Source organism: Schlegelella aquatica (assembly GCF_026013905.1).
GTDB lineage: Bacteria > Pseudomonadota > Gammaproteobacteria > Burkholderiales > Burkholderiaceae_C > Caldimonas > Caldimonas aquatica.
In genome coordinates this window covers 676,586-732,974 of the sequence record NZ_CP110257.1, presented here as the reverse complement: position 1 = coordinate 732,974, position 56,389 = coordinate 676,586, and the positions used below count along the sequence as shown (strand labels likewise).

Here is a 56,389-nt window from a genome sequence, read left to right as displayed (position 1 = left end):
GGAAAGGTCCCCGGGACCCAGGCCGCAGCGGGTGCGACCGGGCGGCCGGTTACCATCTCGGCTGGTGGTCCGGCCCCGACCGGCTCGTCTTGCCTTGGCCGGTGTGGCCGACGCAGGGCAAGGAGCCTGCTGCGGGAGGACGCCCCTCAGGAGCGACAGCGTTCGTGATCGCCCGGATCGCGCGGATGGCGCGGCCGGCACGCTGGGGCAGGTGGTGAAGAAGGCGTTGAAGAAGGATGCGCGCGTGGCGTACGGCGATCGGAAGGGCGGCACCGTGACGGGTAGGCTCGGCTCGATCGGGCGTAAGGCGGCGCCGTGCTTCGCGGCACTCGCGTACGTTCAGGCCGTGCGGCGGCGCTTCGAGCGATGAGAGTCCTCGGCATCGACCCCGGCCTGCAGACCACGGGCTTCGGCCTGGTGGACGTGGACGGCCCGCACCTGCACTACGTGGCCAGCGGCACCATCAAGACGCGCGAGGCGGCACTGGGCGACCTGCCCGGGCGGCTCAAGATCATCTACGAGGGTGTGCGCGAGGTGGTCGAGCGCTACCAGCCTCAGGTCGCCTCGGTCGAGATCGTGTTCGTCAACGTCAACCCCCAATCGACGCTCCTGCTGGGCCAGGCGCGAGGAGCTGCCCTGGCGGGCCTCGTGAGCTGCGCGCTGCCGGTCAACGAGTACACGGCTTTGCAGATGAAGAAGGCCATCGTCGGCCATGGGCTGGCGCGCAAGGAGCAGATCCAGGAGATGGTCGCACGCCTGTTGCGCCTGCCCAGCCTGCCTGGCAAGGACGCCGCCGACGCGCTGGGGCTGGCCATCTGTCATGCCCACGCCGCCAGGACCTTCGAGGCGGTGGGCAAGGCCGGAGGGCGTCCGGGTCGACGCACGCACGGGCAGATGAAAGGCGGTCGCAGCTACTGATCTCGCGAGCAAGAACGGCGAACCGCCGGCCCACGAGGCGCCTCAGGAAGAGGCACCGCTGGCCGGCACGGCGGGCGCGCCGGGTGCATCTGCGGCCGCCGGGCCGCGGCCTTCGACGAGGCGCTCGACGATCAGCACGCCGAAGAACACGAGGCCGGCGATCACCGTCCACTTGACGATGACGGCCCCGATGCGAAAGTAGCGGGGCTGCCGTGTGACGAGGTACAGGCCGAAACAGACGATGGCTGCGGCCAGGAGCAGGAAGATCAGGACCCGGACGACGGGGAACATCGAAACCCCTTGCTGCTCAGACGCAGCGCCTCACCAGGCGACGGCCGGCAGCGCAAAGCCCTGCGGCGCCCGCTTCTCGTCCTCGAAGCTCACGATCTCGTAGCAGCTGGCATCGGCCAGCACCGCGCGCAGCAGCTTGTTGTTGAGCGCGTGGCCCGACCGGTAGGCGCTGTAGGCGGCCAGCAGCGGTTTGCCGATGAGGTAGAGGTCGCCGATCGCGTCGAGGATCTTGTGCTTGACGAATTCGTCGTCATAGCGCAGGCCGTCCGCATTGAGCACACGGTAGTCGTCCACGACGATCGCGTTGTCCATGCTGCCGCCGAGCCCCAGCCCGCGCGAGCGCATCATCTCGACGTCCTTCGTGAAGCCGAAGGTGCGGGCGCGGGCGATGTCGCGGCTGTAGCGGCCCGAGGCGAAGTCGAACACCACCTGGCGGCCGGTCTGGTCGACCGCCGGGTGATTGAACTCGATCTCGAAGGACAGCTTGTAGCCGTGGTACGGCTCGAGCCGCGCCCACTTGAGCGTCGCGCCCTCGCCTTCGCGCACTTCCACCGGACGGGTGATGCGCACGAAGCGCTTCGGCGCGTTCTGAAGCTCGATCCCGGCGCTCTGCAGGAGGTAGACGAAGGAGGCCGCAGAGCCGTCCAGGATCGGGACTTCGTCCGCTGTGATGTCGACGTACAAATTGTCGAGCCCGAGGCCCGCGCACGCGGACATCAGGTGCTCGACGGTGTGCACACGGGGCGCACCCGGGTCGCCGCCCGCCGAGAGCGTGGAGGCCAGTCGCGTGTCGGTCACGGCCGTGGCCGACACCGGGATCTCCACCGGCTGCGGGAGGTCGACGCGCCGGAAGACGATGCCGGTGTCCGGCGCCGCGGGCCGCAGCGTGAGTTCCACGCGCTGCCCGCTGTGCAGGCCGACACCGACCGCCCGGGTCAGCGACTTGAGGGTGCGTTGTTGCAGCATGCACGCGATTCTATGAGGCGGGGCGAGACCCTGCCCTCGAGGGGCGCAACCGAGGTCGCGCAACCCGAGGAGCGAGCACACCCGACGTCACCCCCGACGGTGCGAACCCGCCCGGGGGAGCGCCGCTCAGTCGGCTTGCTTGCGCAGGAAGGCCGGAATCTCGATCTCGTCCATGCCGTTGCTCGCCAGAGCGTCCACCCGGGCGGCCGCCTGCGTGCGGCCGGAGCGCCAGACGCTCGGCGTGTTCAGCCCGCTGTAATCGTGGGCCGAGGGGGCGCCGACCGTCTGCGTCAGGATGGGCATGTTGTCGGTGCCGGTGCGCATCGCGGGTTGCGAGTGCACCACGCTGATCGGCTGGCGCTTGGCCTGGCCCGTCAGACCGGTTGCGATGACGGTGACGCGCATCTGGTCGCCCAGGGTGTCGTCGTAGGCCGTGCCGTAGATCACGTGCGCGTCGTCGGCGGCGTAGCGGCGGATGGTGTTCATCGCATTGCGGCTCTCGGCCAGCTTGAAGGTGCTGCGGGCCGCCGCGATGAGCACGAGCACGCCGCGCGCGCCGGAGAGGTCGATGCCTTCCAGCAGCGGGCAGGCCACCGCCGCTTCGGCGGCCTTGAGGGCACGGTCCGGGCCGGAGGCCACCGCCGTGCCCATCATCGCCTTGCCCGGCTCGCTCATCACCGTCTTGACGTCCTCGAAGTCGACGTTGACGAGGCCCGGCACGTGGATGATGTCGCTGATGCCGCCCACGGCGTTGCGCAGCACGTCGTTGGCCTGCGCGAAAGCCTGGTCCTGCGTGACGTCGTCGCCCAGCACTTCGAGCAGCTTCTCGTTGAGCACGACGATCAGCGAATCGACGTTGGCCTCGAGCTCGGCCACGCCGGCATCGGCCTGCTTCATGCGGCGGCCGCCTTCGAACTCGAACGGCTTGGTCACCACACCGACCGTCAGGATGCCCATGTCCTTGGCGACACGCGCGATGACCGGGGCGGCGCCCGTGCCGGTGCCGCCGCCCATGCCGGCCGTGATGAACAGCATGTGCGCGCCGTCGATGGCTTCACGGATGCGGTCCACCGCCTCCTCGGCTGCCGCGCGTCCCGCCTCGGGCTTCGCTCCCGCGCCCAGCCCGGTGGTGCCGAGTTGGATGAGCTTGTGAGCCATCGAGCGGTTCAGCGCCTGCGCGTCGGTGTTGGCGCAGATGAACTCGACCCCCTGCACGCCCTGGGCGATCATGTGGTCCACGGCGTTGCCGCCGCCACCACCCACCCCGATCACCTTGATCTGGGTGCCCAGGTTGAATTCCTCGATCATCTCGATAGGCATGATGGACCTCCTTCGTCACTAGCAGTTGCCTACAACAAAAATCCGCTTCCGACGGTGCTTGGCCGTCAGAAGTTGCCGATGAACCAATCCTTCACTCGTCCAAAGAGCGTCTTCACCGAGCCCGCCTGTTGGGCCGCCCGGTGCCCGCGCACGCGCGCCAGGCGCGCTTCCTCCAGCAGCCCCATCACGGTGGCCGAACGCGGGTTGGCCACCATGTCGTAGAGCGGCCCGGAATAGGTGGGCACGCCCTTGCGAACGGGTTTCAGGAAAATGTCTTCGCCCAGCTCCACCATGCCGGGCATCACCGCCGAGCCGCCGGCCAGCACGATGCCCGAGGAGAGCAGCTCCTCGTAACCGCTTTCGCGGATGACCTGGTGCACGAGCGAGAAGATCTCCTCCACGCGCGGCTCGATCACGCCGGCCAGCGCCTGCCGCGAGAGCATGCGCGGCGGCCGGTCCCCGAGGCCGGGCACCTCGACCTGCTCCTGCGGGTCGGCCAGCAGCTGCTTGGCCACGCCGAAGTCGACCTTGATCTCTTCTGCATCCTTGGTCGGCGTGCGCAGCGCCATCGCGATGTCGCTGGTGATGAGGTCGCCCGCGATCGGGATGACCGCGGTGTGGCGGATCGAGCCGTCGGTGAAGATCGACACGTCGGTCGTGCCGGCGCCGATGTCCACGAGCGCGACGCCCAGGTCCTTCTCGTCCTCGGTGAGCACCGCGGCGGCCGAAGCGCTCGGGTTGAGCACCAGCTGCTCGACCTCCAGGCCGCAGCGGCGCACGCATTTGACGATGTTCTCGGCGGCGCTTTGCGCGCCCGTCACGATGTGGACCTTGACCTCGAGCCGCCCGCCGCTCATGCCGATCGGCTCCTTGACCTCGTGGCCGTCGATCACGAACTCCTGCGGCTCCACCAGCAGCAGCTTCTGGTCGTTGGGGATGTTGATCGCCTTGGCCGTCTCCACCACGCGGGCCACGTCGATCGGCGTGACCTCCTTGTCGCGCACGATCACCATGCCGGTGGAGTTCTGCCCGCGGATGTGGCTGCCGGTGATGCCCGTGTAGACGCGCGTGATCTTGCAGTCGGCCATCATCTCGGCCTCCTTCAAGGCCTGCTGGATCGACTGCACCGTGGCGTCGATGTTGACGACCACGCCCCGCTTGAGCCCGTGCGACGGCGCCACGCCCAGGCCGGCGAGCCGCAGTTCGCCGGTGGGCAGCACCTCGGCCACCACCGCCATGACCTTGGCCGTGCCGATGTCCAGGCCGACGACGAGATCCTTGTATTCCTTCGCCATGAATCTTGCCCTCAGTTCCTTTTCTGCTGCGCTGGAGCGACGAGCGTCGTGACGCCGCGGATGCGCACCGCGTAACCGTTGTGATGCCGCAGGTCGGCGTATTGCAGCGGCCCCGGGTACTGCGCCCGCACCTGCGGCCAGGTCGCCACGAAGCGCTCCAGGCGCGCCAACACCTCGGCGGCCTCGCCCCGGCCCAGTTCGATCGTCGCGCCGTCGTCCAGCTCGAGCCGCCACGAGCCGCGCTCCGACAGCCGCATCGCCTCGATGCGGGTGTCGAGACGCTCGATCACCGGCGCCAGCGTGCGGTACATGTGCAGCACCTGCGACGCGCTGCCCGCCGGGCCCTCCAGGGCCGGCAAGCCCTCTTCCTCCACGTCGCCCAGGTTCGCCTCGAACACCTCGCCGTGGTCGTTCACGAGCCGGTCGTCGCCCCAGTGCGCCACTGCCCGGTGCTCCTCCAGCCGCACGGCGAGCCGGTCGGGCCACACCCGCTGCACCACCGCACGCCGCACCCAGGGCACCGACTGGAAGGCTTGCTGCGCACGCTGCAAGTCGACGGTGAAGAAGTTGCCCGAGAGCTTCGGGATCGCATTGGCGCGGATCGTGGAGACGCTGTTGCGCGAGACGTCGCCGTCGATCTTCACGGCCCGGATGGCGAACACCGGCCAGCGCGCGACCCAGGACAGCGCCAGCCAGGCGAACGCGAGCGCCGCTGCTGCGAACAGCAGCGCAGCGGTCGCGTTCATCAGCCGGATGTCCAGGGGGGTGGTGTCCTGCATGGCGTCTCGGTCACCCTTCACGCATGGAGCCGGGCCTGCGACACCAGCCACAGGCACAGCTGTTCGTAGCTGATGCCGGCCGCACGGGCCGACATGGGCACCAGCGAATGGCCGGTCATCCCGGGCGAGGTGTTCATCTCGAGCAGGAACGGCTTGCGATCGCTCGCGCGGATCATCACGTCGGCGCGCGCCCAGCCGCGGCAGCCCAGCGTTCGGAACGCCTGCACGACGATGCGCTGGATCTCGGCCTCCTCCTCGGCCGGCAAACCGCTCGGGCAGTGGTACTGCGTCACGTCGGTGAAGTACTTGTTCTGATAGTCGTAGTTGCCCTCGGGGGCGACGATGCGGATCAGGGGCAGCGCCTGCGCCTCGTCGCCTTCTCCGAGCACGGGGCAGGTGGTCTCGTCCCCGGCCACGAACTCCTCGCACAACACGTCCGGGTCGTACTTCGCCGCGAGCTGGTAGGCGGCCTCGCACTGCTCGACGTCGGTCACCTTGGTCAGCCCGATGGTCGAACCCTCGCGCGCGGGCTTCACGATCATCGGCGCGCCGAGCGCCGCGAAGGCCTTGCGCGTTTCCTCGGCGCTGGAGACCAGTCGCCAGTCGGGAGTGGGCAGGCCCTCGAAGCGCCAGATGCGCTTGGTCATCACCTTGTCCATCGCGATGGCCGACGCCATGACCCCGGAGCCGGTGTACGGCAGGCGCAGCAGTTCGAGCGCGCCTTGCACCGTGCCGTCCTCGCCGAAGCGCCCGTGCAGTGCGATGAAGCAGCGCGAGTAGCCGTCGCGCTTGAGGTCCGCGAGGTCACGCTCGGCGGGGTCGAAGGCGTACGCCTCGACGCCGCGCGAGCGCAGGGCATTGAGCACACCGGTGCCGGACATGATGGACACCTCGCGCTCGGACGAATCTCCGCCCATCAGCACCGCGACCTTGCCGAGGGTGCGTGGGTCGATGCGGTCGATCGCCGCAGGATCGATCTTCATGCGGTCTCTCCCCTGAGCAGTTCCACCAGTTGGGCCGGCACCCCGCCGATCGAGCCGGCTCCCATGGTGATGACGACGTCGCCGTCGCGCGCGTGGTCGACGATGGTCTGCGGCATCTCGGCGATGTCGTCCACGAACACCGGGTCCACCTTGCCCGCGACGCGCAGGGCGCGGGCGAGCGAGCGGCCATCGGCGGCGACGATGGGCGCCTCGCCCGCGGCATACACCTCCGCGAGCAGCACGGCATCAGCCGTCCCCAGCACCTTGACGAAGTCCTCGAAACAGTCGCGCGTGCGGGTGTAGCGGTGCGGCTGGAACGCCAGCACCAGGCGACGCCCGGGGAAGGCCCCGCGCGCGGCGGCGAGGGTGGCGGCCATCTCGACGGGGTGATGGCCGTAATCGTCGATGAGCGTGAAACGCCCGCCGCCGGCCGCCGGCAGGTCGCCATAGCGCTGGAAGCGCCGCCCCACGCCTTTGAACTCGGCCAGCGCCTTGAGCACCGGCGCATCGGGCAACTCCAGCTCGGTGGTCACCGCGATCACCGCCAGCGCGTTCAGCACGTTGTGCTCGCCCGGCAGGTTCAGCGTGACCTCCAGATCCGGCATCGCCACGCCGTTGCGCCGCTCGCAGACGAAGTGCATCTGGCCGTCCTGCGCGCGGACGTTCACGGCCCGGACCTGGACGTCCTCACCGAAACCGTAGGTGACCACCGGGCGCGAGACCATCGGAATGATGGAGCGCACGCCGGGATCGTCGGCGCACAGGATCGCCGCGCCGTAGAACGGCATGCGGTGCAGGAAGTCCACGAAGGCCGCCTTGAGCCGCGCATAGTCGTGCCCGTAGGTGTCCATGTGGTCGGCGTCGATGTTGGTGACGACCGACAGGATGGGCATCAGGTTGAGGAAGGAGGCATCGGACTCGTCCGCCTCGACCACGATGTAGTCACCGCTGCCCAGGCGCGAATGGGCGCCGGCGCTGTTCAGGCGCCCACCGATCACGAAGGTGGGGTCGACGCCGGCCTCGGCCAGCGCGCTCGCCACGAGGCTGGTGGTCGTCGTCTTGCCGTGCGTGCCGGCGATGGCGATGCCCTGCTTGAGCCGCATCAGCTCGGCGAGCATCACCGCGCGGGGCACCACCGGCACGCGCCGGGCGCGCGCCGCGATCACCTCGGGGTTGTGGCCGCCGACCGCCGTGGACACGACGATGGCGTCGGCGCCTTCGATGTGCGAGGCGTCGTGGCCGATCATCACCTTGATGCCGAGCGCGGCCAGCCGGCGCGTGGTCGCGCTTTCGTGCTGGTCCGAGCCCGAGATGGTGTAGCCGAGGTTGAACAGCACCTCGGCGATGCCGCTCATGCCTGCGCCGCCCACGCCGACGAAGTGGATGTGCTTGACTGCGTGTTTCATGCGTAGACCTTTCGCACGCCGCATCCCTTCGTCGGCACTCGGGGCCCTTCGACGAAGTGGATGTGCTTGACCGCGTGCTTCATGCGATCCCCTCTTTCCTGTTGACCAGCTTCTCGATCTCGTCGGCCACGCGGGCCGCGGCGCGCGGCCGCGCGAGACTGCGGGCCTTCTCGGCCATCGCAAGGAGCTGGAGCCGGTCCAGGCCCGCCAGTGTGTCCGCGAGCCGCTGGGGCGTGAGATCGGCTTGCGGGAGATGGAGCGCCGCACCGTGCTGGGCCATGTACTGCGCGTTGTCGCGCTGGTGCGCGGTGGTGCTCACGATGAGCGGCACCAACACGCTCGCCACGCCTGCGGCGCACAGCTCGCTCACGGTGACCGCCCCGGCACGGCACACGATGACGTCGCACCACGCCAGACGGGCGGCCATGTCCTCGATGAAGGGCACGACCTCGATCGAGCCCTGCTCGGTGGACAGGCCTTGGGCCTCGTACAGCGCCTTGACCGCGTCGCGGTTGAGCTGACCCGTCTGGTGCACGACGTGGGGCCGGCGCTCGGCGGGCAGCAGGGCCAGCGCCTGCGGCAGGGTTTCGTTCAGCACCCTCGCCCCCAGGCTGCCGCCCACCACCAGCACCCGCAGCGGCCCCTCGCGGCCCGCATAGCGCTGCGCGGGGGCGGGCATGGCTTCGATCTCCTCGCGCACCGGGTTGCCGGTGACGACGGCCCGCTTGTGCACCGTGGCCGCCGCGCCGTCGAAGCCGAAGGCGATGCAGTCGGCCACGGGCAGCAGTGCACGGTTGCTCATCAAGAGGGACGCGTCGGCATTGACCAGCACGAGGGGCTTGTTGCGCGCGGCCGCCATCACGCCGCCGGGGAAGCAGACGTAGCCGCCCATGCCCAGCACCGCGTCCGCGCGCCGGCGCCCGAGGATGCGCCAGCACGCCGCGAAAGCGCCGAGCAGGCGCACGCCCCCGGTGAGCGTGTGCCACCAGCCCTTGCCGCGCAGGCCCGAGAAGCCGATGGCATCGAGCGCAATGCCGGCCGAAGGCACCAGGCGGTTCTCCATCCCCTGGGTCGTGCCGAGCCAGCTCACCGTCCAGCCCCGGCGCAGCATCTCGTGCGCGACCGCGAGGCCCGGGATGATGTGGCCGCCGGTGCCCGCCGCCATGATGACCAGATGTCGGCTCATGCGCGGCCTCCGCGCATGAGTTGCCTGTTCTCGATGTCCACGCGCAGCACGATGGCCAGGGCGACGCAGTTGAGCAAGATGGCGGAGCCGCCATAGCTCATGAGCGGCAGCGTGAGCCCCTTCGTGGGCAGCACGCCGAGGTTCACACCCATGTTGATGAAGGCCTGGCCGCCCATCCAGATGCCGATGCCCTGGGCCACGAGCCCCGAGAACACGCGGTCGAGGGCGACGGCCTGGCGGCCGATGTGGAAGATGCGGCGGGTGAGCCAGAAGAACGCGAAGATCACGACCGCGACGCCGGCGAAGCCCAGCTCCTCGCCGATCACGGCCAGCAGGAAGTCGGTGTGCGCCTCGGGCAGGTAGTGGAGCTTCTCGACGCTGGAGCCCAGCCCTTGGCCGAAGAGTTCGCCCCGCCCGAACGCAATGAGCGAATGCGACAGCTGATAGGCCTTGCCCAGCGTGTACTTCTCGTTCCACGGGTCCAGGTAGGCGAAGATCCGCTCGCGCCGCCATTCGCTGAAGGTGATCATCATCACGAAGGCGGCGACGAGCACCGCCGTGATGAGGAAGAACATCCGGCCGTTGACGCCACCGAGGAACAGGATGCCCATGGCGATGGCCGCGATCACCATGAAGGCGCCCATGTCCGGCTCGGCCAGCAGCAGCACGCCCACCAGGCCCACGGCCAGCGCCATCGGCCACACGGCCTGGAAGAACTTCTCCTTCACGTCCATCTTGCGCACCATGTAGTCGGCGGCGTAGAGCGCGACGGCGAGCTTGGCGAGCTCCGAGGGCTGGAAGTTGAGCAGGCCCAGCGGGATCCAGCGCCGCGCACCGTTGACACCCTTGCCGATCCCGGGCACGAGCACGAGCATGAGGAGCACCAGGGCGGCCAGGAACATCCAGGGCGCGTACTTCTCCCAGGTCTGCATCTGCACCTGCACGACGATGAGCGCGGCGACGAACGCCAGGGCGATCGACACCACGTGGCGCGTGAGGAAATGGCTCGACGCGTAGCGGGCGAAGCGCGGGTTGTCGGGCAGCGCGATCGAGGCCGAATACACCATCACGAGGCCGAGCGCGAGCAGCGCCAGCCCCACCCAGACCAGCGCCTGGTCGAAGCCCTGCATCTGCGTGGGCCGCCCGGTGGAGACCCAGTCGCGCACGGGCAGGTCCTGCTGCGGGCGGCGCAGGCGCCCCCACATCCCGGCCAGACGGTCGCGCCAGCCGGCAGGCGCTGCAGCGACGGACGGCTCGCTCACGTCAGCATCTCCCCTCGCTCGGCCGCCAGCGCCTGCACCTCGGTCACGAAGACCTCGGCGCGGTGGGCGTAGTTGCGGAACATGTCCAGGCTCGCGCAGGCGGGGCTCAAGAGCACGGCGTCCCCGGGTTGCGTACGCGCGGCACAGGCGCGCACCGCGGCTTGGAGCGTCTCGTGACGTTCGACGGGCACGCCCGTGGCCGCCAGCGCCTGCTCGATCGCCGGCGCATCGCGGCCGATCGTGGCGACGTAGCGCGCATGACGGGCGATCGGCTCGGCCAGCGGCGCGAAGTCCTGCCCCTTGCCGTCGCCGCCCAGGATCACGGCGAGCCGCGCGGGCGCACGCTCTTCGCCCAGCCCTTGGAGCGCCGCCACCGTAGCCCCGACGTTGGTGCCCTTGCTGTCGTCGAAGTACTCCACCTCGCCCACGATGGCGACCGATTCGACGCGATGCGGCTCGCCCCGGTACTCGCGCAAGCCGTGCAGCATCGGCGCGAGCGGGCAGCCGATGGCGGTCGCCAGCGCCAACGCGGCCAGCGCATTGGCCGCGTTGTGACGGCCGCGGATGCGCAGCGCGTCGGCCGGCATCAAGCGCTGGATGTGCAGCACCTCCTCTTCATCGTCGCGCTTGCGGGTACGACCGAGGCGCAGGGTCTCGTCGGCCTCCATCGCCCGCACGAGCCAGGCCATGCCGTTCTCGACGATGAGGCCGAAGTCGCCCGGGCGGGTCGGCGCGTCCAGGCCGAAACGCACGACGCGGCGCTCCACCGGCCGCGCGAAACGGCCCTTGCCCGGGACGGGCGGCGGCACCATCGCCTCGACGAGCGGGTCCTCGCGGTTGACGACCATCACCGACTCGCGCCCGTAGATGCGCGCCTTGGCCGCGGCATAGGCCTCCATGGAGCCGTGCCAGTCGAGATGGTCCTGGCTCAGGTTGAGCACCACGGCCGCGCTGGGTTCGAAGCCCTGCACCCCGTCCAGCTGGAAGCTGGAGAGTTCGAGCACCCACACCTCGGGCAGCGCGCGGAAGACCGGGGCCGGCGCCGCCGGGGGCGACAGCTCGAGGGGCACGCCCTCTTGCGCGTCTGCCGCAGCGGGCGACGGCGCATCGGGATCGTCAGCCGGCTCGACGCCGGGTTGCTCGATCGGCTCGACGGGCGTCTGCTGCGTGTGGGCAGCGGCCTCATCGCCGGCCGGCACCGCATCCGCCGCGACCGTCTCGTCCAGCGGCTCCTCGTCCAGCGCTCGGGCCAGGGTGTCGAGCATGGTCGGCCCGATGTTGCCGGCCAGCGCCACGCGCTTGCCGGCCCGCTCCACGAGCAGCGCGGTCAGCGACGCGGTCGTCGTCTTGCCGTTGGTGCCCGTCACGGCGAGCACGGCGGGCGCGTAGCGGCGCTCCTGCTCCAGCGCCGCCAGCGCCTGAGCGAAAAGATCGAGCTCGCCTTGCACCGGCACCCCGCGGCGGCGCGCTTCTTCCAAGGCCGGGGCGATGCGCTCGTCATGGGGCGCAAGGCCGGGGCTCTTGAGCACACGCGCAACGCCCTCGACGGCGCTGGCCGGCAGCGGCCCGGTGAGCAGCTCGGCCTGGGGCACGGCCTCGCGCAGGGCCCGCGCCTGAGGGGGCTGTTCGCGCGAATCCCACACCCGCACGTGCGCGCCGCAGCGGGCGCACCAGCGCGCCATCGCCAGGCCCGAGTCTCCGAGCCCCAGCACGAGTACGGTGAGTCCTGCCAGTTCCTTCATCTCAACACTCGTTCGGCCTGCCCGTCCGCGTTCACCGCAGCTTCAGGGACGACAGACCCACCAGGCACAACAGCATGGTGATGATCCAAAAACGCACCACGACTTGCGTCTCTTTCCATCCGGACTTCTCGAAGTGGTGGTGCAGCGGCGCCATCTTGAGGATGCGGCGCCCCTCGCCATAGCGCTTCTTCGTGTACTTGAAGTAGGCGACCTGCGCCATCACCGACAGCGCTTCGACGACGAAGACGCCGCCCATGACGGCCAGCAGGATCTCCTGCCGGGTGATGACCGCGATGGTGCCCAGGGCACCGCCGAGGGCCAGGGCCCCCACATCGCCCATGAAGACCTGGGCCGGGTGCGTGTTGAACCACAGGAAGGCGAGCCCCGCGCCCGCCATCGCGGCGCAGAAGATGAGCAACTCGCCCACGCCGGGGATGTAGGGGAAGAAGAGGTACTTCGAATAGACGGAGTTGCCGACCACGTAGGCAAAGACACCCAGCGCCGAGCCGACCATCACCACCGGCATGATCGCCAGGCCGTCGAGCCCGTCGGTGAGGTTGACGGCATTGCTCGCGCCGACGATCACCAGGTAGGTGAGGATGATGAAGCCGTAGACGCCGAGCGGATAGCTCACGGTCTTGAAGAACGGGACGAACAGATCGGCGTTGGGCGGCAGCGGATTGGAAAAGCCCGACTGCACCCAACGGATGAAAAGCTCCAGCACGCGCACGTTCGAGGACTCGGACACGGCGAACGCGAGGTAGAAGGCCGCCACGAGGCCGATGACCGTCTGCCAGAAATACTTCTCGCGCGAGCGCATCCCTTCTGGGTTCTTCTGCACGACCTTGCGCCAGTCGTCGACCCAGCCGATCGCCCCCATCCCCAAAGTGACCAGCAGCACGATCCACACGAAGCGGTTGGTCCAGTCGAACCACAGCAAGGTCGACACAGTGATGCTGAGCAGGATGAGAGCGCCGCCCATCGTCGGGGTGCCGCTCTTGGCCAGGTGCGCCTGCACACCGTACTCGCGGATGGGCTGGCCGATCTTCAGCTCGGTCAGCCGCCGGATCACCCAGGGGCCGAACACGAGGCCGATCAGCAGCGCCGTCATCGCGGCCATCACTGCGCGAAACGTCAGGTACTGGAAGACGCGCAGGAAGCTCAGTTCCGGCGACAGGGACTGCAGCCATTGGGCCAGGCCGATCAGCATGGGCGACCCTCTCCGTGTGTCTTGTTGTCGTCGTTCTCGCCGCGGGGGCGCGCCTGCAGCGCCTCGACCACCCGCTCCATCTTCATGAATCGCGAACCCTTGACGAGCACGCAGGCGGCTCGCGGTGCGTCCGGCAGGTCGGCCAGGAGAGCCTCGACCGTCTCGAAGTGGCGCGCATGCCCGCCCGCGGCGTCGTAGGCCGCGGCCGCGTGCCGCATCAGCGGGCCGGCCACCCACAGCGCCTCGATCCCCCGCTCGTGTGCATAGGCGCCGACCTCTGCGTGAAAGGCCGGCCCCTGGTCGCCCACCTCGCCCATGTCGCCCAGCACGAGCCAGCGCGGGCCCGGCATGGCGGCCAGCACGTCGATGGCCGCGCGCATCGAATCCGGGTTGGCGTTGTAGGTGTCGTCGATCAGGGCCACCGCCTGAGCGTCCTGCACGAAGCTGCGCAGCTGCGAGCGGCCCTTGACGGCCTCGAACGCCTCCAGCCCCTGCACGACCGCCTGAAGCGGGGCGCCGGCCGCGATCGCGCAGGTGGCGGCGGCCAACGCGTTCTTCACGTTGTGCACGCCGGCCGCGCGCAGGCGCACCGCCGCCGAGCCGACGGGGGTCGCCAGCTGCACCTGCCAGTGCGTGCCCGCCCAGTCGGCGCGTGCGCTCACGTCCGCCGGGGCGACGAGCGAGAAAGTGAGCACCCGATGATGCCCTGCCATCTGACGCCACAGCGGGGTGTAGTCGTCGTCTGCCGGGAACACGGCCGTGCCGCCCGGCGACAAGGCGAGCAGGACCGCACCGTTTTCGCGCGCCACCGCCTCGACGCTCGCCATGAACTCCTGGTGCTCGCGCTGCGCGTTGTTGACCAGCGCCACCGTGGGGGCGGCCAGGCGCGCCAGCAGGGCGATCTCGCCCGGGTGGTTCATGCCGAGCTCGACCACGCCGGCGCGGTGCCAGGTGTCGTCGTCCTGCCGCAGCCGCAGCAGCGTCAGCGGCACCCCGATGTCGTTGTTCAGGTTGCCTTGCGTCCAGAAGGCGCCGTCGTCCTGCCACGCGCGCAAGATGCTGGCGGTCATCTGCGTGACGGTGGTCTTGCCGTTGCTGCCCGTCACGGCGATCAATGGCAGGTGGAAGCGCCGGCGCCACGCGGCCGCGAGCTCCGCCAGGGCGGCGCGCGTGTCGGCCACGAGCAGGCCGGGCAGTCCCGCCTCGGCCAAGCCGCGCTCGGCGATGGCCGCCGCCGCACCCAGCGAGCGCGCCTGGGCGAGAAAGTCATGCGCGTCGAAGCGCTCGCCGCGCAGCGCGACGAAGAGGTCTCCGCGCTGCAGGGTCCGGGTGTCGCTGTGCACGCGCTCGACCGCCACCTGCGGGTCGCCGACGAGCACCGAGCCGGGCAGCAGCGTGTGCGCCTGAGCGAGGGTCATCATCATGAACCGGCCCTTTCCTTCAACGCCGCCTCGGCCTGTGCCACGTCCGAGAACGGAAGCTTCACGCCCGCGATCTCCTGGTAGTCCTCGTGTCCCTTGCCAGCCACCAGGACGACGTCCTTCGGGCCGGCCTCGAACACCGCCTCTCGGATGGCCGCGCGCCGGTCCGCGATGACGCGGGCGCGGGCACGCTCGGACATGCCGGCAACGATCTGCTCGAGGATGGCCTCGGGCGGCTCGTGTCGCGGGTTGTCGCTGGTGACGACGACCACGTCGGCCAACCGCTCGGCGATCGCGCCCATCAACGGGCGCTTGGTCGCGTCACGGTTGCCGCCACAGCCGAACACGCACCACAGCCGGCCTCCACGCTGCGCAGCCACCGGCCGCAGCGCCGCGAGGGCCTTCTCCAGCGCGTCGGGGGTGTGGGCGTAATCCACCACGACGGTGGGCATGCCCGGCCGAACCACCTGCTGCAGGCGCCCGGGCACGGCGCTCACCTGCTCACAGGCGCGGGCCGCGTCGCCCAGCGTGACGCCCAGCGCGCGCAGGCCGCCGAGCACGGCCAGCAGGTTCGAGACGTTGTATTGTCCGATCACCCTGCTGTGCAGCGTGCAGCGCCGCCCGCCTTCGTGCAGCGTGAAGCGCACGCCCTCGTCGCCATGCACGACCTCGGCGGCGCGCAGGTCGGCCGCCCGCTCGACCGAGTATGTCCACACCGCAAGCCGCCCGCGCAGACGGGCCGCCAGCTCCTCGCCCTTGGGATCGTCGAGGTTGACCACGGCCGCCCGCAGGCCGGGCCAGTCGAACAGCGAGGACTTGGCCTGCCAGTAGGCTTCCATCGTGCCGTGGTAGTCGAGGTGGTCGCGCGTGAAGTTGGTGAACAGCGCGACGTCGATCTTGAGGCCATCGAGCCGGTGTTCCACCAAGCCGATGGACGAGGCCTCGATCGCGCAGGCACCCACACCGTCGTCGCGCAGCCCGCGCAGGCGCTGGTGCAGCGTGACCGGATCGGGCGTGGTGAGGCCGGTGGGGACGACGCCGCGTGCAGGCTCGCCGATGCCGAGCGTGCCCACCACCGCGCAGCGGGTGCCGAGCGCAGCGAGCGCCTGCGCCGTCCACCAGGCAGTGGACGTCTTGCCGTTCGTGCCGGTGGTCGCCACCACCTGCATCCGCGCCGCCGGATTGCCGCAGCAGGCCGCGGCCAGCGGCCCCGTGGCCGCCTTGAGGCCGCGAAAAGCCGCGATCCGCGGGTCGTCGAACCCGTAGGCGTGCACGCCCTCGGCCTCCACCAGACAGGCGACGGCGCCCGCCTCCAGCGCCTGGGGCACGTAGCGGCGCGCGTCCACCGCGTAGCCGGGCCAGGCGATGAAGGCGTCCCCCGCCGTCACCTGACGGCTGTCGGTGGCGAGCCGGCGCACGCCACGCTCGCGCAGCCAGGCCAAGGCCTCGTCGACGGTGGTCAGACCGCGAATGGGCATCAGAAGCTCTCCTCCACCGCCGGCTGCGAGGCGACGATCGCCGGCCGCACCTCTATGTCTGGCGGCACGCCCATCATGCGCAGGGTCTGCTGGACCACCTCGGAGAACACCGGAGCGGCCACGTCGCCCCCGTAGTATTTGCCGTTGCTCGGCTCGTCGATCATCACGGCGACGACGATGCGGGGTTTTTCCACCGGCGCGAGGCCGACGAACCACGAGCGGTACTTGTTGCCCGCGTAGCCGCGCCCCTCCTGCTTGTGAGCCGTGCCCGTCTTGCCGCCCACCGAGTAGCCCACCGTCTGCGCCTTCGGCGCGGTGCCCCCCGGGCCGGCGGCCATTTGCAGCATGCGGCGCACGGCCTGCGCGGTTTCGGGCGAGAACACGCGGATGCCGCCCGTCGGCTCGGGATTCTTGGTGATGGAGACGGGGATGAGCTCGCCATCGCGGGCGAACACCGTGTAGGCGCGCGCGAGCTGGAACAGCGAGACCGACAGACCGTAGCCGTAGCTCATCGTGGCCTGCTCGATGGGCCGCCAGCTCTTGTAAGGGCGCAGCCGCCCGGAGACGACGCCCGGAAAGCGCAGCTGCGGCCGCTGGCCCAGCCCGATCTCGGTGAACAGCTCCCACATCTCGCGCGGCTGCATCTGCATGGCCATCTTGACCGTGCCGACGTTGCTCGACTTCTGGATGACCTCGGCCACGGTGAGCGCGTTGTGCGGGTGGGCGTCGCGGATGGTCGAACCGGTGATCTGAAGGTAGCCGGGCGCCGTATGGATCACGGTGTCCGGCCGCACGCGCCCCGATTCGAGTGCGAGTGCGGCGATGAAGGGCTTCATGGTCGAGCCCGGCTCGAAGGTGTCGGTGAGCGCGCGGTTGCGCAACTGCGCCCCGGTGAGGTTCTGCCGATTGTCGGGCGAGTAGCTGGGGTAGTTGGCCAGGGCCAGCACCTCGCCCGTCTGCGCATCGAGCACCACCACCGAGCCGGCCTTGGCCTTGTGCTGCGCGACTGCATCGCGCAGGCGCTGGTAGGCGAAGAACTGCACCTTGGAGTCGATCGACAGCTCGATGTCGCGCCCGTCCACCGGGTTGACGCTCTCGCCCAGATCCTCCACGACGCGACCCAGACGGTCCTTGATGACGCGCCGCGTGCCATCGCGGCCCGCCAGCTCGTTCTGAAAGGCCAGCTCGATGCCTTCCTGTCCACGGTCTTCCACGTTGGTGAAGCCCACCACGTGCGCGGCGGCCTCGCCCTCCGGGTACTTGCGCTTGTACTCGCGCACCTGGTGCACGCCCTTGACGCCGAGCTTCTTGACCTGCTCGGCCACGCTCTCGTCGACCTGACGCTTGAGCCACACGAAGTTGGGGTTGTCGCTCAACCGGCGCTCGAGTTCGGCGACCGTCATGCCCAGCAGCCGCGCGAGTTCGCGCTTCTCGGCGCGACCGGCCTCGAGGTCCTTGGGGATGACCCAGATCGAGGGCGCCGGCACGCTGGTGGCGAGGATGAGCCCGTTGCGGTCGATGATGCGCCCGCGGTTGGCCGGCAAGGTGAGCGTGCGCGCATAGCGAATCTCGCCCTGGCGCTGATAGAAGTCGGTGCCGATCACCTGGATGTACACCGCCCGCGCGAGCAGCACGCAGAAGCCCAGCCCCAGGCAAGCCACCAGGAACTTCGAGCGCCACGGCGGCGTCTTGGCCGCGAGCAGGGGGCTCGTCGCATACATCACGGTGCGCGAGCTCGCCCCCCGGCGCGGCAGCGGCGCGCGGTCCTTCCAGCGAGACCACCAGCCCATCAGCGCCCTCCCTCGCCGGATGCGGCGCCCGAGACGGCAGCCGGCGCCGCCTCGGCATGGGTGACGTAGTGCGTCACGGCGGGCGTGGCGGTGCGCATCGCCAGCTTCTCGCGCGCGACCTTCTCGACGCGAAGCGGCGTCGCCTGGGCGCGCTTGTCGACCTGCAGTTGCTCGTACTCCGTCTCGAGCTGACGCTCCTCGGCCTGCGCGCGCTCGACCTCCACGAAGAGCCGCCGCGCCTCGTACGACACGCGGACCATGTACAGCCCGCTCAGCACGAGGGCCACGAAGAGGATGACCTGGAGGCGGTTCATGCGAGCGGCGCCTCCGTGCGTTCAGCCACGCGCAGGATGGCCGAGCGCGCACGCGGGTTGTCGGCCACCTCGGCCGTGGAGGGCTTGATGCGCGCCAGCGCCTTCAGGCGGGGCTCGGGCACCGGGGCGAACGGCGCGCGGCGGTCCACCTGGGCCTTGGCGTGGCGGGCGATAAAGCCCTTGACGATGCGGTCTTCGAGCGAGTGGAAGCTGATCACCGCCAGCCGACCGCCCGGGGCCAGCAGCGCCAGCGCCTGGTTCAGCCCCTGTTCGAGTTCCTCAAGCTCGGCGTTGACCTGAATCCGAAGAGCCTGAAATGTGCGCGTTGCAGGATCCTGGCCCGGCTCGCGGGTCTTGACCGCACGAGCCACGACTTCGGAAAGCTCGCCTGTGGTTCGAACAGGACGCCCGCTTTCCCGGCGAGCCACAATCGCCTTTGCAATCGGCACAGCAAACCGTTCTTCCCCATAGTGGCGTAGCACCTCTGCAATCTGTTGGCCGGTGGCCCGGGCCAGGAATTCCGCTGCCGTCTCGCCGCGGCTCGGGTCCATGCGCATGTCCAGCGGCGCATCGAAGCGAAAGCTGAAGCCGCGCGCAGGGTTGTCGATCTGCGGCGAGGACACGCCGAGGTCGAGCAGCACCCCTTGCACCGCCCCGACGCCGCGCTCGGCGCAGACGTCGCCCATGCGGGCGAAGCTGGTCTGCTCGATGGAAAAACGCGGGTCACGGACCCGCGTCGCTTCCTCGATGGCTTCCGGGTCCTTGTCGAATGCGATGAGGCGCCCTCCCGGCGCCAGACGTTCGAGGAGCAGCCGGCTGTGCCCGCCCCGCCCGAAAGTGCCGTCGATGTAGACGCCTTGCGGGTCGGTGAGCACCGCGTCCACGGCTTCGTGGAGCAACACAGTGCGGTGCTGCAGGGAGGAAGCGGCCGGGCCGTGCATCGAGTGCCTCAGAAGGAGAAGTCCTTGAGCACGTCGGGCATGCCTTGCTGCATGACCTCGGCCTCGTGGGCGGCATAACGCTCGGCGTCCCACAGCTCGAAGTAGCTGCCCATGCCGAGCAGCATCACCTCTTTGGTGAGGCCGGCTGCGGCGCGCAACTCGGGCGAAATCAGCACGCGCGAGGAGGCGTCGATCTCCACGTCCAGCGCATTGCCCAGAAAGATGCGCTTCCAGCCGCTGGCCGACATGGGCAAGGCAGCGATCTTGTCGCGAAAGCTCTCCCAGGCCGGACGGGGAAAGATCATCAGACAGCCTTCGGGATGCTTGGTGATGGTGAGTTGTCCGTTCGCCATGGCGGCCAGGACGTTGCGATGGCGCGCCGGAACGGACAACCGCCCCTTCGCGTCCAGCGTCAACGCCGAAGCCCCTTGGAAGACGAAGTTGGACACAAAGACCCACTAAAGTGCACTTTCTCCCACTTTACCGGCTCGCCTGTCCCAGGTCAAGGCGCGAGGCCAAAAATCTCCTTTGAAATCAAGCACTTACAAACGATTTCGCAGCTTTCGAGCGAGAAAAAGACGAACAGAAATAAGCACTTGCGAAGGGGTGTGAAAGTGATAGGTGAGCTGCGTGGAGGGGCGGGAAATGCGAGGGGAGCGGCTGCTCGGGGTGGCATGCGGTGCCGCGGGGCCTTCGTGACGAGCAGTGCGACGCAGCCGTCTTACACGGCCCTCCTGAAGCTGTGCTGAAGCGGCCCCGGCACGCGGCCGGGCCTCGCGCGTGCGGTGGCCGGCGCCACCCGGCCCCGGCCGGGCTCTTGAATTGGCGGCCGCGGACTCCAATTTTGCGTCACGGTGGCCGCGGCCCCGGCGGGCCGCAGGGCACCCACGGACTGGAGGACACTGCCATGTTTGCATCGACGCTGATCCCCGGCGGGTTGTTCGGTGACTTCGATCGCCTGCGCCGGGAGCTGGATGAACTGTTCGGATGGGCGGGTCTGCCCACCAGCATCCGCTCGGTCGCGCCGGGGACGTACCCCGCGCTCAACATCGGCACCACGCCCTCGAGCGTGGAGGTGTACGCCTTCGCGCCGGGCATCGACCCGTCGAAAGTGGAAGTGACGGTCGACCGCGGCGTGCTGACCATCGCCGGCGAGCGCGCCTCGACGCTGCCCGACGAGCAGGACCGCAAGGTGAACGTGTATGCCCGCGAGCGAGCCGCCGGCGCATTCAAGCGCGCGGTGAGCCTGCCCGACGACATCGACCCCGATCGTGTGAGCGCCACCTATCGGGACGGCGTGCTGCACATCAGCATCGCCCGACGCGAGTCGGCGCAGCCCAAGCGCATCGCGATCCAGTGAACGAGGAGGTGACACCATGAGCGACACCAAGAGCCTGCCGCACGACGCCTCGGACGACCGCGCGCTGACGCCGCGGGTGGACGTGGTGGAAGACGATGGCGCCATCACGCTGCTGGCCGATCTGCCGGGTGTGCCCAAGGACCAGCTCGACCTGAAGGTCGAGGGCGACATGTTGCAGATCGAGGGCCGCATCGCCCCGGTCATGCCCGAAGGGCTGGAACCGGTGTATGCCGAGGTGCGCCTGCCGCGCTACCGCCGCGCCTACACGCTCAGCCGCGAGCTCGACACCTCGCGCATCGATGCGAGCCTGAAGGACGGCGTGCTGACCCTGCGCATTCCGAAGCAGGCCCACGCGCAGCCGCGGCGCATCACGGTGCAGGTGGGATGAGCCGCGCCGCCCGGGCGCGCGCGGGCGACGCCTCGAAGTGAGGAGCCGCTGAGCGCCGCCCGGTGCGGCGCAGCGGGCGCCGCGGCCGCCCTGGAGCGCCGATTGCTGCCCGGCAAGGCGTGACCGCCCTGCCCCCCGCTTCGTCGACACCCGCCGCCCGCCGTGCGCCTGCGGGCCGGCCCCGCTGGCGGCGCGCCTTGAAGCGCTTGCTGCGCGAGACGTTCGGGCTGCCTCGCCTGCGCGATGCGCAGGCGGTGGTGATCGAGCACGTCATGCGCGGCGAGCCCACCCTGGCGGTGATGCCCACCGGCGCGGGCAAGTCGCTGTGCTACCAGTTGCCGGCCTTGCTGCTCGAAGGCCGCACGGTCGTCGTGTCGCCGCTCATCGCGCTCATGAAGGACCAATGCGACAAGCTGGTCGAGCGGGGCGTGCGGGCGGTGCCGTTGCACAGCGCGCTGTCGGCGCAGGAAGCCCGCGAGGCCGAGGCGGCGGTGGCCGACGGCTCGGCCCGCATCGTGTTCACGACGCCCGAGCGACTGGCCGAGCCGCAGTTCCTGGAACTGGTGAGCGCGCACCCGGTGGCGCTGCTCGTCATCGACGAGGTGCACTGCCTGTCGCAATGGGGGCACGACTTCCGCCCCGCATTCCTCGAGATCGGACCGGTGTGGCAGCGGCTGGGCGGGCCACGGCTGCTTGCGCTCACCGCCACGGCGACGAGCACCGTGATCGACGACGTGCTCGCACAGCTTCGGGTGCCGGGCATGCAGGTGCTCGCGGCCAGCACCTACCGCCCCAACCTCTACTTTTCGGTGGAGCGGTTCACCAACGAGAACGCGCGGCTCGAGCGCTTGGAGGCCATCGTGCGAGAGCTGCCAGGTGCGGGCATCGTGTATGTGGCCACCGTCAAGATGGCCGGGGAGGTGCACGCGAGGCTGTGCGGCGCGGGCGTGGAGGCCGCGCTCTATCACGGCCGCCTCGGCGCCGCCCAGCGCCACGAGGCGCAGGACGCCTTCATGACGGGCCGCGCCCGGGTGATGGTCGCCACCAACGCCTTCGGCTTGGGCATCGACAAGGCCGACACGCGCTTCGTGATCCACGGCCAGATGCCCGGGAGCCTGGATGCCTACTACCAGGAGGCCGGGCGCGCCGGGCGCGACGGCCAGCCCGCCTCGTGCATCCTGCTCTTCGACGAGCGCGACCGCGCGGTGCAGCGTTTCCTGATGGCCGGCCGCTACCCCGGCGAGGAGGACGTGAGGCAGGTGCTGCGGGCACTGGAGCACTTGGGCGAATGCAGCCTGGCGCAGCTGCAGGAGACGTGCGGCGTGCCGCGCAACAAGGTCCAGGTGGCCCTCAAGCTGCTGCGCGAAGCCGGCTGGGTGGTGCAGAACCGGCAGCGGCGCGTCAGGCTGGCCGGCCCCGTCCGCCCGCCCGACATCGCCGGGCCCGGCTTCGGGCGGCCGGGCGCCGGGCCTCGGGCGGGCCGCCCCGGCCCGCGCTCGAAGGCGACGAGCCTGGAGGCGCTGGTGGCCGCCTATCGCGACAAGAGCGAACACGACCGCGAGCTGCTGGAGGCGATGGTCTTCTATGCCCGCACGGGCTACTGCCGCTGGAAGGTGCTGCTGGAGCACTTCGAGGAAGCGGCGGAGTTCGACCGCTGCGAACATTGCGACAACTGCCTGCGCCACCGCGCCGCCACGGCAGGCGCCCGGGAGACGGCCGGCCACGCAGAGGCGGCCCCCGGAGTGCCCGCCTCACCGACGCGCGACGAGACCCCGGCCGACGAACCCTCGTCCGCCGGGGACGGCCGTTCGAGGTTCGCTTGCGGGGAGGCGGTACGGGTGCCGCGCCACGGCCTGGGCCAGGTGATCGAGGTCACCGCCGACAGCGTGCGCATCGCCTTTCCGGACGGCCGGCAGCGCAGCTTCTTGCCGGAGTACGTCGAACGGGTCGACCTGGTTGCGCCGTGAGCCTCGCGCCCGGGCCCGTGACCCCGCAGGGGTGGGGCGCACTCCCCGGGGGCGAAGATGCAAGGGGCCCGTGCAGCCTTCGAGAGCCGGCACCGCGGACTCAGCGCACGGTGACGGTCGTGCCGAGCCGGAAGGCGCCCAGCGCCGCATCCCAGCCCTGGCTCGAGGCCGGGTCGTCGGCGTTGGCGACGCGCAGCGCGTAGCGGGGATCGCCCGCCAGCCGGGGGGCGCCGTCGGGCAGCGCCAACAGCAGCTCGTACGTCCCCGGCGCCGAGGGCGCCTGAACCTCGAACTCGAGGGCTGCGGTGAGGCCCGGCAGCCACCGTCTCGCATCGACGCCGGCCACCGGAGCACGGTGCACCGTCGCGCCGCCCACCTGCCGCCACACGAGCTGCACCGGGCGGGCCTTGTACAGGCGGGCCCAGCCCGTGTTTCGCAGCGCGAGCCGCGCGGCAAGCATGGAACCGCTCGCCACCTCCGGCGCATGGGCCCATTCGATGAGCTCGAACCGGTAGCCCATCGAGCGCTGCACCTCGGCATGGCAGCCCTCGGCCCGCCACACGTCGTGGAACCCCTCCGTGTAGTACTGGTCGTTGAGGTAGGTGAGCGAGAAGCGCCGCCCCTCGGCCAGGATGTCGGTGCAGTGGTTGCGCGGCCGGGCGTTCGGATCGTCCAGCGCGTTGCACGTCTCACCGCCGAAGGGCGCGATGCTCGCGACAGCGGCAATGTAGTCGCGCTCGCGTTCGCGCTGCACCGGGTCCTCGCTGTAGGTGCCCACGTCGGTGTCGCTGGCAAGGAAGCAGTCGTTGTGCGCGCCCAGGCGCGAAACCGCACTGCCGTCGAAGGCTTGCGCCTCGGTGGGCGGCTGCGGATGCCAGCCGATGAGGTGGCCCGGGTAGCGCATCTGGACCGCGATGTCGGCCGGCAGCGCGGCGAGCAGTGCATCCCGGATGCGCGTGCGGGCCGGCTCTTCGGTGAGCTTGTTCGAGGAAGTGTGCCACTCGCCCCACGCCCCGACGAAGCCGGCCTGGAAGTAGGCGATGACGTCGGCGTTCTCGCGCAAGACGGGCTCGAGCTGTGCAATGTGCTGCAGCACCCGCTCCAGCGGTGCGTCCTGCGCGCGGCGGTAGGCCGTTTCGCTGTCGGGGTAGTTGTAGACGAAGCGCGGCACGATCTTCACGCCCCCGGCACGCGCCGCTGCCAGGCCCGTTCGCAGCCGATCGAGCAGCGTCTGCGGCAGGGGCTTGTTGCGATAGGCGTCGAGCCGCACCAGGCCGTAGAGCAGCCGGTAGCCGCTGGCGTAGGCGTCGGCCGCGTCGTCCCGCGAGAGTCGGTCGAGCGGGGTCCAGGCCCAGCGGTAGAACCCCCGCTCGGGATTGGGCACCTCCTCGGCCAGCGCCGTGAAGGCGGCCTGCCGCCACCCCTCGGGCACGGGCGTTCCGAAGGTCTGCGGCGGAACGAGGGACGCCGACGCCACCGTCGCCGCCCCTTCCCGCCCCCCGTCGGCCCCCGGCGGCTGGCTTGCGCCGCCTCCACAGCCCGCCAGCGCCCCTGCCACGAGCGCCGCCAGGGCGACGCCGGTCCGCCCGCGCAGCCCTCCCCCGTGTCGCTTGAGCCCGCCCAACCCCATGCCTTGCTCCTCTCCGACCATCGTGTACGTGCTGAGTCAGCATCGTCACACGGCGACGAGGCTTGAGGATGAACTCGCAACAACTCGTCACAAGGAGGCGCACGGTCGGCGATCGGGTCCCCCAGGCAGCGTCAGCCGGCGCGCTCGTCCGCCTGCGGCTCGATCACCAGCCGCAGGAAGCGCGCGAGTGCCTGCGTCGGGTCGTCGGCGGCGCCCGAGAGCATCTGGATGCCCCATTGCGCGAGCACCGCCTCCTGCACGGGATTGGGCTGCGGCGTGAAGAAGTACGAGCGGGGCTGTGGCACGTCGGGCATCGCATGGCGCCACAGGCGGGCCAACCGATAGAACAGGTAGCGGATGTTGATGTCCGACAGGCTGTAGCCGATGAACAGCACCGATCGCCCGAGCACGTCGGCGCGCAGCTTGATGTCCAGCGGCGACTCGAAGTCCAGCCGCCGGAAGTAGCTGCTCTCGTCGAGCACGATCGAGGCGTCGTTCTCGAAGTCGCCGTGGTACTTGACGATCTGGGTGACGTCCGGCCGGATGCGCGACAGATCGGCCACCGTCACGATCTTCACGTACTCGCGGCCATGGTGCTCGAAGGCGTTCTCGAGCCAGCGGTCGTAGTTGGTGGTGTAGATGAGGCGAAAGCGCCCCTCGACGATGAGCCGGTGCACCTGCGAGTCGCCGATGCGCACGCCCTCGCGGTGCCAGGCGCGGTCCATCCACGAGCGCAAGGGCCCGAGCGAGCCGTGCTGGAGCCGGTAGTACTCGGCCAGCGCCAGGTAGCTGCCGAAGGAGCGGAAACGCTCGGGCTCGAACCCCAGCTCCTCGGCCATGTGATCGATCAGCTCGCTCCATTGCGGCAGGCCCAGGGCGAGCGACGCGCCCGCGCCGACGAACAGGATGAGCTCGCCGCGCTGGTGCGCCTCGCGCAGCGGCTCCAGGTGCCCCTGCAACGTGGGGCGCGGCTCCTCAGGCCGTCGTTTCACGGGCTCGACCTCCCGCGGCGACACCCGCACCTCGCGCCGCATTCCGCCCTCCCTCGGGTCGCACGACCCCGCGCGCTCGCGTCCCGGGGGCAGCGCGCCGGGCGTGCCGGTTCAGCCGGTCGCCCGCCACCAAGCCCGCCGCGAACGCGGTGTAGCCCCAGGCCAGCGAGCGCCCCGAGAGGCGCCTCTCGAAGCCCGGGGTGAAGCGGCGCGGCATCAGCCGGAAGTCCACCCATGCCGCGATCGCCGTCAGCGCAAGCGCGTCGCGCACCACCGCGCCGAGGGACGCGCGGCCGCTCGCGCGGCTGGGGGCCCAGCGTTCGAACACGGCGGCCCAGAACACCGAGCACGCATGGTGGATCGCGGCCCCCGTCACGGTGTAGCGCACGCTGGCGCCGTCCTGAGCGAGCGCCGGCTCGTCGTGCACCCAGTGACTCGGGGCGTTGACCGGGGCGAGCGGGCTGGTGCCTTCACGTCGCGCGAGCCAGGCCAGGACGGCGGTGGAGGCGAGGCTGGCGAGGCTGCCCGTCAGCAGCACGTCGGCCCATCGGAACGGCGAAGGCGTCATGGATTCGGCTCGCGGTATGTCGTTTGCAGGAAGGGCTCGGCCTTGCGGCGCGTCACCCTGTCGGGCAAGCGCCGTTCCTTGCGCCCTCCTTCTTGTTTCGATCGAGGAATTCGTCGTGGTCGTCTTCGTCACCGGTGCTCGTGGCTTCCTGGGACAGCGACTCGTCCGGGCGCTGGTGGCCGCGGGGCATCGCGTGGTGTGCGCGGTACGCGATGCGCCCGGGCGGGCCGTGCACGTCGAGGGGCCCGTGAGCCACGTCTTGGCCGACTTCGCGCGCGACCAGACCCCCGAGGCCTGGCTGCCGCACCTCGCCGGCGTCGATGCGGTGGTGAACGCAGCGGGCCTGTTCCGGCAGACGCGAACCGCCCGCTTTGCCGACGTGCACGTGCGCGGCCCCTGCGCCCTCTTCACCGCCTGCGCGAAGGCAGGCGTGGCCCGCGTCGTCCAGATCTCGGCGCTCGGAGCCGACGAGGCGGCACGCAGCGCCTATCACCTCTCGAAGAAGGAGGCCGACGACTTCCTGCTGCGCCTGCCCCTCGCATCGGCCGCGGTGGCGCAACCCTCGCTCGTGTACGGGCCGGGGGGCACGAGCGCGCGCTTCTTCACGCGGCTGGCGAGCCTGCCGCTGGTGCCGCTGCCCGCCGGCGGCGGGCAGCCGGTGCAGCCCATCCACGTGGACGACGCCATCGCGGCGCTGGTGCGGCTGGTGGAGGACCCTCGCGTGACCGGCCGGGTCCCGCTGGTCGGGCCGCGTCCGGTGACCGTGCGCGAGTGGCTGGCCGCCCTGCGCGCAGGCCTGCGGCTCGGGCCCGCGCGCTTCGTGCCCGTCCCCGCCCCGCTCATGGGCGCGGCCGCTCACCTCGTCGGGCGCTGGCCCGGCAGCCTGCTCGACCCGGACACCTGGCGGATGCTTCAACGCGGCAACACCGCACCTGCACAGGCCACGAGCGCGCTCCTGGGGCGCCCGCCGCGGCCGGTGGAGGACTTCATCGCGCCCGAGGAGGCGCCAGCGACCCGGCGTGAGGCGCAACTGGCCACCGGGCTCGCGCTGCTGCGCGGCTCGGTCGCCGCCGTCTGGATCTGGACCGGCATCGTCTCGCTCGGCCTCTACCCCGCGTCCCTGAGCTTCGAGCTGCTGGCGCGCGCGGGTGTGCCGCAGGCGTGGCGGCCGGCGATGCTCTACGGGGCCGCCGGCCTGGACCTCGCCCTCGGCCTGGCCACCTTGATGCCATGGCGCCCGCGCTGGCTGTGGCTCGCGCAAGCGGCGCTGATCCTCTTCTACACGGCCGTCATCTCGGTGCGGCTGCCCGAGTACTGGCTGCACCCCTATGGGCCGGTGCTCAAGAACCTGCCCATCCTGGCCGCCCTGGCCCTGCTGCACGCGCTCGACGAAGCGCCGGAAAGGTGAGCCGATGGAGTACCTCGTCGCCAAGTGGCTGCACGTGCTGTCGTCCACCCTGCTCTTCGGCACCGGGCTGGGCTCGGCCTACTACATGTTCTTCGCCAGCCGCACGCGCGATCCGCGCGCGGTCGCCCCCGTGGTGCGCCTCGTCGTGCGCGCCGATGGGTGGTTCACGACGACCACCATCGTCTTCCAGCCGCTGAGCGGGCTGTACATGATGCATCTGGTCGGGCTGCCGCTTTCCACGCCGTGGATCGCGTGGTCCTTCGCGCTGTACTTCCTCGCGGGCGCGTGCTGGTTGCCGGCGGTGTGGATGCAAATCCGCATGCGCGAGTTGGCCGAGCGCGCCGTGCGCGAAGGCACGCCGCTGCCGGCGCTGTACTTCCGCTACTTCCGCTACTGGACGATGCTCGGCTTTCCCGCCTTCTTCGCATTGGTGGCGGTGTTCTGGCTCATGGTCGCCAAGCCTGCCTGACGCGAGCGCCGGGGCGCGCTCACGCGAGGCGGCGCGGCGACGCCCCGACCGCTTCCGGCCAGCGCCGGCGCAACACCATCCACGCGACCAGTCCCACGCTCATCATGAGCAGCGATGCAATGGAGAGCGTGACCGTCGAATGCATCACGAGAGGCGCGATCACACCGGCGACCACGCCGTTGGCCACCGAGCCCACCACCGCCTGCAACGACGAGGCCAACCCCCGCCGCTCGGGAAAGAGGTCCAGCACCATCAACGTGACCACTGGCACCATCAGCGCCCAGCCGAACGCGAACACCGCGATCGGGACCAGCGCCCAGGCGGCATGCGCGGCGAACAGCGCGTTGGCCGCCACGTTGACCAGCGAGACGGCGAGCATGATGACGAACCCATGGCGGATCTGGCGGCGCGGCGCGATCTTGCCCGCGAGCCGGCCGCTGGCCCAGGCGCCGCCCATGATGCCGCCGATCGTCAGCACGAAGAACCAGAAGAATTGCGTGGGCCTGAGTTGCAGGTGTTCGCCCAGGAAGGCCGGTGCCGACAGCACGTAGAGGAACATGCCGTTGAAGGGCACCCCGCTGGCGAGCGCCAGCAGGAAGAAGCGAGGGTCCGAGCCGATCTGCCAGTAGCCGCGCAGCAGGTTGCGGGCGCGAAACGGCTGGCGCTGCGTGGGATGCAGCGATTCCGGCAGCAACCGCCAGTTGGCCACCCACAGCACCACGCCCACGCCTGCGAGGAACCAGAAGATCGCATGCCAGTCCGCATGCACGAAGAGGTATCCGCCCACGATGGGCGCGACGGCCGGTGCCACCCCGAAGTAGATCGTGACCTGCGACATCACCCGCTGCGCGTCGGCCGGCGGGAACATGTCGCGGATCACGGCGCGCGAGACCACGATGCCGGCCCCGGTCGACAGGCCCTGCAGCGCGCGGAAGAACACCAGCGCCCCGATGCTCTGCGACAGCGCGCAACCGACGGAGGCGAGCGTGAACACGGCCACGCCGGTGAGCACGACCGGACGCCGGCCGAAACTGTCGGCCAGCGCTCCGTGGAAGAGGTTCATGAACGCGAAGCCGAACAGGTAGGCCGACAGCGTCTGCTGCATCTGGACCGGCGTGGCGTCCAGCGACTGCGCGATGCCGGCGAACGCCGGGATGTAGGTGTCGATCGAGAACGGCCCGAGCATGCCCAGCGCGGCGAGCAGCACCGCCAGGGCCCAGCGCGGGGCCGTCCACAGCTTGTCGGCGTCGGGATTCATCGGGCTCGCTTCTTGTTGTTGTCGACGCCACGCGGTGGCGCCCGGTAAGACAGGATGAAGCGAGCCGATAGGCCGGATTCTGTGCGGCGGGTCGCCCCGCCGTGACCGCCATTCCTCTGGGCCGTGGATCGCTCGCACGGCTCGGTGCTACCTACCCGCCGGCTCCGCGGGCCACATCATCGCCGGCCTACTTGGTATTGCTGCGCGTAGAGATTGCCCGTTTCACCCGGATAGGGGCTCGATGCCCCAATCCGGGTGCAGCTCGGTTCGCGCTGTCGCGCGAGCCCCTGCTGGCGCAGGGGCGCCGGCTCTCGCCGGCCCTCGCTGAGCACCCGGGTGGAGCACCCCAACCCGACTCGTCTCTGTTGCTCTGATCCTCGCCTCACGGCGGACAGGTGTTACCTGCTACGCTGCCCTGTGCAGTCCGGACCTTCCTCCAGCGCGGCCTTTCGGCCCTTGCGCCAGCGGCGGTCTGGCTCACTTCATCGCAGGCATTATCCCGCCACCGGCGCCGGCGTGCAGGGCCGCGGACGAAAGACCTGCGGGTCGTCGTAAAAGCGCGCGTCCTCGTTGGCCGGCCACCAGCCCGGCACGCCCAGCACCGGCAAGGGCAGGAACGGCTTGCCCGCCAGCCGCGCCGCCGACAGCCGCTGCGGGCCGTCGGCCCCCGCCTGCTCCGCTCCCGCCTGTTCCACCCAGACGTGGGCCGTCACCGACTTCCAGGGCGCGACGAGCTTTTCCAGCAGCGCGTGACCGAACACCACCAGCCGAGCCTCGGCCTGCCAGCGGCCGCGCTGCTCGACGAACAAGCGCTGCCAGCGGCGCTCGCGCAGGTCTTCCACCAAGTCGGGCGCGGCGGCGAGCAGCGCGCCGTTCTCGTCGAAGAGCGTCAGCGCATCACGCACCGGGCCGCGGCGTGCGCCGATGCCCAGAGCCGCGATCTGCTCGGCTTGCAGCTCGTTCAGCCTTCTCTTCCATGCCGGGAAGGTCCACCACACCAGGCCGTTGAAGAAGTCGTGGAGGTTGTCGCGCGTCGGCACGCACGCCGTGGCGGCGATGTGCGCCTCGTAGGCCACCCCCGGCGGCAGTGCCTCCTGGGGCACGAAACGCAAGGCGCCGGCCCGCAGCTCCACGCCCGCGCCCGCTCGCCCGGCATCGAGCGCCTCGGCCACCGGCAGCCCGGCGCGCACGCGCTCGTACAGCGCGGCGCCCAGCTCGCGGTACGGCGCGAACCAGGGGCGCGACCAGTCGATCTCGGGCCAGCGGGCCGGCGCTCGCGGCACCCCGGGCGCGCGCCCCGCGTCACGTGCCGGCTGCAGCCCGACGGGGGCCATGCCGGCACCGCGCGTCATCCCACGAAGCGCCACGCCAGTTGCTCGCCGCCGCGCAGGGGCTTGAGCGTCGCGCCGCCGAAGGGCACCGTCTCGGGCACCGTCCAGGCACGGCGCTCCAGCGTCACGCGCTCGGTGTTGCGCGGCAGCCCGTAGAAGTCCGGGCCGTGGAAGCTGGCGAACGCCTCGAGCTTGTCCAGCGCACCGGCCGCCTCGAACGCCTCGGCATACAGCTCCAACGCGGCATGGGCGGTGTAGCAGCCGGCACAGCCGGTGGCGTGCTCCTTGAGGTGCGCCGGGTGCGGCGCGCTGTCGGTGCCCAGGAAGAACCGCGGGTGTCCGCTGGTGGCGGCCTCGACGAGCGCCAGCCGGTGCTCCTCGCGCTTGAGCACGGGCAGGCAGTAGTAGTGCGGCCGGATGCCCCCGAGGAAGATGGCGTTGCGGTTGTAGAGCAGGTGGTGCGCGGTCAAGGTCGCGGCGATGGGCCCTTCGGCCTCGCGCACGTACTGCACCGCCTCGCGCGTCGTGGCGTGCTCCAGCACCACCTTGAGCTCGGGGAAGTCGCGGCGCAGGGGGATCAGCTTCTGGTCGATGAACACCTTCTCGCGGTCGAACAGGTCCACCGTCGGGTCGGTCACCTCGCCATGCACCAGCAGCACCAGCCCCTCGCGCTGCATCGCCTCCAGCGTGCGATAGGTCTTGCGGATGTCGGTGACGCCCGCGTCGCTGTTGGTCGTCGCACCGGCCGGGTAGAGCTTGACGGCCACCACGCCCACCTCGCGGGCGCGCGCGATCTCCTCGGGCGCAAGGTTGTCGGTGAGGTAGAGCGTCATCAGCGGCTCGAACCGCACCCCCTCCGGCACCGCCTCGAGGAGGCGCTCGCGGTACGCGCGGGCCTGCGCGGCGGTGGTCACCGGCGGGCGCAGGTTGGGCATGATGATCGCCCGTGCGAACTGACGGGCACTGGCCGGCACGACGTCGCGCATCGCAGCGCCATCGCGCACGTGCAGGTGCCAGTCGTCGGGGCGGGTGAGAGTGAGGGTCGTCGCGGTGCTCATGGACGGAATTGTCCCACCACGGGCCCCGTCGAACGGCCACCCGCGGTGCCGCTCCGGCACGGTCTCATATCTTTGCCCCCGGGGCTTGCGCCCCGCCCCCCCACGGGGGTGCCGGCCCGGCTTCGGGCGGCCGGCCGCCGGGCCTTATGTCTTTGCCCCCGGGGCTTGCGCCCCACCCCCCGCGGGGGTTGCGGCCCGGCTTCGGGCGGCCGGGCGCCGGGCCTTATGTCTTTGCCCCCGGGGCTTGCGCCCCACCCCCCACGGGGGTTGCGGCCCGGCTTCGGGCGGCCGGGCGCCGGGCCTTATGTCTTTGCCCCCGGGGCTTGCGCCCCACCCCCCACGGGGGTTGCGGCCCGGCTTCGGGCGGCCGGGCGCCGGGCCTTATGTCTTTGCCCCCGGGGCTTGCGCCCCACCCCCCGCGGGGGTGTCGGCCTGGCTTCGGGCGGCCGGGCGCCGGGCCTCAGCCCGCCGCCTTCTTGCCGCCGCCCAGCAGGGCCGCCACCTTGCGTTTGGGCTTGATGTAGGGCGACAGCGGCCGCAACGAGGGCTCGGGCTTGGGCTGCTTCTCCCAAGTGGGCGCGGCGCCCGGCTTTTCCTCGTAGGGCTGGTCGAACAGGGGATCGCGCGGGACCGCCGGCTGGGAGCGTGGGCCGCGGCTCGCGGCTGCCCGTGCCGGGCGCTCCTCGTCGTCGTCGCGGCGCAGCGGGCGCCGGGGGCGCTCGTCTTCTTCCAGCTCCAGCGGCTCGACCTCGATCTTCTTCTTGATGAGCTTTTCGATCTCGGCCACCAGGCGCTGATCGCTGCGGCTGACGAACGACATCGCCAGGCCCGAAGCGCCCGCGCGGCCGGTGCGGCCGATGCGATGCACGTAGTCTTCGGCGTTGAACGGGATGTCGAAGTTGAACACCGCCGGCAGGTCCGCGATGTCCAGCCCGCGCGCGGCCACGTCGGTGGCCACCAGCAACTGCACCTCGTTGCGCTTGAAGGCCTCCAGCGCCTTCAGGCGCTCGTCTTGCGACTTGTCGCCGTGCAACGCCGCGGTCTTGAGACCTTCACGCTCCAGCGAGCGTGCCAGCCGCGCCGCCCCCAGCTTGGAGTTGACGAACACGATGGCCTGCGAGAGGCCGCGCTCGCGCAGCAGGTGCCGCACGGCGCGCCGCTTGTCGTCGTCCTCGACGGCGAAGAAGCGCTGCTCGATGGTGGCCGCCGTCGCGTTGGGCCGGGCCACTTCCACCAGCACCGGGTCCTGCAGGTAACTCTGCGCGAGCTTCTTGATCTCGGGCGAGAAGGTGGCCGAGAACAGCAGCGTCTGCCGCTGCTTGGGCAGGTAGCTCAGGATGCGCTGCAGGTCCGGCAGGAAGCCGATGTCCAGCATCCGGTCGGCCTCGTCCAGCACCACGTACTCGACCTGGCCCAGGTTGCAGTTCTTGGCTTGGATGTGGTCCAGCAACCGCCCGGGGGTGGCGATCAACACCTCGACGCCACGGCGCAGCTCCTGCGTCTGCGGGTTCATGTCCACGCCGCCGTAGACGCAGGCCACGCGCAACTGCGTGTACTTGGCGTAGGCCTTCACGTTGACGGCCACCTGGTCGGCCAGCTCGCGCGTGGGCGCCAGCACCAGCGCGCGCACCGGATGGCGCGCGGGCGAGGCGCTGGTGTTCTCGTGCTTGAGCAGCTTTTGCAGCAGCGGCAGCGAGAAGGCCGCCGTCTTGCCCGTGCCGGTCTGCGCGGCGCCCATCACGTCGCGCCCCGAGAGCACCACAGGGATCGCCTTGGCCTGGATCGGCGTCATGGTGGCGTAGCCCTGGTCGGCGACGGCGCGCCGCAGCGACTCCGCCAGCGGCAGGGAGGAGAACAGGCCGCCCGCTTCGGCGGCCACGGTAGGTTCGGTCATAAGCCGGGGATTATCCCTCGCCCGCCTGACAAGGCGCCGGCGCCCCGTGCGCAGCCCCTGCCGGCCGGGCAGGCTTTGCTCGGCAGGCCCGGGCGATGGCGGCTTGCCCGCCCCTCACTCGACCGCCGGACGGTACTCCGGCACGGCCGCGCGCAGCCAGGCGCGCACCCGCGCGTCGTCGGGCAAGGGATCGGCCGCCACAGCCTCCAGCAGCCGGCGGGCGGCCTCGGCCCCCTCGGCGGCATGGAGCCGCGCGATGCGCAGCCGGGCGATGGGCGTCGGCACCGTCGCGTCGGCATCGGCCAGCAGCTCCTCGTACAGCTTCTCGCCCGGCCGCAGGCCGGTGTAGACGATCGGAATCTCGTCCAGCGTGTGGCCGGCCAGCCGGATCAGATCGCGCGCCAGGTCGGCGATGCGCACCGGCTCGCCCATGTCCAGCACGAAGACCTGCCCGCTCTCGCCCATCGCCGCCGCCTGGATCACGAGCCGCGCGGCCTCGGGGATGGTCATGAAGTAGCGGGTGATCTCCGGATGGGTGACCGTCACCGGGCCGCCGCGCGCGATCTGCTCCTTGAACTTCGGGATCACGCTGCCGCTGGAACCCAAGACGTTGCCGAAGCGCACCGCCATGAAGCGCGTGCGGTAGCCCTGCGTGGCCAGGTGCGCGATCACCATCTCGGCGGCACGCTTGGTCGCACCCATCACGTTGGTCGGATTCACCGCCTTGTCGGTGGAGATGAGCACGAAGCGCTCCACGCCGGCCTCCGCGGCCGCCAGCGCGGCACGGTAGGTGCCCAGCGTGTTGTTCTGCAGGGCCGCCCAGGCGTTGTGCTCCTCCATCAGCGGCACGTGCTTGTACGCTGCCGCGTGGAACACCACCTGCGGCCGCCACGCGGCAAAGGTGCGCCGCAGGTGGTCGAGGTTCTTCACATCCCCGATCAGCCGCACGAGGGGCAGGTGCGGGAACTGCTCGGACAGTTGCTGCTCGACGCTGTAGAGCGCGAACTCGCTCTGCTCGTACAGCACCAGACGCGCCGGGCCGTAGCGCGCCACCTGACGGCACAGCTCCGAGCCGATGCTGCCCCCGGCGCCGGTGACGAGCACCGTGCGGCCGCTCAGACACTCGCTGATGCCCACCTCGTCCAGCTGCACCGGCTCACGGCCGAGCAGGTCCTCGGGCTCGATCTCGCGCACCCGGCTGACCTGCGAGCCCTCCAGCAACTCCTGCGCGGAGGGCACGGTCAGCACGGGCAGGCCGGTGGTGGCGGCCATCTCGATGATGCGGCGCCGGTCGCGCAGTGCCAGCGACGGCATCGCGACGATGACGTGCGTGACGCCCAGCGCCTGCACGTGGCGCGGCAGCTCGGCCAGCGGGCCGAGCACGGACACGGCGCCGATGCGGGCGTGCTGCTTGGCCGGGTCGTCGTCGAGCAGCCCCACCACCACATAGCCCTGGTGCTGGATGCCGGCCAACAGCAGCCGCGCGGCCTCGCCGGCGCCCAGCACGATCGCGCGGCGAGGCTCGAGGCCGCTGCCGCGGACGCGTTCGCGCAGATGCTCGTGGAACATGCGGTAGGCGATGCGCACCGAGGTGAGCCCCATCAGCGTGATGACGGGATGCAGCGCCAGCACCGCGCGAGGCACTTTGACCAGCTGCGCCATCAGCACGACCACGGCGCCCACGAGCCCGGCGATCGCGCACGCCCAGGTGAGCTTGCGCACCTCGCCGAAGCCCGAGAAGCGCCACAGACTGCGGTGCACACCCAGGGCCCACAGCACCGCCAGATACAAGGCCACGAGACCGGCCATCACCAGCGGGTCGTACCACGGCCGGGCACTCCACCAGCGGTCGAAGCCCAGGCGGAACAGGTAGGTGATGTTCCAGGTGACGACGATCACCGCCGCATCCACCGTCATCGAGATCCACGGCCGGTGCGGACGCAGCCGCGCGAGGAACGAGTCGATCGTCTGCCAGATCATCGGGTCGGCGCCACGGGGTCAGGCTCGAAAGAGCAGGATACGCAGCGTGCGGGCCAGCACGCGCAGGTCGGTCCACAGCGTCGCCTCGTCGACGTAGCGCTCGGCCTGCCGCAGCTTGGCCGGCATGATCTGCTCGACATAGGCGCGCTCCGGGTCCGCCGCACGGGCCAGCAGCTCGCTCTCGCGGCGGTACTCCAACGAGGCCGGGTCGGTGATGCCCGGCCGCACCGAGAGGATCTTGGCCCGCTGCTCGGGCGTGTAGCGGGCGACGTACTGCGGCACCTCCGGGCGCGGGCCGACCAGGCTCATCGTCCCCTGCAGCACGTCGATGAGCTGGGCGAGCTCGTCGAGCTTGGTGTCGCGCAAGAAGGCGCCGACGCGCGTGACGCGGGGGTCGCGGCCCACGGTGATCTGCGGGCCCCGTGCCGGCGCATCGGCCACCATCGTGCGGAACTTGTGGATGCGAAAGGGCACGCCGTGCCGGCCCACCCGTTCCTGCCGGAAGAACACCGGGCCGGGCGAATCGAGCTTGATCGCCAGCGCGATCAGCGCGAAGAGCGGCGCCAGCAGCATCAAGGCCAGCGAGGCGACGACGAGATCGAAGGCGCGCTTGGCCATGGGAGCCTCAAGTCAGAGCCTCGGCCAACGCGCGGGCCACGCGGTCCACGTCGGCCTCGCTCATGCGGGTATAGAGCGGCAGGCTCACCATGCGTTCGTAGGCGTGCTGGCTGTGCGGGAACTGCTCGGGCACGAGCCCGTAGCGGTCGCGCCAGTACGGGTGCAGGTGCAGCGGGATGTAGTGCACGCTGCAGCCGATGCCGGCCGCGAAGAGCCGCTCGATCAGTTCGTCGCGCCCGAGCTTCGCCTCGTCGGTGAGGCGCACGACGTACAGATGCCAGGCATGGGTGTCGCCGGGGGCCGGCCGCGGGGGCCGCACGAGCGGCAGGCCTTGCAGCCGCTCGTCGTAGCGGGCCGCCAGCGCCGCGCGCCGCTGCTGGAAGGCGTGCGCCTTCTTGAGCTGTTGCAGCCCGAGCGCGGCCGCGATGTCGGTGAGGTTGTACTTGAAGCCGGGCGCCACGATCTCGTAGTACCAGCTGGGCACCTTGGCGGTGAAGCGGTCGAACGCATCGCGGTTCATGCCGTGCAGCCGCATCACCTGCGCGCGCCGCGCCAACGCGGCATCGCGCGTGACGAGCATGCCGCCCTCGCCCGTGGTGATCGTCTTGTTGGCATAGAAGCTGAATACCGTGGCGTCCGACTCGAGCGTGCCGACGAGGCGCCCGCCGCAGGTGGTCGGCAGCGCGTGCGCGGCATCCTCCACCACCTTGAGCCCGTGGCGCCGGGCCAGGGCGATCAGCGCCGGCATGTCGGCCGCCAGGCCCGCATAGTGCACCGGGATGAGGGCCTTGGTGCGAGGGGTGATGGCGCGCTCCACCGCCGCGGGGTCGATGTTGAGCGTGGTGGGGTCGATGTCCGCGAGTACGACGTCGGCGCCGAGGTAGCGCACCACCTCGGCCGTGGCTGTGAAGGTGTGCGTGGTGGTGATCACCTCGTCGCCCGGCCCGATGCCCAGCGCCTCGAGCGCCAGGTGCAGGCCGGCCGTGGCCGAGTTGACCGCGACCGCGTGCAGCGTCGGCTCGCCGAGGAAGTCGGCAAAGGCCTGCTCGAAGCGCTTGGCCTTGGGGCCCGTGGTCACCCAGCCGCAGCGCAGGGTGTCCACCACCTCGGCGATCTCCTCGTCACCGATCTCGGGCAGCGCGAAAGGAAGGAATGCTTGGGTCATCACGACTGGGGTTTCTCGATCCAGGCCAGCACGTGGGTGCGCAACCACGGCAAGGCATTGAAGCAGGCATACAGCGCCGGGTGCACCCGCACGGCCGCGCGGGCCAGGGGCGGCGCGAGCGTGAGGCGCCGCACGCGCAGCCGCCCTTCGGGAAAGAGCGCCCGCACGCGCTCGACCGGCACGCCGCGCACGTCGGGGTTGCGGGGATTGTCCACCGTGAAGTCGTACCACAGCACGCCGCCGCCCGGTTTCACCCAACGCCACATCGTCTCGGCCAGTCGCGCCTGGAACGCCTCGTCCAGCAGAGAGGAAAAGACCGTCGCCTGCATCACGACGTCGTACTGCCCGGGCGCGAGCTTGGGCCCCCACGCGAGGGCATCGCCCGCCAGGAGTTGCACCGCGCCGGGCAGCCGTGCGCGCGCCTGCGCGAGCCGATCCTCGAGCAGCTCGATGCCCGACAGATGCTCGGCACGAAAGCCCATCCGCAGGCACTCGAGCAGGTTGGCCCCCGAGCCGCAGCCCACCTCGAGCAGGCGGCGCTCGGCGAGGTCGAGCCAGCCGAGCGTGCGAAAGAGCGCCGCGCAGGCCCGCTGGCGCTCCTGCCACGCCGCGAGCGCGGCCGGGTTGAGCGGGTGGTAGCGCCAGTCCTGCACCGCACGGCGCGCATAGCGCTCGCGCACGGCGTCGGGCTCGCAGGGGCGGGGTGTACCGGACATCGCGGCCCTTCAACGCGTGAGCCGGGCGAAACGGCTGCGACCGGAGCGCACGCCGCGCCAGACGTCCCACCAACCGAGCACCGAGCCGAAGCCATAGCCCAGGTGGTAGGCGGCGATCACCCCGGGCAGGTGCGGCAGCAGCGACCAGCCGGCGCGCGCAGCGATGACGACCGAGGCCGCGACGACGGCCGCCGCATAGCCGCCTGCCAGCAGTGCCAGCGGCGCCATCCCCTGCCCCAGCACGGCGGCCAGTGTCGCCGCGCCCAGCGCGAGCACGAAGCCGGTGGGCACCAGTTGGCGCCAGGCGGCCGGCTGCCGGTGCTTGCGCATCACGAAGGGCTTCCAGTAGCCGTACTGCAGGTACTGGCGGAACAAGGCGCCCACCGACGCACGCGGGCAGTACGTGGAGCGGATGGCCGACGCCTGCCACACGCGGCCGCCGCCGCGCACGATGCGCAGGTTGTGCTCGTCGTCCTGGTTGCGCACCAACTGCTCGTCGAACCCGCCGAAACGCTCGAAGGTGCGCCGCGGCCAGCAACCGAGGTAGACCGTGTCCACCCAGCCGTCGTAGTCGAGCTGGCGCGAGCGCGCGCCGCCAGCCAGCCAGCGCGACTGAAACGCAGCGGCGATCGCACGCTGCACCGGGCTGCGGCCCTCGGCACGCCAAGGGCCCCCGACGTTGTCGGCCCCGGTGGCCTCCAGCGCCTCGATGCAGCGGGCGATGTAGTCTTCGGCATAGGTGGTGTGCACGTCCATGCGCACCACCACCTCGCCGTGCGAGGCGGCCAGCGCACGGTTGAGCCCGGTCGAGACGATGCGCCCCGGGTTGTCGATCACGACGAGCCGCCCGTCGCGCCGCGCCGTTTCGCGCAACCACTCGGTGGTGCCGTCGTCGCTCTGGCCGTCTGCGACGACCACCTCCAGCGCCCAGCCCGGGGGCAGGCACTGGGCGGTGACCGAGCGCCAGAAGGCCTGGATATGGTCGCGCTCGTTGCGGCAAGGCACGATCACGCTGACGGTGCGCACGTCGTTGCTCACGGCGTCCACCCCAGCACCTGACGGTACAGCACGTCCATGCGGTCCATCTGACTGCGCCGCGAGGCCTGCCTTTCCACCGTCGCGCGGTTGCGTCGGCCCATCTGCTCGGCCAGGCGCGGCTCGCGCAGGAGCGCCTTCAGGGCGTCGGCCAACGGCGCAGGCTGGCCGGCCGGCACGACGAAGCCGCCGGCGGCGTCCACCCACTGCCGGTTGGCGGGCAGGTCCGAGACGACCACCGGCAAACCGGAGGCCATCGATTCGAGCAGCGACACCGAGGTGGCGTCGCTCGCGGGCACCGACACGCTCACGCTCGCCTGGTTGACGAGCGCGGCCATGCGGTCTTCGTCCACCTTGCCGTGGAAATGCACGAACGGCTCCAACCCCCGCGCCCGCACGAGCGACCGCAAGGGCGCTTCCATCGAGCCGCCGCCCAATAGGTGCAACTCGATCGCGGCGCCCGGCTCGGCCTGCCGCAGCAAGGCCACGGCTTCGACGATGACGTCGATGTGGTAGTTCGGCTCCCAGGCGCGCAGGCTGACGATGCGGAAGGGCCAGGGCGCCTTGGCCACCGGGTGGAACTTGTCGGTGTCCGCGCCCCAGTACACCTGCTCCAGTCTCGCACGCGGTGCGTAGGTGGCGATCTCGGTCAGCATGTCGCGGCTGTCCGCCGTGATGAGGCGCGCGCGTCGCAAAGTCCAGCCGGTGAGCAGACGCACGAGCCGGCTCTCGCGCGGCGAGACGAGGATGTCCGACCCCCAGCCGGTCAGCACGAGCGGCTGCACGCCGCAGGCGGCCGCCCAGAAGCCGTAGGAGGTGATGTAGTGGCCGTGCACCACGTCGGGCCGCAGCCGGTGCGCCAGCGATCGCACGCGCGGCGCAGCGGCCAGCCACTGCGCATTGCCCTCGCCGGTGCCCAGCGCGATCACCTCGGCCCCCGGCACCTCGTGCGGCAGGCGCGAGACGACCGTGCAGCGCCACCCGCGCGCAGCCATCGCGCCCACCCACCGTTGGGTGTGCACGCTGGTCGCGTCGGCGAGGAACAGCAGATGCGCGGTCCTGCCCGTCCTCATGCCGCCTCCTCTTGCCGCCTCCTCATGCGTCGCCCTCCTTCCCCGGATCTTGCGGGGTCGGACGCAGCGCGGCCTGCCACCCCACGCCGCAATAGAGGCTCGCGATGTGCGGATGCTCCTCGATCCAGCGGCGGTCGAGCTCGCGCACGTCGCCCACCACCACCGCGGGCTGACCGGCGACGACGGCGTAGTCGGGAAAGCTGCCGTCCACGTAGCTGTGCGCGCGCACCAACACCCCGCGCCCCAGGCGCGAGCCGGGCATGACCACGCTGCCCGCGCCGAGGAAGCAGTACGGCCCGATGTGGGTGGGCTGCCGCACGAAGCCCACCGGCTGCGGCTCACCCCAGTAGGCGCGCCCCATCAACCGGCCCGCGCGGTGGCTGGAGTGCGAAAGGATGGACACGTGGTTGGTCACCTGCGTGCCCTCCCCCAGGTGCAGCCCCCCGGACGCATCGATGAAGTTGAAATGGCCGATGAAGACGTGGTCCTCGATCACCAGCTGCTGTGGGTTCTCGATGTCGGTGGCGGTGCTGATGCGCGTGTGCGCGAGCCAGGTCCCGTCCGCACGGCGATAGCCGTAGACCATGCGCGGACGCACCAGATGGCGCAGGAAGGACAGCAACAGGTACTTGAGCATCGAAGGTCGGCGCGGAAGCCGGCACACCAAGCGCGGGCCGCGGGCCGCAGTCTACCGGGCAGCGGGCCCCGCCTCGCGGCGCCCCGGCCACAAGTCGGCGCCCAGGTGCCGCCAATCGGGCCACAGCAGCTCGCGCCACCGCAGGGCGGCGTGGGTCCGGAACTGCCACACGCCCCAGGCGATGGCGAGCAGATACGACAGCGTCGTGGCCAGCGCCCCGCCGAGGGCGCCGACGCGCGGCACCAGCCACAGGCAGGCGGCCACGTTGACGGCCAGCGAACAACCCGCCACCGCGGCCGACCACTGCGGCCGCCCCAGCCCGTTGGTGTAGTAGGCCGACAGCGTCGAGGCCGAGGCATAGGCCCACACGCCCGGCAGCAGCACGAGCAGCAGCGGCACCGCCTGCCCGTAGGCCGGCCCCAGCCACGCCGGCAGTGCCCACGCGGCCAGCAGCGCCAGCACCGGAGCGGCCAGCAGCAACACCACCAGGTTCAGATGCATGAGGCGCACCGTCAGCGCCGCGGCCTCCTCGCGCTCGGGCGCCCCCAGCTTCGCGTAGGCGGCTGCCGTCACCGACGACGACACGAACCACAGCAGCTCCGCCACGGACACCGCCACCGAGTAGATGCCCGCGCTCGCGAGCCCCGTGTAGCGCTCGACGATGAAGAGATCGGCCCGGTAGTTGAGCCAGCTCACCAGGTTGGTGAGCCCCACCACCGTGCAAAAGCGCGCCAGCCCCCGCCATGCCGCCCAGTCGGGCCGCTCGGCACCGAAGTGCCACCAGGCCCACGCGGCTGCGCCGATGCCGACCGCCGCCCGCGCGCCGAGCCAGATCGCCGCGACGGCCGTCGCGTCCCACTCGATGCCCGCCAGGCGCGCCGCCCCCAAACCCGCGAGCGTCAGCAGCGGCGGGCCGAGGGTCAACAGGTTGATCGGCGCCATCCAGCCCAGGCCCAGGCACAGGCCCGAGACCGTCGGGATCAGCACCACCCAGGGGGCGGCCAGCGCCAGCAGCGGCAGGAAGGCGTAGGCCGCCTCGCCCGCGAACGCGGCGGCGCCGGCCGACCAGAAGGCCAGGCCCCCCACGCTGCCGCAGCCGAGCGCCAGCAGCACCGCCCCGCCCAGCCAGCGCGAGGCCGCCTCCCGGTGGTGCGAAACCCGCCGCGCGGCTGCCAGGCCCAGCCCCGAGAGCAGCGCGGCGAAGAGGGCCTCGGTCGCCACCAGCAGCGAGAACACACCTTGCACCTGCGGCCCCTGCCGCGCCACCGCCACGAGCACGAGCAACCCCAGGCCGACCGACGCGAGGCGGGTGGCCAAGTGCGAGATCGCACCGCGGGCAAGGGGGCGAGGGGTCATGGACGAGAGGCGAGAAGGATGGGACCGCGAGACCACACGGGCACGCCGCCCCGGGGGCGGACGCACGGCCCCCGGGCCGTGCGGGGCACCGGTGCGCGCGATCATAGCGGCCGCCCGGCCCGCAAACCCCGCCCAGTAGAATCAAGGGTTCTTCGCCCGCGCGGCCCGCGCCGCCCCCGGGCGACCCGCCCATCCAACCCCCAACCCAGCAGCGGTGGCCTTGCGGCCACCTTCCGCGAGCCCGTCATGACCGAACGCGCCACGCCCGCTTCCCACCCCGAGGCCCCCACCGCCGATGAGAACCAGCTGATCGCCGAACGCCGGGAGAAACTCGCGGCGCTGCGGCGCCAGGGAGTGGCCTTCCCCAACGACTTCAAGCCCCGCCATCACGCGGCCGACCTGCACGCGCAGTTCGACGCACGCCCCGGCGACGAGCTGGAGGCGCTGCACGTCAACGTGAGCGTGGCCGGACGCATGATGCTCAAGCGGGTGATGGGCAAGGCCAGCTTCGCCACCCTGCAGGACGCCAGCGGACGCATCCAGCTCTACATCACCAAGGACCGCGTCGGCGAAGCGCTGTACGACGCCTTCAAGCACTGGGACCTGGGCGACATCCTCGGCGCCGAGGGCCTGCTGTTCAAGACCAAGACCGGCGAACTCTCGATCCAGGTCACGACGCTGCGGCTGCTCACCAAGAGCCTGCGCCCGCTGCCGGACAAGTTCCACGGCATGACCGACCAGGAACAGAAGTACCGCCAGCGCTATGTGGACCTGATGACCGACGAGCAGGCGCGTGCCCGCTTCGTCGCGCGCAGCAAGGCGGTCGCCTCGATCCGGCAGTACATGACCGAGCACGGCTTCCTCGAGGTCGAGACGCCGATGCTGCATCCCATCCCGGGTGGCGCGAACGCCAAGCCCTTCGTCACGCACCACAACGCGCTGGACCAGCAGATGTTCCTGCGCATCGCGCCGGAGCTCTACCTCAAGCGCCTGGTCGTCGGCGGCTTCGAGCGGGTGTTCGAGATCAACCGCAACTTCCGCAACGAGGGGATCTCGATCCGCCACAACCCCGAGTTCACGATGATGGAGTTCTATGCGGCGTACTGGAACTACCACGACCTGATGGACTACACCGAGGCGCTGCTGCGGCACGCGGCGCAGCAGGCCACCGGCTCGACCCTGCTCACCTACCAGGGCCGCACCGTCGATCTGGGCCAGCCGTTCGCGCGGCTCACCATCCGCGACGCGATCCTGCGCCACGCGCCGCGCGTCGACGATGCGCAGATCGACGACCCCGCCTACCTGCGCTCGGAACTCAAGATCCTCGGCATCGAGGCCCCCGAGCACTGGAGCCTCGCGCAACTGCAATTCGCCGTCTTCGAGGAGCTGGTCGAGGAAAAGCTCTGGGAGCCGACTTACATCATCGACCACCCGGTCGAGGTCTCGCCGCTCGCACGCGCCTCCGACACCAACCCGGCAATCACCGAGCGCTTCGAGCTCTACATCACCGGCCGCGAGATCGCCAACGGGTTTTCCGAGCTGAACGACCCGGAAGACCAGGCCGCGCGCTTCCACGCGCAGGTGGCAGCCAAGGACGCCGGCGACGAGGAGGCCATGTTCTTCGACGCCGACTACATCCGCGCGCTGGAGTACGGCCTGCCGCCCACCGGCGGCTGCGGCATCGGCATCGACCGCCTCATCATGCTGCTGACCGACTCGCCCAACATCCGCGACGTCATCCTCTTCCCGGCCCTGCGGCGCGAAGGCTGACGCCCGCCCCGGCGGGCCGCGCAGCCCCGCCGCTCGCGCTCACCGATGCTTGAACTGCGGCGCCCGCTTGGTCAGGAAGGCGTCCATGCCTTCCTTCTGGTCCTCGGTCGCGAAGAGCGCATGGAACGAGCGGCGCTCGAACAGCAGGCCGTCGCTGAGCGGGCTTTCGAACGCGCGGTTCACGCATTCCTTGGCGGCCAGGATGCTGGGCAGCGAGAAGCCGCAGATCGACTCGGCCGCCGCGCACGCCTCCTCCAGCAGCCGCTCGGCCGGCACCACGCGCGACACCAGCCCGGCGCGCTCGGCCTCGGCTGCATCCATCATGCGCGCCGTCAGCACCAGGTCCATGGCCTTGGCCTTGCCCACGGCGCGCGGCAGGCGCTGCGTGCCGCCGGCGCCCGGGATGATGCCGATCTTGATCTCGGGCTGGCCGAACTTGGCGTTGTCGGCCGCGATGATGAAGTCGCACATCATCGCCAGCTCGCAGCCGCCGCCCAGCGCGTAGCCGGCCACCGCGGCGATGACCGGCTTGCGCACCGTCTTCATCGTCTCCCAGTTGCGGGTGATGAAGTCGCCGCGGAAGACGTCCATGTACTCGTACTTCGCCATCGCGGCGATGTCGGCCCCCGCGGCGAAGGCCTTGTCGCTGCCGGTGACGATGATGCAGCCGATGCCGTCGTCGGCATCGAACGCCTTGAGCGCCGCGCCGAGTTCGTCCATCAAGGCATCGTTGAGCGCATTGAGCTGCTTGGGCCGGTTGAGCGTGATGAGGGCATACCGCAAGGCGCCGCTGCCGCGCACCTCGGTCTGGATCAGTTCGTACGTCACGGAAGTCTCCTTTCGTGCCCGAACTATACGGACTCGGCCGGCCGCCGCTGCTCACGCGGGCAGCCGTCGGCGCCGCACGCCCCCCGCCGCGACCCCTTGCACTGCGAAATACGCCACTGCCCGACCGGGCGCCTCCAGGATTTCCTGATGACAGCGCCCGGCGGCGCGCGTTAAGCTGGACGCAAAGGACGGGTGGCAAGCCACCGAAGGGTGGGGAATGGGTACCGTATACCGCAAGACGGACAAGGGCCAGGCTGAGATCACCACGCGCCAGTTCCAGTTGCCCATGAAATTGCGCTCGGCGCTCATCATGGTCGACGGCAAGCGCACCGACGAGGACCTGCTGCGGATGATTCCCGGCCAGGCGCAAGAGGTGCTGCAGACGCTGCTGAACGAAGGCTTCATCGAGGTGGTCGCGGTGGCGGCCCCGCCCCGCCCGTCGTCCTCCTCGTCGCGCCCGCCCGAGGGCGCGGCCTCCAAGCCGGCCACCCCGGGCCTGCCCCCGGCACCGAGCCGGCCGCTCGATCAGATGCGCACCCAGGCGGTCCGCTTCGTCGTCGAGCAACTCGGGCCGCTGGGCGACGACATCGCGATCCGCATGGAGAAGGCGCGCAGCTGGCCCGACCTGCACCCGGCGCTCGTCATCGCGCACCGCCTGCTGGCCGACAACCGCGGCGCCGCCACGGCCGACGCCTTCAAGGCGGCTTTCCTGACGGCGGAGTAGGCGCAGGCACTCCCGCGGCCTGCTCCGGCAGCCGGTCGATCATCAAATCGATGTACGTGTCGGCGTCCTGCCGGATGCGGATGCGCACCGGCAGGTATTGCAGTTGCGGCGCGAACCACATCTCGGCCAGCAGCGCATCGCGCGTCGGGAACTCGCGCCGCGGCACGAGGTGGTAGGCCTCCACCGGCCCGAGCGGCGTGGCGAGCGTCTCCAACGCGACCACCTCGTAATACCAGCGGTCCAGGCGCTTGGGCAAGGCGAGCGGGAAGTCGATGACGCGGCCCACCTGCAGCAACTGCGGCTCGACGGTGAGGCGGTAGGTCAGCTGCACGAACTGGCTCGCCGCGTCCTGCACGCCCGGGGGAGCCTCCACGTCCCGGCCCGAGGCGAGCCTCGCGCGGCCGGCCCCGAACTCGATGATCGCATGGCGGTGCGCAAAGCCCAGGCGCGTGTCCTCGTCGTAACGCCGCGGCACCAACCCGGCCGGCGTGATCTCTCCACGGCTGCTCATGCGCCGGCCCATCAGCGAGGCCGCACGCGGGCCCACGATCACCTCCACATGGACCTCGTAGCGGGACCCCTCGCGCAGCCACTCGACCTGCGCGCTGCCCCGCACCTCTCCGCGGTAGTAGCCCTGCATCGTGTAGCTGAGGCGGGTGGACACCGGCCATTCGAACGCCGGCGCCCCGGCGGCTGCGGCGCCCGGCGACTGCGCCGCCCCGGTCGCGGTTTCGGGCACCTGCGCTTGGGCCTGCGTTTCACCGCCGCCCGGCGTCTCACCGGGGACGTGAGCCGTCGCATGCTCCTCCGCGGTCGCGGCAGACGCGCCCTCCTCGTCCCGCGGGGCGTCGGGCTCGGCGGGCGCCGACGCGGCCTGCGCCGATGCGGCCTGCGCCACCTCGGCCGCCGACGCCGGGGCGGCCCTCGCGGGGACACGCGCGGCGGCACGTTGTTGGCCGCGCGGCGCGGGAGCGGCGGCGCGCGGCGCCACGGCCGGCGGCGCCTGCAGTTCGATACGGCGGGTGTAAACCGCCTGCATGCGAGGCGGCTCGCTTTCGCCCGAGCCCACAGGCGCCAGCCATTGCCCGGCCTGCCGCACGACGCCGGCGTGCGCGAGCACGACGAGCACGAGCACGGCCCACCACGCCGGGCGGCGCCACGCCGGGCGCGGCCGACCGCCGAAGGTCAACGCGACGGACCCAACCATGCGCGTCGCCGCGCCACGCGGTCCGCCGAGGCCCGCGGGTCGACGGCCAGTTGCACCTGGTGCGCCGCCCGTTCGGCCGGCACGTCCAGCTGCAGCCTCAGCAGCCGCTGGTCGCGCGAGACCAGCAGCTCGCACGGTTCGCCGGCGCTCGCGTAGAGGGCCAGATCCTCGAGCTTGCGCAGCCGCCAGTTGCCGACGGCAAGGATCTCGTCGCCTGCCGCGAGCCCGGCGCGCTCGGCGGCGCTGCCGCGCATCACCGACTTGATCTGCACGGCGCCGCCCGTGTCGTGGCTGCGCACGCCCACGCGCTGGGGCCAGCCCGCAGGCTGCGTCTGCCATTGCACGCCGAACGGTTCGAGCAGTTCGGCCAGCGGCAGATCCTGCGTGCCGTGCACCCAACGGCGCAGCTCGCGGGCGTAGGAGCGGCCCCCCACCTCCTGCAACGCCCGCGCGATGTCGGCCTCGCTGATGGGCCCCGCCCCGCTTGCCTGCCACAGCGCGCGCATCGCGTCGTCGAGGTGGGCACCCTCGCGTCGCAGGGTCAGGTCGAGGGCCAGCGCGACGAGCGAGCCCTTCGTGTAGTAGCTCACCGTGGCGTTGACCGTGTTCTCGTCCGGGCGGTAGTACTTCACCCAGGCGTCGAAGCTCGCCTCGGCCACCGACTGCAGCTGCCTGCCGGGCGTGGCGAGCACCTGGTTCACCGCCTTGGCCAGCAGCTTGAGATACCGCGCCTCGTCGATCAGTCCTGCGCGCACCAGGAACAAGTCGTCGTAGTAGGACGTGAAGCCCTCGAAGAACCACAGCAGCTCGGTGTAGTTCTCCCGGCTGTAGTCGTAGCGCGCGAACTCCGCCGGCCGCAGGCGCTTGACGTTCCAGGTATGGAAATATTCGTGGCTGATGAGGCCGAGCAGCGTCACGTAGGCGTCCGGGGTGCCGGGCTCGTCGCGCCGAGGCAGGTCACGCCGCGCACACACCAGCGCGGTGCTCGCCCGGTGCTCCAGCCCTCCGTAGGCATCGTCCATCGCGTTGAGCAGGAACACATAGCGCGAAAACGGCGGACGACGCCGGCCATGCCAGAACGCGATCTGCGTCTCGCAGATGCGCCTCGCATCGGCGAGCAACCGCTCTGCGTCGAAGCCCGGCAGCGCCCCGCTCACCACGAACTCGTGCGGCACACCGGCCGCCCTGAACTCGCCGCGCCAGAAGTGTCCCAACTCGACGGGGTGGTCCACCAGCTCGTCATAGTCGGCGGCCTGGTACAGCCCCTGCCCGCGCGCATCCACCTTCACCGCCGGCAAGGACGTCGCGGCCTGCCACCCGCGCGGCAGGCGGCGCAGTTCCACCTGCTGCGGCTCGTCCTCGCGCCCCTCGACGCGCAAGAACATGCTGGTGCCGTTGAAGAAGCCGCGCCGCGCGTCCAAGTAGGCCGCCCGCACGGAGAGGTCGAAGGCATAAACGCGGTACTCGACCTCGAGCGGGGCGCGTCCGGTGCATTTCACCTCCCAGCTGGCCTTGTCTAGCTGCCGCACCGTGCGGCGCTCGCCCTGCTGGCGAGCCTCCAGTCCGTGCACGTGGCGCGCGAACTCGCGCACGAGGTAGCTGCCCGGGATCCACACCGGCAGGGTGAGCCGGACGAGGTCGCCCGGCTCGGCCACTTTCAGCACGACGCGGAACAGGTGCGCATGCAGGTCCAGAGGTTCGATGCGATGAACGATCATGAATCGGAGTCCCATCCACTCAACTGCCCGCCGCGCCGAGGAAGCACGACAGCGCGGCCACCGCCGTCAGGCGGAACCGCAAGGTGAGCCAGGCCGCGAGGCCGTGGCGCGGGTAGGCGCGGCGGTCCACCAGGTAGCACACGACGAGCATGACGCCCAGCACGACGAGGCCTGCATAGGCAGGCATCACCACCGCCACCCAGGCCACCAGGGAGGGCACCACGCCCCACACGAACGGCCCCGGCGAGGGCACCTGCTGGCGAAAACCCAGGCCCCAATGGATGCCGCCCAGGAACGACACGATCACCGCCCCGTAGCCGGCCAGCAGCAAGGTCGCATACGGCTGCACTTCGGCGTGCACGAGCCACACCAGGGCGGCCCCGATCAGGAACGGCAGCAGGCCCGCATAGCCGAGCTTCAACGCCACCGGGTTCGGAGCCTGGGCTCCAGCCTCACGCATCACGTCCATCCTCCTGGGCGGCCGGGGCTGGTCTCATCGGTCTCCAGCCCGCCCGCATCCGTCACCTAGAGGGCGCCATTGTCGCCGCTCACGGACGCAGGGCCAGGGGGAAAAGAGCCTCGAACAGCCCGTTGAGCGGCCGCGGGCTCGGCCCCGCGTCACCTCATCGCCGGGGCGCGGCAGGGTTCCCTGAGCCTGCGCACGCAAGCGAGCAGTCTTTGCCGTCCCTGCGCCGCAGCCGGTTGTGGATGTCCGTGGCCGCGAGCGCCGCATGGGCCATCCCGACGACGATTTGATCCAGCGCCGACGCGACGTCGCCCACCGCGTAGACACCCGGCACCGAGGTCCGGGCGTGATCGTCGATCTGGACGCCGCCGCGCGCGTCCAACTCGGCCCCGAGGGCCTGGGCCAGTTCCGACCGCGCGCGCACGCCGAGCGCCACGTACACCACGTCGAACTCCCCGGCGCGCCCGTTCTCCATCTCGATGAGGACCGGCCCGCCCGCGCCGGGCAGGCCCGACGCCCGCCATTGCGCCTCGCGCTCGACCGAGGCGAGGGCGAGCCGGCGACACATCCCGCTCCACACCGTGATCCCCGGCGACACCGCGTCGGCCTGTGCAGCCTCGGCCCCGCCTTCGCCCACCCCCGGGGGCACACCCCCCGCCACCTGGGCCTGGGGCAACTGCACGAGGGTCACCTCGCTCGCGTAGTGCCGTATGAACTCCGCCTCGCGCCAACCGTGGGCACCCAGGCCGAGCACCGCCACCCGCCGCCCGGCGCTCTCGTGCCCGTCGCAGATCGGGCAAAAGCGCGCGCGGCGCTCGGCGAGCAGAGCCTCCACCCCTTCGACTGCCGGCAGCACGTCCTCCACCCCGGTGGCGAGCACGACGGCGGATGCGCGGATCGCCTGCGCCCCCACCTGCGCCACGAACTCACCGCCCGCCGTGCGGTCCAGGCGGCTCACGCGCAGCTCCTCCACACGCCCGCCCAGCTCGGCCAGTTGCTGGCGCAGTCGGTGCAGCAGCTCCTCGCCCGGGATGCCGCCCGGAAAGCCGGGGAAGTTGTGCGAGCGGGGAATGCGCACCGCGCGGCTCGCTGCGGAGCCGTACACGCGCACCTCGCGGTGAAAGCGCAGCAGGTAGATCGCAGCCATCAGGCCCGCCGGCCCGGCACCGATCACGAGGGCCTCGCAGGAGGAGTTCGCAAGGTCGTCCATGGCCGGGGCCGAGCAAGTGCCATGCGGAGCGCAGCCGGCGCCGGCGGCTCTGCGTCGATGCGCGCCGCCGGGCACCGAGCTTGCCGGCCCTCTCCCGGTGGCCCAGTACGCGAGTCCTGCGCCAGCGGGAACTTTCTCGCGCAAAAGGGGTCTATGGAACAGTTGGATTTGATAGCTTCTTCCGGCTTTAGCACTCGCGCAGTGCGAGTGCTAATATGCCGGGAACCAAACGGAGGTTCAGGACTCCATGGCTGCGATGAACACGTCAACCGCTCTCACCCTCCGGGACCCTTGGGCCCTGGTGCCCTCGCTGGGCAACCTCGATGCGTACATCGCCGCGGTCAACCGCCTGCCGATGCTGACGCAGGAAGAGGAGGTGCGCCTCGCACGGCGGTACCGTGAACACAACGACCTGGAAGCGGCCGGCAAGCTGGTGCTGTCGCACCTGCGGCTGGTCGTCTCGGTCTCGCGCCAGTACCTGGGCTACGGCCTGCCGCAAGGCGACCTCATCCAGGAAGGCAACGTCGGCCTGATGAAGGCGGTCAAGCGCTTCGACCCGTCGCAGGGCGTGCGGCTGGTCAGCTACGCGCTGCACTGGATCAAGGCCGAAATCCACGAGTACATCCTGCGCAACTGGCGCATGGTCAAGTTGGCCACCACCAAGGCCCAGCGCAAGCTGTTCTTCAACCTGCGCTCGCTCAAGCAGAGCCTGAAGGGCGAAGCCACCGACGCGGACTCCCATCGCGCCACGCTGACCGACCGCGAGATCGACGCCGTCGCGCGCGAGCTCAACGTCAAGCGCGAGGAAGTCATCGAGATGGAAACCCGGCTGGCCGGCGGGGACGTCGCGCTCGAGCCCAGCACCGACGACAGCGAGGAGAGCTTCGCGCCGATCGCCTACCTGGCGGACGAATCGAGCGAACCGACCCGCGTCATCGAGGCCCACCATCGCGACGCGCTGGCCACCGACGGGATCGCCCGCGCGCTGGACGAGCTGGACGCGCGCAGCCGCCGCATCGTCGAGGAGCGCTGGCTCAAAGTGAACGACGACGGCTCGGGCGGCAAGACGCTGCACGAGCTGGCGAGCGAGTACGGCGTGAGCGCCGAGCGCATCCGCCAGATCGAGGCCGCGGCGATGAAGAAGATGCGCAAGACCTTGGCGGCGTACGCCTGACACCTGACACCGCTCGAACGGATGACGGCCCTGCGGGGCCGTCATCGTTCGGGCGGGCGGGTCTGCGCTTCAGCCCCCATTGATCGCCCCTAGACTGGGCCGTATGAACGGACGCCACATCCGACGCATGAACCTGGCCCTGCAGGGCGGGGGTGCGCATGGCGCCTTCACCTGGGGTGTACTGGACCGACTGCTCGAGGAAGAACGCATCGAGTTCGACGCCATCAGCGGCACCAGCGCCGGGGCCATGAACGCGGTGGTGCTGGCCGATGGCTTGCTGGCCGGGGGGCGAGCGGGCGCTCGCGAGGCCCTGCGGCGCTTCTGGACGCGCGTCAGCCGCGCCGGCGGCCTCCTGGCCGAACCCTTGGTCGCCTTCCTCGGCGGCTGGACGCTCACCCCCTCGCCGCTGCAGGGCTACCTCGACTGGCTGGGCCGCACGTTCTCGCCCTATCAGCTCAATCCGCTGGACATCAACCCGTTGCGCCACATCGTCGCCTCGGAGGTGGATTTCGAGCGGCTGCGTCGCGCCGATGGGGTGCGGCTCTTCATCTCGGCCACCCACGTGCGCACCGGGCGGCTGCGCGAGTTCCGCCAGCACGAACTGACGCCGGACGTGGTGATGGCCTCGGCCTGCCTGCCCATGCTCTTTCGTGCCGTGGAGATCGACGGCGAGCCTTACTGGGATGGCGGCTATGTGGGCAACCCCTCGCTGCTGCCGCTGATCACCGAGAGCCCGGCGCATGACCTGCTGATGGTGCAGCTCAATCCCTCGTGCCGGGAGAAGGTGCCCACCACCGCGCAGGAGATCTTGGACCGGCTCAACGAGATCACCTTCAACAGCAGCCTGGTCAAGGAGCTGCGCTCCATTGCGCTGCTGCAGCAACTGCTCGAGGAGGAAGACCCCGCCGGGGAGGAAACGCGTCGGCCGCTGTTCCGTCAAATCGCCGCACTGAAGCTCCACCGCATCGACGCCACCGAGGCGCTCGCCGGCTTGGCGGCCTACAGCAAGCTGCGCACCGGCTGGGGCTTCCTACAGCAGCTCTACCGCCTCGGCCACGAGACGGCCGACGCCTGGCTGGCGCGGTACTTCAGCCATGTCGGCCGCCGCTCCACGCTGGACCTCTCGGCCTACCGATGACGGGCCGCTTGTCCGGGGGGAAGCCGTGCTGAGCATCGCCGGAATCCTGCTGTCACTGACCCTCCTGATGGTGATGGCCTACCGCGGCATGAGCATCCTGGTGCTGGCTCCGCTGGCCGCCCTCGTGGCCGTGCTCTTCAGCCCGGGTACGCCGGTGCTGGCCAGCTACACGCAGGTCTTCATGCCGGCGCTGGGCCGCTTCATCGTGCTGTACTTCCCGCTGTTCCTGCTCGGCGGCCTGTTCGGCAAGCTGATGGAGGCCACCGGCGCAGCCCGCGCCATCGCCCAGGGCATCGTCGCACGTCTGGGCGGCGAACGCGCCCTCGTCGCAGTGGTGCTGGCCTGCGCGGTGCTGACGTACGGGGGCGTGTCGCTCTTCGTGGTGGCATTTGCCGTCTATCCGATCGCCTCGGAGCTCTTCCGCGCCGCGTCCCTCCCCAAGCGTCTCATCCCGGCGTCGATCGCGCTCGGGGCTTTCACCTTCACGATGACCGCCCTGCCCGGCACCCCAGCCATCCAGAACGCCATTCCGATGCCCTACTTCGGCACCACCCCCTTCGCCGCGCCGGGCCTGGGCGTCATCGGCGGGGCGATCATGCTGGGACTCGGCCTGGCTTGGTTGCTGTGGCGCGGCGCCGCTGCCCAGGCGGCCGGCGAGGGCTACGGCGAGGAGGCCCCGGCCGCGGTGACGGTGGACCGCAAGCTGCGCGAACATGCGCACGGCGAAGGCTACGATCTGGCCGAGGCCTCCCCGAGCGCCGCCCCCACGGCCCTGCCGGGGATGACCCTGGCGCTGTCGCCCATCCTGCTCGTGGTGACGCTGAACTACCTGCTGGCCGAGCAGTGGCTGCCGCGGCTGGACACGACCTACCTCGCCCAGGCCCTGTACGGCGGCACTTCGCTCGAAGCGGTGCGCGGGGTGTGGGCCATCATCGTCGCGTTGAGCGCGTCGATCGGGTGGCTGCTGCTCACGTTGGGTCGGCGTTTGCCTTCGCTGGGCGAGGTGGTCGATGCGGGCGCCTCGGCGGCTGTACTGCCCATCTTCAACACCGCCTCCCAGGTCGGCTATGGGGCGGTGATCGCGTCGCTGGCGGGCTTCGCACTGATCCGCGACGCGGTGCTGGGCCTCTCGCCCGGCAACCCGTTGATCTCCCTGTCAGTGGCGGTCAACCTGCTGGCAGGCATCACGGGCTCGGCCTCGGGCGGCATGAGCATCGCACTCAGCACCCTGGGCGACACGTACATGGAGCTCGGCCGTGCCGCGGGCATTGCTCCCGAGTTGCTGCACCGGGTCACGGCCATCGCGACCGGCGGGCTCGATGCCCTGCCCCACAACGGGGCGGTCATCACCCTGCTGTCCATCTGCGGGCTCACGCACCGGCAGTCGTACCCCGACATCTTCGTCGTGGCCGTGGCGGCGCCGCTGGTGGCGCTCGCGGTCGTCGTGACACTGGGCAGCGTCTTCGGCAGTTTCTAGCGTGCGCTCGAAGCCCACGCCGCAAAGACGGGCGGCCGCACCTGACTCATCCGCGAGCACGCAGCCGCACCACAAGCAGACGTCGGCACGCCAGGCAACGGCGGCCCTCGCTCAGCGCGCCAGGAAGCCGCCGTCGACCGGGTAGTAGGCCCCGGTCACGAACGACGCCTGCGGCGAGCTCAGCCACAGCACCAGCTCCGCCACCTCCTCCGGTTGGCCGAGCCGCCCGATCGGATGCAGGGCCACCAGCTGCTGATACCCCGCCGGGTCCGCTTCCAGCCGCTCGATCATGGGCGTGCGGATGAAGGCCGGTCCGACCGCGTTGACCCGCACCCCCTGGGCCGAGTACTCGAGTGCCGCGGCCTGAGTCAGCCCCACCACCCCGTGCTTGGCGGCCGTGTAGGCCGGCGCGCTGGCGAACGCGACCTGTCCGAGGATGGACGCCATGTTGACGATCGCGCCCCCGCCGCGGGCGAGCATCGCGGGAATCTGGTACTTCATGCACAGGAACACGCCGGTCAGGTTGACGGCGATCACCTGATTCCAGCCCTCCAGCGTGTGGTCCGCCGTGGGCGCCAGTTCGCCGCCGATGCCCGCGTTGTTGCAGGCCACGTCGAGCCCGCCGAAGCGCGTCTGGGCCACCTCCACGAGGCGCTGGCAATCCTCGGCGCGGCTCACGTCGGCCGCGACGAACACCGCTTCGCCGCCCTGCTCGCGCACGAGCCGCACCGTCTCTTCGCCCCCGTCGGCATGGAGGTCCGACACCACCACCTTCGCCCCTGAGCGGGCATAGGCCAGCGCCAGGGCCCGGCCGATCCCCGAGGCTGCGCCCGTCACGAGCGCCACACGATCCACCAGCATCCGCCGATCCTCCTCTGAAATGTGCAGGCCTGCGGCCGCACCCCATGCGCGGCCGCCCTGCCGAGGCATTCGAGCATGCGGCGCGCCCGCCCCGCTTGTCCCATGTCAAGGCGGGCGGGGGCGCACCTCAACCTGCCGTGCGCAGCAACTCGCGGATGTCGTGCACCAAGGCGTCGGCGCCCTGGCCGTGTCGTGCGAAGAGCCGGACCTGCCCGGCCGGGTCGAACAAGTAGACCCCGGCGGTGTGATCCATCGTGTAGGTGTCCGGCGTCTTGCCCGGCACCTTGGCGTAGTAGACCTTGAACTCCTTGGCCACGGCGGCCGTCTCCTCCGGCGTGCCGCGCAGCGCCACGAAGCTCGGGTCGAAGTGGGCCATGTACTCCTTGAGGATCGGAGGCGTGTCGCGCTCCGGGTCCACCGTGATGAACACGCCTTGCAGACGGTCGCCGTCCGGCCCCAGCGCCTGCTTGACCTGCGTGAGCTCGGTCAGCGAGGTCGGACACACGTCGGGACATTGCGTGAAGCCGAAGAACACCGCCACCACCTTGCCCTTGAAGTCCGCGAGCGTGCGCTCCTGGCCCGACGGGTCCTTGAGGCGGAAATCGCGCGCGTAGCCGACACCGGTGATGTCGATGCTGCGAAACCGCGGGCGCGGCGGCCCGAAGCCCAGCCGGTCGCATCCGGCGAGCGCCAGCGGGGCGGATGCGGCGAGCAGCAGTCGGCGACGGGAGATCACAGCCAGGGCTCCAGGTAGTGGTCGATCAACAGCGCGGCGAACAGCAACGCCAGGTACAGGATCGAGAAGCGGAAGGTGCGGCGCGCCAGCGCGTCGGAGTAGTCGCGCCACAGGCGCCAGGCGTACACGATGAACCAGCCGCCCAACACCCACGCCGATCCCAGGTACAGCCAGCCGCTCATGCCGTAGATGAAGGGCAGCAGGGTCGCGGCGAACAGCACCAGCGTGTAGAGCAGCACGTTGAGCCGCGTGAACTCAGAGCCGTGCGTGACCGGGAGCATCGGCAGACCGGACTTGCGGTAGTCCTCGGCGCGGTACAGCGCCAGGGCCCAGAAATGCGGGGGCGTCCACAAGAAGATGATGAGGAACAGCAGCAGCGCCTCCGGGCTCACCTCGCCGCGCACCGCGGCCCAGCCGAGCACCGGGGGCATGGCGCCCGAGGCGCCGCCGATGACGATGTTCTGCGGAGTCAGCGGCTTCAGCACCACGGTGTAGATGACCGCGTAGCCGACGAACGTACCGAAGGTGAGCCACATCGTCAGCGGGTTGACCAGGGCGTACAACACCGCCATCCCCAGCCCGCACAGCACCCCGGAGAACAGCAGCGTCTGCACGTTGGTCAGCTCGCCCTTGGCCGTGGGCCGCCAGGCGGTGCGCTGCATCTTGGCATCGATGTGCTGCTCCACGAGGCAGTTGAAGGCCGCGGCCGCGCTGGCCACGAGCCAGATGCCTGCCGTGGCCGCGAGCGCCACCTGCCAGTCGGGCAGACCGGGCACGGCCAGGAACATGCCGATGACGGCGCAAAAGACGATGAGCTGCACCACCCGCGGCTTGGTGAGCGCATAGAACTGCGCCACGCGCGAGTGTCGCGGCGA

General features: G+C 70.7%; 51 protein-coding genes and 1 other RNA gene (1 of these 52 only partly in view). 11 read left to right on the top strand and 41 right to left on the bottom strand.

Annotation, left to right across the window (positions count from 1 at the left end; translation table 11 throughout):
• The first annotated feature begins 366 nt into the window (after nt 1–366).
• Nucleotides 367–918 carry a crossover junction endodeoxyribonuclease RuvC gene (gene ruvC / locus OMP39_RS03325; RefSeq protein ID WP_264893386.1) on the top strand — a complete coding sequence of 184 codons (552 nt, stop codon included), beginning with the start codon at nt 367–369 and terminating at the stop codon, nt 916–918.
• 42 nt (nt 919–960) lie between these two features.
• Here ruvC and OMP39_RS03320 read toward each other — a convergent pair whose 3' ends face one another.
• From OMP39_RS03320 to mraZ, 17 genes are all read right to left on the bottom strand, one after another.
• The gene (locus OMP39_RS03320) at nt 961–1,209 is read right to left on the bottom strand and encodes a hypothetical protein (protein ID WP_264894642.1); all 249 of its coding nucleotides are present in this window, start codon (nt 1,207–1,209) and stop codon (nt 961–963) included.
• Nucleotides 1,210–1,239: 30 nt separating this feature from the next.
• On the bottom strand, nt 1,240–2,175 hold the full coding sequence (gene lpxC / locus OMP39_RS03315) for a UDP-3-O-acyl-N-acetylglucosamine deacetylase (protein WP_264893385.1): 936 nt from the start codon (nt 2,173–2,175) through the stop codon (nt 1,240–1,242).
• Between the two features lie 126 nt (nt 2,176–2,301).
• A complete protein-coding gene (ftsZ, locus tag OMP39_RS03310) occupies nt 2,302–3,495 on the bottom strand; it encodes a cell division protein FtsZ (protein WP_264893384.1) in 1,194 nt (397 codons plus the stop codon).
• Between the two features lie 65 nt (nt 3,496–3,560).
• Nucleotides 3,561–4,790 carry a cell division protein FtsA gene (ftsA, locus tag OMP39_RS03305; protein ID WP_264893383.1) on the bottom strand — a complete coding sequence of 410 codons (1,230 nt, stop codon included), beginning with the start codon at nt 4,788–4,790 and terminating at the stop codon, nt 3,561–3,563.
• Nucleotides 4,791–4,801: 11 nt separating this feature from the next.
• A complete protein-coding gene (locus OMP39_RS03300) occupies nt 4,802–5,569 on the bottom strand; it encodes a cell division protein FtsQ/DivIB (RefSeq protein ID WP_264893382.1) in 768 nt (255 codons plus the stop codon).
• A gap of 17 nt (nt 5,570–5,586) precedes the next feature.
• Nucleotides 5,587–6,552, bottom strand: a complete 966-nt coding sequence (locus OMP39_RS03295) for a D-alanine--D-alanine ligase (protein ID WP_264893381.1) — start codon at nt 6,550–6,552, stop codon at nt 5,587–5,589.
• Entirely contained in the window at nt 6,549–7,958 is a 1,410-nt protein-coding gene (murC, locus tag OMP39_RS03290) for a UDP-N-acetylmuramate--L-alanine ligase (RefSeq protein ID WP_264893380.1), read from the bottom strand. The genes OMP39_RS03295 and murC overlap by 4 nt, the downstream gene beginning before the upstream one ends.
• A gap of 79 nt (nt 7,959–8,037) precedes the next feature.
• On the bottom strand, nt 8,038–9,144 hold the full coding sequence (gene murG / locus OMP39_RS03285; protein ID WP_264893379.1) for an undecaprenyldiphospho-muramoylpentapeptide beta-N-acetylglucosaminyltransferase: 1,107 nt from the start codon (nt 9,142–9,144) through the stop codon (nt 8,038–8,040).
• Nucleotides 9,141–10,349 carry a putative lipid II flippase FtsW gene (gene ftsW / locus OMP39_RS03280; protein ID WP_264894420.1) on the bottom strand — a complete coding sequence of 403 codons (1,209 nt, stop codon included), beginning with the start codon at nt 10,347–10,349 and terminating at the stop codon, nt 9,141–9,143. The genes murG and ftsW overlap by 4 nt, the downstream gene beginning before the upstream one ends.
• Nucleotides 10,350–10,402: 53 nt before the next feature.
• Nucleotides 10,403–12,148 (bottom strand): UDP-N-acetylmuramoyl-L-alanine--D-glutamate ligase, encoded by a 1,746-nt coding sequence (murD, locus tag OMP39_RS03275; protein ID WP_264893378.1) that lies wholly within the window; start codon nt 12,146–12,148, stop codon nt 10,403–10,405.
• Nucleotides 12,149–12,179: 31 nt separating this feature from the next.
• The gene (mraY, locus tag OMP39_RS03270; protein ID WP_264893377.1) at nt 12,180–13,358 is read right to left on the bottom strand and encodes a phospho-N-acetylmuramoyl-pentapeptide-transferase; all 1,179 of its coding nucleotides are present in this window, start codon (nt 13,356–13,358) and stop codon (nt 12,180–12,182) included.
• Nucleotides 13,352–14,779, bottom strand: a complete 1,428-nt coding sequence (locus OMP39_RS03265) for a UDP-N-acetylmuramoyl-tripeptide--D-alanyl-D-alanine ligase (RefSeq protein WP_264894418.1) — start codon at nt 14,777–14,779, stop codon at nt 13,352–13,354. Before OMP39_RS03265 ends, mraY begins: the two co-directional genes overlap by 7 nt.
• Entirely contained in the window at nt 14,779–16,257 is a 1,479-nt protein-coding gene (locus OMP39_RS03260; RefSeq protein WP_264893376.1) for a UDP-N-acetylmuramoyl-L-alanyl-D-glutamate--2,6-diaminopimelate ligase, read from the bottom strand. Before OMP39_RS03260 ends, OMP39_RS03265 begins: the two co-directional genes overlap by 1 nt.
• Complete coding sequence (locus tag OMP39_RS03255) at nt 16,257–18,047, bottom strand: peptidoglycan D,D-transpeptidase FtsI family protein (RefSeq protein WP_264893375.1); 1,791 nt, start codon at nt 18,045–18,047, stop codon at nt 16,257–16,259. The genes OMP39_RS03260 and OMP39_RS03255 overlap by 1 nt, the downstream gene beginning before the upstream one ends.
• The gene (gene ftsL, locus OMP39_RS03250; protein WP_264893374.1) at nt 18,047–18,361 is read right to left on the bottom strand and encodes a cell division protein FtsL; all 315 of its coding nucleotides are present in this window, start codon (nt 18,359–18,361) and stop codon (nt 18,047–18,049) included. The genes OMP39_RS03255 and ftsL overlap by 1 nt, the downstream gene beginning before the upstream one ends.
• Complete coding sequence (rsmH, locus tag OMP39_RS03245; RefSeq protein ID WP_264893373.1) at nt 18,358–19,302, bottom strand: 16S rRNA (cytosine(1402)-N(4))-methyltransferase RsmH; 945 nt, start codon at nt 19,300–19,302, stop codon at nt 18,358–18,360. The genes ftsL and rsmH overlap by 4 nt, the downstream gene beginning before the upstream one ends.
• 8 nt (nt 19,303–19,310) lie before the next feature.
• On the bottom strand, nt 19,311–19,751 hold the full coding sequence (gene mraZ / locus OMP39_RS03240; RefSeq protein ID WP_264893372.1) for a division/cell wall cluster transcriptional repressor MraZ: 441 nt from the start codon (nt 19,749–19,751) through the stop codon (nt 19,311–19,313).
• A gap of 458 nt (nt 19,752–20,209) precedes the next feature.
• Between mraZ and OMP39_RS03235 the strand changes: the two genes are divergently transcribed.
• The 3 genes from OMP39_RS03235 to OMP39_RS03225 all read left to right on the top strand — a co-directional run bounded on the left by OMP39_RS03235 (nt 20,210) and on the right by OMP39_RS03225 (nt 23,017).
• Nucleotides 20,210–20,662, top strand: coding sequence for an Hsp20/alpha crystallin family protein (locus OMP39_RS03235; RefSeq protein WP_264893371.1), 453 nt, complete (start codon nt 20,210–20,212; stop codon nt 20,660–20,662).
• 16 nt (nt 20,663–20,678) lie between these two features.
• Nucleotides 20,679–21,050, top strand: a complete 372-nt coding sequence (locus tag OMP39_RS03230; RefSeq protein WP_264893370.1) for an Hsp20/alpha crystallin family protein — start codon at nt 20,679–20,681, stop codon at nt 21,048–21,050.
• Between the two features lie 197 nt (nt 21,051–21,247).
• Nucleotides 21,248–23,017, top strand: a complete 1,770-nt coding sequence (locus OMP39_RS03225) for a RecQ family ATP-dependent DNA helicase (protein ID WP_264893369.1) — start codon at nt 21,248–21,250, stop codon at nt 23,015–23,017.
• A 100-nt stretch (nt 23,018–23,117) separates the two neighbouring features.
• Here the strand turns inward: OMP39_RS03225 and OMP39_RS03220 are convergent, their stop codons facing one another.
• The 3 genes from OMP39_RS03220 to OMP39_RS03210 form a co-directional block, all read right to left on the bottom strand.
• Nucleotides 23,118–24,647 (bottom strand): DUF4832 domain-containing protein, encoded by a 1,530-nt coding sequence (locus OMP39_RS03220; protein WP_264893368.1) that lies wholly within the window; start codon nt 24,645–24,647, stop codon nt 23,118–23,120.
• A gap of 131 nt (nt 24,648–24,778) precedes the next feature.
• Nucleotides 24,779–25,639 (bottom strand): SIR2 family NAD-dependent protein deacylase, encoded by an 861-nt coding sequence (locus tag OMP39_RS03215; protein ID WP_264893367.1) that lies wholly within the window; start codon nt 25,637–25,639, stop codon nt 24,779–24,781.
• Nucleotides 25,623–26,207, bottom strand: coding sequence for a hypothetical protein (locus OMP39_RS03210; RefSeq protein ID WP_264893366.1), 585 nt, complete (start codon nt 26,205–26,207; stop codon nt 25,623–25,625). The genes OMP39_RS03215 and OMP39_RS03210 overlap by 17 nt, the downstream gene beginning before the upstream one ends.
• Before the next feature lie 115 nt (nt 26,208–26,322).
• On the opposite strand from OMP39_RS03210, the gene OMP39_RS03205 reads away from it, so the two are divergent.
• Nucleotides 26,323–27,615 carry an SDR family oxidoreductase gene (locus OMP39_RS03205; RefSeq protein ID WP_264893365.1) on the top strand — a complete coding sequence of 431 codons (1,293 nt, stop codon included), beginning with the start codon at nt 26,323–26,325 and terminating at the stop codon, nt 27,613–27,615.
• Nucleotides 27,616–27,619: 4 nt separating this feature from the next.
• Nucleotides 27,620–28,084, top strand: a complete 465-nt coding sequence (locus OMP39_RS03200) for a DUF2269 family protein (protein WP_264893364.1) — start codon at nt 27,620–27,622, stop codon at nt 28,082–28,084.
• A 19-nt stretch (nt 28,085–28,103) separates the two neighbouring features.
• Here OMP39_RS03200 and OMP39_RS03195 read toward each other — a convergent pair whose 3' ends face one another.
• The 13 genes from OMP39_RS03195 to OMP39_RS03135 form a co-directional block, all read right to left on the bottom strand.
• Nucleotides 28,104–29,342 carry a multidrug effflux MFS transporter gene (locus tag OMP39_RS03195; RefSeq protein WP_264893363.1) on the bottom strand — a complete coding sequence of 413 codons (1,239 nt, stop codon included), beginning with the start codon at nt 29,340–29,342 and terminating at the stop codon, nt 28,104–28,106.
• Between the two features lie 52 nt (nt 29,343–29,394).
• An RNA gene (rnpB, locus tag OMP39_RS03190) (RNase P RNA component class A) lies at nt 29,395–29,826 on the bottom strand.
• A gap of 10 nt (nt 29,827–29,836) precedes the next feature.
• Nucleotides 29,837–30,676 carry a DUF3025 domain-containing protein gene (locus tag OMP39_RS03185; protein WP_264893362.1) on the bottom strand — a complete coding sequence of 280 codons (840 nt, stop codon included), beginning with the start codon at nt 30,674–30,676 and terminating at the stop codon, nt 29,837–29,839.
• A gap of 14 nt (nt 30,677–30,690) precedes the next feature.
• Nucleotides 30,691–31,731, bottom strand: coding sequence for a dihydroorotase (gene pyrC, locus OMP39_RS03180; RefSeq protein WP_264893361.1), 1,041 nt, complete (start codon nt 31,729–31,731; stop codon nt 30,691–30,693).
• Between the two features lie 460 nt (nt 31,732–32,191).
• Nucleotides 32,192–33,625, bottom strand: coding sequence for a DEAD/DEAH box helicase (locus OMP39_RS03175; RefSeq protein ID WP_264893360.1), 1,434 nt, complete (start codon nt 33,623–33,625; stop codon nt 32,192–32,194).
• 114 nt (nt 33,626–33,739) lie between these two features.
• Nucleotides 33,740–35,605, bottom strand: a complete 1,866-nt coding sequence (locus OMP39_RS03170) for a polysaccharide biosynthesis protein (protein WP_264893359.1) — start codon at nt 35,603–35,605, stop codon at nt 33,740–33,742.
• A gap of 18 nt (nt 35,606–35,623) precedes the next feature.
• Nucleotides 35,624–36,223 (bottom strand): sugar transferase, encoded by a 600-nt coding sequence (locus OMP39_RS03165; protein WP_264893358.1) that lies wholly within the window; start codon nt 36,221–36,223, stop codon nt 35,624–35,626.
• 7 nt (nt 36,224–36,230) lie between these two features.
• Entirely contained in the window at nt 36,231–37,388 is a 1,158-nt protein-coding gene (locus OMP39_RS03160; protein ID WP_264893357.1) for a DegT/DnrJ/EryC1/StrS family aminotransferase, read from the bottom strand.
• Nucleotides 37,388–38,104: a class I SAM-dependent methyltransferase gene (locus tag OMP39_RS03155; RefSeq protein ID WP_264893356.1), complete on the bottom strand. Its 717-nt coding sequence runs from the start codon at nt 38,102–38,104 to the stop codon at nt 37,388–37,390. Before OMP39_RS03155 ends, OMP39_RS03160 begins: the two co-directional genes overlap by 1 nt.
• Nucleotides 38,105–38,113: 9 nt before the next feature.
• A complete protein-coding gene (locus OMP39_RS03150) occupies nt 38,114–39,151 on the bottom strand; it encodes a glycosyltransferase family 2 protein (RefSeq protein ID WP_264893355.1) in 1,038 nt (345 codons plus the stop codon).
• Nucleotides 39,139–40,212 carry a glycosyltransferase gene (locus OMP39_RS03145; protein WP_264893354.1) on the bottom strand — a complete coding sequence of 358 codons (1,074 nt, stop codon included), beginning with the start codon at nt 40,210–40,212 and terminating at the stop codon, nt 39,139–39,141. The genes OMP39_RS03150 and OMP39_RS03145 overlap by 13 nt, the downstream gene beginning before the upstream one ends.
• Before the next feature lie 22 nt (nt 40,213–40,234).
• The gene (locus tag OMP39_RS03140) at nt 40,235–40,849 is read right to left on the bottom strand and encodes an acyltransferase (protein ID WP_264893353.1); all 615 of its coding nucleotides are present in this window, start codon (nt 40,847–40,849) and stop codon (nt 40,235–40,237) included.
• A gap of 51 nt (nt 40,850–40,900) precedes the next feature.
• Nucleotides 40,901–42,205 (bottom strand): oligosaccharide flippase family protein, encoded by a 1,305-nt coding sequence (locus OMP39_RS03135; RefSeq protein ID WP_264893352.1) that lies wholly within the window; start codon nt 42,203–42,205, stop codon nt 40,901–40,903.
• A gap of 246 nt (nt 42,206–42,451) precedes the next feature.
• Here OMP39_RS03135 and lysS point away from each other — a divergent pair, with 246 nt between their 5' ends.
• Entirely contained in the window at nt 42,452–43,975 is a 1,524-nt protein-coding gene (gene lysS, locus OMP39_RS03130; RefSeq protein WP_264893351.1) for a lysine--tRNA ligase, read from the top strand.
• Nucleotides 43,976–44,014: 39 nt separating this feature from the next.
• On the opposite strand, the gene OMP39_RS03125 is transcribed toward lysS, so the two are convergent.
• Nucleotides 44,015–44,803, bottom strand: coding sequence for an enoyl-CoA hydratase (locus OMP39_RS03125; RefSeq protein ID WP_264893350.1), 789 nt, complete (start codon nt 44,801–44,803; stop codon nt 44,015–44,017).
• Nucleotides 44,804–45,020: 217 nt separating this feature from the next.
• On the opposite strand from OMP39_RS03125, the gene OMP39_RS03120 reads away from it, so the two are divergent.
• On the top strand, nt 45,021–45,527 hold the full coding sequence (locus OMP39_RS03120; protein WP_264893349.1) for a hypothetical protein: 507 nt from the start codon (nt 45,021–45,023) through the stop codon (nt 45,525–45,527).
• Here OMP39_RS03120 and OMP39_RS03115 read toward each other — a convergent pair.
• The 4 genes from OMP39_RS03115 to OMP39_RS03100 all read right to left on the bottom strand — a co-directional run bounded on the left by OMP39_RS03115 (nt 45,499) and on the right by OMP39_RS03100 (nt 50,128).
• Nucleotides 45,499–46,734 carry a DUF3108 domain-containing protein gene (locus OMP39_RS03115; protein ID WP_264893348.1) on the bottom strand — a complete coding sequence of 412 codons (1,236 nt, stop codon included), beginning with the start codon at nt 46,732–46,734 and terminating at the stop codon, nt 45,499–45,501. The genes OMP39_RS03120 and OMP39_RS03115 overlap by 29 nt on opposite strands.
• A complete protein-coding gene (locus OMP39_RS03110; protein ID WP_264893347.1) occupies nt 46,713–48,452 on the bottom strand; it encodes a M61 family metallopeptidase in 1,740 nt (579 codons plus the stop codon). Before OMP39_RS03110 ends, OMP39_RS03115 begins: the two co-directional genes overlap by 22 nt.
• 19 nt (nt 48,453–48,471) lie before the next feature.
• On the bottom strand, nt 48,472–48,912 hold the full coding sequence (locus OMP39_RS03105) for a DUF3429 domain-containing protein (protein WP_264893346.1): 441 nt from the start codon (nt 48,910–48,912) through the stop codon (nt 48,472–48,474).
• Between the two features lie 163 nt (nt 48,913–49,075).
• The gene (locus OMP39_RS03100; RefSeq protein ID WP_264893345.1) at nt 49,076–50,128 is read right to left on the bottom strand and encodes an NAD(P)/FAD-dependent oxidoreductase; all 1,053 of its coding nucleotides are present in this window, start codon (nt 50,126–50,128) and stop codon (nt 49,076–49,078) included.
• A gap of 247 nt (nt 50,129–50,375) precedes the next feature.
• Here OMP39_RS03100 and rpoH point away from each other — a divergent pair, with 247 nt between their 5' ends.
• The 3 genes from rpoH (at nt 50,376) to OMP39_RS03085 (ending at nt 53,917) form a co-directional block, all read left to right on the top strand.
• Nucleotides 50,376–51,302: an RNA polymerase sigma factor RpoH gene (rpoH, locus tag OMP39_RS03095; RefSeq protein ID WP_395140936.1), complete on the top strand. Its 927-nt coding sequence runs from the start codon at nt 50,376–50,378 to the stop codon at nt 51,300–51,302.
• Nucleotides 51,303–51,405: 103 nt separating this feature from the next.
• Nucleotides 51,406–52,440: a patatin-like phospholipase family protein gene (locus OMP39_RS03090; RefSeq protein ID WP_264893343.1), complete on the top strand. Its 1,035-nt coding sequence runs from the start codon at nt 51,406–51,408 to the stop codon at nt 52,438–52,440.
• A 25-nt stretch (nt 52,441–52,465) separates the two neighbouring features.
• Nucleotides 52,466–53,917, top strand: coding sequence for a GntP family permease (locus OMP39_RS03085; protein WP_264893342.1), 1,452 nt, complete (start codon nt 52,466–52,468; stop codon nt 53,915–53,917).
• A 111-nt stretch (nt 53,918–54,028) separates the two neighbouring features.
• Here the strand turns inward: OMP39_RS03085 and OMP39_RS03080 are convergent, their stop codons facing one another.
• The 3 genes from OMP39_RS03080 to cyoE form a co-directional block, all read right to left on the bottom strand.
• Complete coding sequence (locus OMP39_RS03080; RefSeq protein ID WP_264893341.1) at nt 54,029–54,778, bottom strand: SDR family oxidoreductase; 750 nt, start codon at nt 54,776–54,778, stop codon at nt 54,029–54,031.
• A 127-nt stretch (nt 54,779–54,905) separates the two neighbouring features.
• On the bottom strand, nt 54,906–55,514 hold the full coding sequence (locus OMP39_RS03075) for an SCO family protein (protein ID WP_425340656.1): 609 nt from the start codon (nt 55,512–55,514) through the stop codon (nt 54,906–54,908).
• Nucleotides 55,511–56,389 carry the 3' portion of a heme o synthase gene (cyoE, locus tag OMP39_RS03070; RefSeq protein WP_264893340.1) on the bottom strand. It continues 27 nt past the right edge of the window, so only the last 879 of its 906 coding nucleotides appear in the window; the start codon falls outside the window, past its right edge — the gene reads right to left on this strand; the stop codon is at nt 55,511–55,513. Before cyoE ends, OMP39_RS03075 begins: the two co-directional genes overlap by 4 nt.

Coding starts and splice junctions, on each gene's coding strand:
- ruvC (WP_264893386.1), top strand. CDS start 367: ATGAGAGTCCTCGGCATCGACCCCGGCCTGCAGACCACGGGCTTCGGC.
- OMP39_RS03320 (WP_264894642.1), bottom strand. CDS start 1,209: ATGTTCCCCGTCGTCCGGGTCCTGATCTTCCTGCTCCTGGCCGCAGCC.
- lpxC (WP_264893385.1), bottom strand. CDS start 2,175: ATGCTGCAACAACGCACCCTCAAGTCGCTGACCCGGGCGGTCGGTGTC.
- ftsZ (WP_264893384.1), bottom strand. CDS start 3,495: ATGCCTATCGAGATGATCGAGGAATTCAACCTGGGCACCCAGATCAAG.
- ftsA (WP_264893383.1), bottom strand. CDS start 4,790: ATGGCGAAGGAATACAAGGATCTCGTCGTCGGCCTGGACATCGGCACG.
- OMP39_RS03300 (WP_264893382.1), bottom strand. CDS start 5,569: ATGCAGGACACCACCCCCCTGGACATCCGGCTGATGAACGCGACCGCT.
- OMP39_RS03295 (WP_264893381.1), bottom strand. CDS start 6,552: ATGAAGATCGATCCTGCGGCGATCGACCGCATCGACCCACGCACCCTC.
- murC (WP_264893380.1), bottom strand. CDS start 7,958: ATGAAACACGCAGTCAAGCACATCCACTTCGTCGGCGTGGGCGGCGCA.
- murG (WP_264893379.1), bottom strand. CDS start 9,144: ATGAGCCGACATCTGGTCATCATGGCGGCGGGCACCGGCGGCCACATC.
- ftsW (WP_264894420.1), bottom strand. CDS start 10,349: ATGTGGGGGCGCCTGCGCCGCCCGCAGCAGGACCTGCCCGTGCGCGAC.
- murD (WP_264893378.1), bottom strand. CDS start 12,148: ATGAAGGAACTGGCAGGACTCACCGTACTCGTGCTGGGGCTCGGAGAC.
- mraY (WP_264893377.1), bottom strand. CDS start 13,358: ATGCTGATCGGCCTGGCCCAATGGCTGCAGTCCCTGTCGCCGGAACTG.
- OMP39_RS03265 (WP_264894418.1), bottom strand. CDS start 14,779: ATGATGACCCTCGCTCAGGCGCACACGCTGCTGCCCGGCTCGGTGCTC.
- OMP39_RS03260 (WP_264893376.1), bottom strand. CDS start 16,257: ATGCCCATTCGCGGTCTGACCACCGTCGACGAGGCCTTGGCCTGGCTG.
- OMP39_RS03255 (WP_264893375.1), bottom strand. CDS start 18,047: ATGGGCTGGTGGTCTCGCTGGAAGGACCGCGCGCCGCTGCCGCGCCGG.
- ftsL (WP_264893374.1), bottom strand. CDS start 18,361: ATGAACCGCCTCCAGGTCATCCTCTTCGTGGCCCTCGTGCTGAGCGGG.
- rsmH (WP_264893373.1), bottom strand. CDS start 19,302: ATGCACGGCCCGGCCGCTTCCTCCCTGCAGCACCGCACTGTGTTGCTC.
- OMP39_RS03235 (WP_264893371.1), top strand. CDS start 20,210: ATGTTTGCATCGACGCTGATCCCCGGCGGGTTGTTCGGTGACTTCGAT.
- OMP39_RS03230 (WP_264893370.1), top strand. CDS start 20,679: ATGAGCGACACCAAGAGCCTGCCGCACGACGCCTCGGACGACCGCGCG.
- OMP39_RS03220 (WP_264893368.1), bottom strand. CDS start 24,647: ATGGGGTTGGGCGGGCTCAAGCGACACGGGGGAGGGCTGCGCGGGCGG.
- OMP39_RS03210 (WP_264893366.1), bottom strand. CDS start 26,207: ATGACGCCTTCGCCGTTCCGATGGGCCGACGTGCTGCTGACGGGCAGC.
- OMP39_RS03200 (WP_264893364.1), top strand. CDS start 27,620: ATGGAGTACCTCGTCGCCAAGTGGCTGCACGTGCTGTCGTCCACCCTG.
- OMP39_RS03195 (WP_264893363.1), bottom strand. CDS start 29,342: ATGAATCCCGACGCCGACAAGCTGTGGACGGCCCCGCGCTGGGCCCTG.
- OMP39_RS03185 (WP_264893362.1), bottom strand. CDS start 30,676: ATGGCCCCCGTCGGGCTGCAGCCGGCACGTGACGCGGGGCGCGCGCCC.
- pyrC (WP_264893361.1), bottom strand. CDS start 31,731: ATGAGCACCGCGACGACCCTCACTCTCACCCGCCCCGACGACTGGCAC.
- OMP39_RS03175 (WP_264893360.1), bottom strand. CDS start 33,625: ATGACCGAACCTACCGTGGCCGCCGAAGCGGGCGGCCTGTTCTCCTCC.
- OMP39_RS03170 (WP_264893359.1), bottom strand. CDS start 35,605: ATGATCTGGCAGACGATCGACTCGTTCCTCGCGCGGCTGCGTCCGCAC.
- OMP39_RS03165 (WP_264893358.1), bottom strand. CDS start 36,223: ATGGCCAAGCGCGCCTTCGATCTCGTCGTCGCCTCGCTGGCCTTGATG.
- OMP39_RS03160 (WP_264893357.1), bottom strand. CDS start 37,388: ATGACCCAAGCATTCCTTCCTTTCGCGCTGCCCGAGATCGGTGACGAG.
- OMP39_RS03155 (WP_264893356.1), bottom strand. CDS start 38,104: ATGTCCGGTACACCCCGCCCCTGCGAGCCCGACGCCGTGCGCGAGCGC.
- OMP39_RS03145 (WP_264893354.1), bottom strand. CDS start 40,212: ATGAGGACGGGCAGGACCGCGCATCTGCTGTTCCTCGCCGACGCGACC.
- OMP39_RS03140 (WP_264893353.1), bottom strand. CDS start 40,849: ATGCTCAAGTACCTGTTGCTGTCCTTCCTGCGCCATCTGGTGCGTCCG.
- OMP39_RS03135 (WP_264893352.1), bottom strand. CDS start 42,205: ATGACCCCTCGCCCCCTTGCCCGCGGTGCGATCTCGCACTTGGCCACC.
- lysS (WP_264893351.1), top strand. CDS start 42,452: ATGACCGAACGCGCCACGCCCGCTTCCCACCCCGAGGCCCCCACCGCC.
- OMP39_RS03120 (WP_264893349.1), top strand. CDS start 45,021: ATGGGTACCGTATACCGCAAGACGGACAAGGGCCAGGCTGAGATCACC.
- OMP39_RS03115 (WP_264893348.1), bottom strand. CDS start 46,734: ATGGTTGGGTCCGTCGCGTTGACCTTCGGCGGTCGGCCGCGCCCGGCG.
- OMP39_RS03110 (WP_264893347.1), bottom strand. CDS start 48,452: ATGATCGTTCATCGCATCGAACCTCTGGACCTGCATGCGCACCTGTTC.
- OMP39_RS03105 (WP_264893346.1), bottom strand. CDS start 48,912: ATGCGTGAGGCTGGAGCCCAGGCTCCGAACCCGGTGGCGTTGAAGCTC.
- OMP39_RS03100 (WP_264893345.1), bottom strand. CDS start 50,128: ATGGACGACCTTGCGAACTCCTCCTGCGAGGCCCTCGTGATCGGTGCC.
- rpoH (WP_395140936.1), top strand. CDS start 50,376: ATGGCTGCGATGAACACGTCAACCGCTCTCACCCTCCGGGACCCTTGG.
- OMP39_RS03090 (WP_264893343.1), top strand. CDS start 51,406: ATGAACGGACGCCACATCCGACGCATGAACCTGGCCCTGCAGGGCGGG.
- OMP39_RS03080 (WP_264893341.1), bottom strand. CDS start 54,778: ATGCTGGTGGATCGTGTGGCGCTCGTGACGGGCGCAGCCTCGGGGATC.